Origin of the sequence: Xenorhabdus entomophaga, assembly GCF_037996725.1 — a bacterium.
Classification (GTDB): Bacteria; Pseudomonadota; Gammaproteobacteria; order Enterobacterales; family Enterobacteriaceae; genus Xenorhabdus; species Xenorhabdus khoisanae.
In genome coordinates, this window is the sequence record NZ_JBBMXH010000023.1 from 1 (window position 1) to 49,059 (window position 49,059).

The 49,059-nt window shown below is 40.9% G+C and carries 39 protein-coding genes and 3 tRNA genes; 28 read left to right on the forward strand and 14 right to left on the reverse strand.

Features of this window, described 5'->3' with window-relative positions:
- Positions 1-197: 197 nt before the first annotated feature.
- The 11 genes from AAC854_RS06875 to AAC854_RS06925 all read left to right on the forward strand — a co-directional run bounded on the left by AAC854_RS06875 (position 198) and on the right by AAC854_RS06925 (position 13,813).
- Positions 198-1,568 carry an isochorismate synthase gene (locus AAC854_RS06875; protein WP_422824057.1) on the forward strand — a complete coding sequence of 457 codons (1,371 nt, stop codon included), beginning with the start codon at positions 198-200 and terminating at the stop codon, positions 1,566-1,568.
- A 728-nt stretch (positions 1,569-2,296) separates the two neighbouring features.
- On the forward strand, positions 2,297-2,827 hold the full coding sequence (locus AAC854_RS06880; RefSeq protein WP_340616446.1) for a fimbrial protein: 531 nt from the start codon (positions 2,297-2,299) through the stop codon (positions 2,825-2,827).
- Between the two features lie 156 nt (positions 2,828-2,983).
- The gene (locus AAC854_RS06885) at positions 2,984-3,664 is read left to right on the forward strand and encodes a fimbrial biogenesis chaperone (protein ID WP_340616447.1); all 681 of its coding nucleotides are present in this window, start codon (positions 2,984-2,986) and stop codon (positions 3,662-3,664) included.
- Positions 3,665-3,702: 38 nt separating this feature from the next.
- Positions 3,703-6,234 (forward strand): fimbria/pilus outer membrane usher protein, encoded by a 2,532-nt coding sequence (locus AAC854_RS06890; RefSeq protein ID WP_340616448.1) that lies wholly within the window; start codon positions 3,703-3,705, stop codon positions 6,232-6,234.
- A 25-nt stretch (positions 6,235-6,259) separates the two neighbouring features.
- Complete coding sequence (locus tag AAC854_RS06895; RefSeq protein ID WP_340616449.1) at positions 6,260-7,174, forward strand: fimbrial protein; 915 nt, start codon at positions 6,260-6,262, stop codon at positions 7,172-7,174.
- A gap of 230 nt (positions 7,175-7,404) precedes the next feature.
- Positions 7,405-9,078, forward strand: a complete 1,674-nt coding sequence (gene menD / locus AAC854_RS06900; protein ID WP_340616450.1) for a 2-succinyl-5-enolpyruvyl-6-hydroxy-3-cyclohexene-1-carboxylic-acid synthase — start codon at positions 7,405-7,407, stop codon at positions 9,076-9,078.
- Positions 9,075-9,845, forward strand: a complete 771-nt coding sequence (menH, locus tag AAC854_RS06905) for a 2-succinyl-6-hydroxy-2,4-cyclohexadiene-1-carboxylate synthase (RefSeq protein ID WP_340616451.1) — start codon at positions 9,075-9,077, stop codon at positions 9,843-9,845. The genes menD and menH overlap by 4 nt, the downstream gene beginning before the upstream one ends.
- Before the next feature lie 12 nt (positions 9,846-9,857).
- The gene (gene menB, locus AAC854_RS06910) at positions 9,858-10,715 is read left to right on the forward strand and encodes a 1,4-dihydroxy-2-naphthoyl-CoA synthase (protein ID WP_340616452.1); all 858 of its coding nucleotides are present in this window, start codon (positions 9,858-9,860) and stop codon (positions 10,713-10,715) included.
- Positions 10,715-11,722: an o-succinylbenzoate synthase gene (gene menC, locus AAC854_RS06915; RefSeq protein ID WP_340616453.1), complete on the forward strand. Its 1,008-nt coding sequence runs from the start codon at positions 10,715-10,717 to the stop codon at positions 11,720-11,722. Before menB ends, menC begins: the two co-directional genes overlap by 1 nt.
- Positions 11,710-13,140, forward strand: coding sequence for an o-succinylbenzoate--CoA ligase (gene menE / locus AAC854_RS06920; RefSeq protein WP_340616454.1), 1,431 nt, complete (start codon positions 11,710-11,712; stop codon positions 13,138-13,140). The genes menC and menE overlap by 13 nt, the downstream gene beginning before the upstream one ends.
- 130 nt (positions 13,141-13,270) lie before the next feature.
- The gene (locus AAC854_RS06925; RefSeq protein ID WP_340616455.1) at positions 13,271-13,813 is read left to right on the forward strand and encodes a YfaZ family outer membrane protein; all 543 of its coding nucleotides are present in this window, start codon (positions 13,271-13,273) and stop codon (positions 13,811-13,813) included.
- A 65-nt stretch (positions 13,814-13,878) separates the two neighbouring features.
- On the opposite strand, the gene tyrP is transcribed toward AAC854_RS06925, so the two are convergent.
- From tyrP to AAC854_RS06940, 3 genes are all read right to left on the reverse strand, one after another.
- The gene (gene tyrP / locus AAC854_RS06930) at positions 13,879-15,084 is read right to left on the reverse strand and encodes a tyrosine transporter TyrP (protein ID WP_340616456.1); all 1,206 of its coding nucleotides are present in this window, start codon (positions 15,082-15,084) and stop codon (positions 13,879-13,881) included.
- Between the two features lie 400 nt (positions 15,085-15,484).
- Positions 15,485-15,560 (reverse strand) — tRNA-Thr (locus AAC854_RS06935).
- Between the two features lie 6 nt (positions 15,561-15,566).
- Positions 15,567-15,654 (reverse strand) — tRNA-Ser (locus tag AAC854_RS06940).
- Between the two features lie 211 nt (positions 15,655-15,865).
- Here AAC854_RS06940 and rcsD point away from each other — a divergent pair.
- Together rcsD and rcsB are read left to right on the forward strand one after the other, a co-directional pair.
- On the forward strand, positions 15,866-18,592 hold the full coding sequence (gene rcsD, locus AAC854_RS06945; protein WP_340616457.1) for a phosphotransferase RcsD: 2,727 nt from the start codon (positions 15,866-15,868) through the stop codon (positions 18,590-18,592).
- 1 nt (position 18,593) lies between these two features.
- Entirely contained in the window at positions 18,594-19,244 is a 651-nt protein-coding gene (gene rcsB / locus AAC854_RS06950) for a response regulator transcription factor RcsB (RefSeq protein ID WP_187653347.1), read from the forward strand.
- A gap of 87 nt (positions 19,245-19,331) precedes the next feature.
- Here the strand turns inward: rcsB and rcsC are convergent, their stop codons facing one another.
- The gene (gene rcsC / locus AAC854_RS06955; RefSeq protein ID WP_340616458.1) at positions 19,332-22,193 is read right to left on the reverse strand and encodes a two-component system sensor histidine kinase RcsC; all 2,862 of its coding nucleotides are present in this window, start codon (positions 22,191-22,193) and stop codon (positions 19,332-19,334) included.
- A gap of 186 nt (positions 22,194-22,379) precedes the next feature.
- Positions 22,380-25,025 carry a DNA topoisomerase (ATP-hydrolyzing) subunit A gene (gene gyrA, locus AAC854_RS06960; protein ID WP_340616459.1) on the reverse strand — a complete coding sequence of 882 codons (2,646 nt, stop codon included), beginning with the start codon at positions 25,023-25,025 and terminating at the stop codon, positions 22,380-22,382.
- A 208-nt stretch (positions 25,026-25,233) separates the two neighbouring features.
- Here gyrA and ubiG point away from each other — a divergent pair, with 208 nt between their 5' ends.
- The 8 genes from ubiG (at position 25,234) to AAC854_RS07000 (ending at position 34,010) form a co-directional block, all read left to right on the forward strand.
- A complete protein-coding gene (gene ubiG / locus AAC854_RS06965; protein ID WP_340616460.1) occupies positions 25,234-25,968 on the forward strand; it encodes a bifunctional 2-polyprenyl-6-hydroxyphenol methylase/3-demethylubiquinol 3-O-methyltransferase UbiG in 735 nt (244 codons plus the stop codon).
- A 401-nt stretch (positions 25,969-26,369) separates the two neighbouring features.
- Positions 26,370-28,661, forward strand: a complete 2,292-nt coding sequence (nrdA, locus tag AAC854_RS06970) for a class 1a ribonucleoside-diphosphate reductase subunit alpha (RefSeq protein ID WP_340616461.1) — start codon at positions 26,370-26,372, stop codon at positions 28,659-28,661.
- A 12-nt stretch (positions 28,662-28,673) separates the two neighbouring features.
- Positions 28,674-29,804 (forward strand): class Ia ribonucleoside-diphosphate reductase subunit beta, encoded by a 1,131-nt coding sequence (nrdB, locus tag AAC854_RS06975; RefSeq protein WP_340616462.1) that lies wholly within the window; start codon positions 28,674-28,676, stop codon positions 29,802-29,804.
- 1 nt (position 29,805) lies between these two features.
- Positions 29,806-30,072, forward strand: coding sequence for a class I ribonucleotide reductase maintenance protein YfaE (yfaE, locus tag AAC854_RS06980; protein ID WP_340616463.1), 267 nt, complete (start codon positions 29,806-29,808; stop codon positions 30,070-30,072).
- Between the two features lie 308 nt (positions 30,073-30,380).
- Positions 30,381-30,899, forward strand: a complete 519-nt coding sequence (locus AAC854_RS06985) for an Ail/Lom family outer membrane beta-barrel protein (RefSeq protein ID WP_340616464.1) — start codon at positions 30,381-30,383, stop codon at positions 30,897-30,899.
- Positions 30,900-31,322: 423 nt separating this feature from the next.
- Positions 31,323-32,087, forward strand: coding sequence for an N-acetylmuramoyl-L-alanine amidase (locus AAC854_RS06990; RefSeq protein WP_340616465.1), 765 nt, complete (start codon positions 31,323-31,325; stop codon positions 32,085-32,087).
- A 106-nt stretch (positions 32,088-32,193) separates the two neighbouring features.
- The gene (locus tag AAC854_RS06995) at positions 32,194-32,835 is read left to right on the forward strand and encodes a glutathione S-transferase family protein (protein ID WP_340616466.1); all 642 of its coding nucleotides are present in this window, start codon (positions 32,194-32,196) and stop codon (positions 32,833-32,835) included.
- Between the two features lie 611 nt (positions 32,836-33,446).
- Complete coding sequence (locus tag AAC854_RS07000; RefSeq protein WP_340616467.1) at positions 33,447-34,010, forward strand: Ail/Lom family outer membrane beta-barrel protein; 564 nt, start codon at positions 33,447-33,449, stop codon at positions 34,008-34,010.
- A gap of 151 nt (positions 34,011-34,161) precedes the next feature.
- Here AAC854_RS07000 and AAC854_RS07005 read toward each other — a convergent pair whose 3' ends face one another.
- A complete protein-coding gene (locus tag AAC854_RS07005) occupies positions 34,162-34,512 on the reverse strand; it encodes a DUF6693 family protein (RefSeq protein ID WP_340616468.1) in 351 nt (116 codons plus the stop codon).
- Positions 34,513-35,131: 619 nt separating this feature from the next.
- Here AAC854_RS07005 and AAC854_RS07010 point away from each other — a divergent pair.
- The gene (locus tag AAC854_RS07010) at positions 35,132-35,566 is read left to right on the forward strand and encodes a lysozyme (RefSeq protein WP_340616469.1); all 435 of its coding nucleotides are present in this window, start codon (positions 35,132-35,134) and stop codon (positions 35,564-35,566) included.
- A 209-nt stretch (positions 35,567-35,775) separates the two neighbouring features.
- On the opposite strand, the gene AAC854_RS07015 is transcribed toward AAC854_RS07010, so the two are convergent.
- Together AAC854_RS07015 and AAC854_RS07020 are read right to left on the reverse strand one after the other, a co-directional pair.
- Positions 35,776-36,171 carry a VOC family protein gene (locus AAC854_RS07015; RefSeq protein WP_340616470.1) on the reverse strand — a complete coding sequence of 132 codons (396 nt, stop codon included), beginning with the start codon at positions 36,169-36,171 and terminating at the stop codon, positions 35,776-35,778.
- Between the two features lie 110 nt (positions 36,172-36,281).
- Positions 36,282-36,872: a lytic polysaccharide monooxygenase gene (locus tag AAC854_RS07020; RefSeq protein WP_340616471.1), complete on the reverse strand. Its 591-nt coding sequence runs from the start codon at positions 36,870-36,872 to the stop codon at positions 36,282-36,284.
- 1,332 nt (positions 36,873-38,204) lie between these two features.
- Here AAC854_RS07020 and ghoS point away from each other — a divergent pair.
- The gene (gene ghoS / locus AAC854_RS07025; RefSeq protein ID WP_340616472.1) at positions 38,205-38,513 is read left to right on the forward strand and encodes a type V toxin-antitoxin system endoribonuclease antitoxin GhoS; all 309 of its coding nucleotides are present in this window, start codon (positions 38,205-38,207) and stop codon (positions 38,511-38,513) included.
- A gap of 67 nt (positions 38,514-38,580) precedes the next feature.
- The gene (locus AAC854_RS24720) at positions 38,581-38,802 is read left to right on the forward strand and encodes a phage tail fiber protein (RefSeq protein WP_479715124.1); all 222 of its coding nucleotides are present in this window, start codon (positions 38,581-38,583) and stop codon (positions 38,800-38,802) included.
- A 187-nt stretch (positions 38,803-38,989) separates the two neighbouring features.
- On the opposite strand, the gene AAC854_RS07030 is transcribed toward AAC854_RS24720, so the two are convergent.
- The 3 genes from AAC854_RS07030 to AAC854_RS07040 form a co-directional block, all read right to left on the reverse strand.
- A tRNA-Pro gene (locus AAC854_RS07030) sits at positions 38,990-39,066 on the reverse strand.
- A gap of 75 nt (positions 39,067-39,141) precedes the next feature.
- Positions 39,142-40,881: an LPS biosynthesis-modulating metalloenzyme YejM gene (gene yejM / locus AAC854_RS07035; RefSeq protein WP_340616473.1), complete on the reverse strand. Its 1,740-nt coding sequence runs from the start codon at positions 40,879-40,881 to the stop codon at positions 39,142-39,144.
- 30 nt (positions 40,882-40,911) lie between these two features.
- Positions 40,912-41,139 (reverse strand): YejL family protein, encoded by a 228-nt coding sequence (locus tag AAC854_RS07040; RefSeq protein ID WP_340616474.1) that lies wholly within the window; start codon positions 41,137-41,139, stop codon positions 40,912-40,914.
- Between the two features lie 279 nt (positions 41,140-41,418).
- Between AAC854_RS07040 and yejK the strand changes: the two genes are divergently transcribed.
- Positions 41,419-42,420, forward strand: coding sequence for a nucleoid-associated protein YejK (gene yejK / locus AAC854_RS07045; protein WP_340616475.1), 1,002 nt, complete (start codon positions 41,419-41,421; stop codon positions 42,418-42,420).
- A gap of 97 nt (positions 42,421-42,517) precedes the next feature.
- On the opposite strand, the gene rplY is transcribed toward yejK, so the two are convergent.
- Positions 42,518-42,799 carry a 50S ribosomal protein L25 gene (rplY, locus tag AAC854_RS07050; protein ID WP_038235979.1) on the reverse strand — a complete coding sequence of 94 codons (282 nt, stop codon included), beginning with the start codon at positions 42,797-42,799 and terminating at the stop codon, positions 42,518-42,520.
- Positions 42,800-42,977: 178 nt separating this feature from the next.
- Complete coding sequence (gene radD / locus AAC854_RS07055) at positions 42,978-44,735, reverse strand: DNA repair helicase RadD (protein WP_340616476.1); 1,758 nt, start codon at positions 44,733-44,735, stop codon at positions 42,978-42,980.
- A gap of 273 nt (positions 44,736-45,008) precedes the next feature.
- On the opposite strand from radD, the gene rsuA reads away from it, so the two are divergent.
- The 3 genes from rsuA (at position 45,009) to AAC854_RS07070 (ending at position 47,941) form a co-directional block, all read left to right on the forward strand.
- Positions 45,009-45,716: a 16S rRNA pseudouridine(516) synthase RsuA gene (gene rsuA / locus AAC854_RS07060; protein ID WP_340616477.1), complete on the forward strand. Its 708-nt coding sequence runs from the start codon at positions 45,009-45,011 to the stop codon at positions 45,714-45,716.
- A gap of 34 nt (positions 45,717-45,750) precedes the next feature.
- The gene (locus AAC854_RS07065) at positions 45,751-46,938 is read left to right on the forward strand and encodes a Bcr/CflA family multidrug efflux MFS transporter (RefSeq protein WP_340616478.1); all 1,188 of its coding nucleotides are present in this window, start codon (positions 45,751-45,753) and stop codon (positions 46,936-46,938) included.
- A gap of 658 nt (positions 46,939-47,596) precedes the next feature.
- Positions 47,597-47,941 (forward strand): YejG family protein, encoded by a 345-nt coding sequence (locus AAC854_RS07070; RefSeq protein WP_340616479.1) that lies wholly within the window; start codon positions 47,597-47,599, stop codon positions 47,939-47,941.
- Between the two features lie 102 nt (positions 47,942-48,043).
- On the opposite strand, the gene mepS is transcribed toward AAC854_RS07070, so the two are convergent.
- Positions 48,044-48,631 (reverse strand): bifunctional murein DD-endopeptidase/murein LD-carboxypeptidase, encoded by a 588-nt coding sequence (gene mepS, locus AAC854_RS07075; RefSeq protein ID WP_340616480.1) that lies wholly within the window; start codon positions 48,629-48,631, stop codon positions 48,044-48,046.
- Positions 48,632-49,059: the final 428 nt, after the last annotated feature.

Genomic DNA, 49,059 nt, shown 5'->3' on the forward strand with positions numbered 1-49,059 from the left:
GATAAGCATAACTCAGTCCTCTTTTTTGCCTTTTTGTTTCTGGAAAATCAAAACTCGCAAAATTTGGACTGAGTTTCTTTGACACTCCTACCATTTTGAAAAGTTATATATGTGGGCATGGTTAAAAAAACCTCATAAACGATAAGTGCTTTCATAATTTCTGATGGTTCGTATAATTCTTTTTTATCATGTTGTTAATGGGGAAAGATGTGAATCAAACTGCTGATGTCATCGCGGGTGTATGCGAATACCTTAATGCCGGAAATGTTAGTGAAATTGGCATTCAATCATTCTCCTTCACATTGCCGGCTGGCAGTAGCGTTCATTGGCTGGCATGGCTTTCTGTCCAGCCCCATTATCCGCAGTTTTATTGGCAACACCGGGATGGTCATGAAGAAGTTGTCGTATGTGGGCAAATTCGCTTGTTCAGTAATATTGCGGGTGCCGAAAAATTTCTACAGCAATATCAGCAGGTTTCGCAAATGCGGCTGTGGGGGTTGAATGCGTGGGATAAGGTGGATTCTGAACATTGTCACCATAGTTATTTTTGCCATGACAATGTATGGCAGGATAAGCACGAAAATATAGCGGGTGGAGAAAGCTATCTGTTTTTGCCGAGGCTGGAATTGCGTCGCCATCGTGGTGAAAATCGGTTATACATTAACGTTGATGGAAAAGCCGATATTGAAAGTGCCTGCCGGTTTCTCCGCCAACTTCTTCCGCACCAACCTTTCCTGCCACTACAAACGACCATTTTAGAGGCAAAACATGTGCCTGAAAATGAGCAGTGGAATATTCTGTTGAAACAGGCACTGGAGGCCATCACCAGAAGTGAAATGGAAAAAGTGGTCATTGCACGAAAAACTGAACTGACGTTAAATTCTCCATTGCAGGCTGCACAATTCATGGCTGCCAGTCGTGGAGTGAACCATCGTTGCTATCATTTCATGCTTGCATTTAGTGCCAGCCATGCTTTTCTTGCTTCGACACCTGAGCGGCTTTATTACCGAAATCAATTGCAGTTTTGTACCGAAGCATTGGCGGGAACTGTTGCAAATTCTGAAGATGATCAGGAAGCCGCTAAATTGGCGCAATGGTTATTGGAAGATAAAAAAAACCAGCATGAAAATTTGATTGTTGTTGATGATATTTGTCAGCGTCTGCAAGGAGGTGTTGCTTCAGTGGATGTTGCTCCGCCTGATGTGATCCGCTTAAGGAAAGTCCAACATCTGCGCAGGCACATTCGTGGCGTACTGAGCCATGTATGTGATAGCGATTGCCTGCGTCGTTTGCAGCCAACCGCCGCCGTTGCAGGTTTACCCCGTGAAGCAGCCCGGCAATTTCTGTCAGACAATGAACCTTTCAATCGTGGCTGGTACGCTGGATCTGCGGGGTATTTATGTTTGGAACAGAGTGAATTTGCCGTTTCATTACGTTGCGCGCATATTTATGACAACCTGCTGTCGTTATATGCAGGGGCGGGTATTGTTGCTGACTCTGATCCGGAACAGGAATGGATCGAAATAGAAAACAAGGCTGCGGGATTATGTACATTGTTAGTCAATTGAAATCCATCGGGCACATCGATAAATTTTGGATCTATTTTAATTAACCGGAACCCGATTATTAGTAAAATAATTTTGTTTCCAGCGTTACTATAATCATTGATGTAATCAATTAAGAAATAAATTATTTGATATCCAATCATCCGAGAAATATTTTTCTGATTATTTTTAAATCAAATAATGGGTTTGTTTTTATGTATAGGGTTCTTTCTCCCTATTACTACTTAGTTGAATTAAAAAGAATAAAATAATTACGAAGGTGTTTTGTTATATATGTAAAATATAACTATGTAAATTATTCTGGTTTGGAAAATAAACCATAGTCAAAATCTATTGAATGATAATAATTATTAGTTTGCTAATTATATATTATTTTTTAATTTCTTAATTTTTAGCATGATATTCATTGATTTCATCTATATATAATGTCATTTAGTAAACATTTAGGAAAATTACAGAATAAAATTCCAAATCAATATGTGATTCAGTTTATAATGTTGATCTATATCAGATAACCGCTATTATGATCTCGTCTTATTCGAAATTTGCGAACAAACCTTACAAGGCCACGTAAGGGGGTAAAGCCTGTTTTATTTGGATGTAAGGCAATTGCTGTAGATGCGTGATGTGTCGCATTGAAACGGTCTATCAAGTAGGTGAACTTATTTCCATATCGTCTGTAATCAGTCGAGGGGATTTTTTTGTATATTGACTAATGGGGTTTAATTTAAATGAAATCTAAGCTGCTTATTTCTTCTCTTTTTGTATCTTCATTATTTGCTGCAACCGCAAATGCAGCTAATGGGACAATTAAATTTGAAGGAGAAGTAATACAGAATGCTTGTAAGGTTCATGGTGACTCTGCTGATCAAACTGTTGAGATGGGCGTCGTTAGTGCAGATGCGTTTAAAAAGGTAAATGACACTGCTGCACCAACAAGCTTCCAGATTAAATTGGTTGATTGTCCGGCAGATATGAAAGAGAAGAATGTTACTATTAAGTTTGATGGCCCAAGTGATAGTGATAACAGAGATCTTTTATCTTTGACTAAAGTAGACAACGCTGCAACGGGTGTCGCTATTGGCATTTATGAAGCAGATACTCAATCTCGTGTTTCTGTCGCGGGAGCTTCTGAACAAAATCTCCTTCATAAAGGCGCTGATCAAGAATTAAGATTTATTGCTAAATATGTTGCTACTAAAGAAAAAGTTGGTCCTGGCTCTGCTAATGCTGTGACTAACTTTACAGTAGCCTATAATTAATAGTCCGATATTCCATATATTATATATCCACAATATTTCAGGCTGCGGAACTGTCAATTAATCTGCAACCTGAAAAATGAAGAGTATAAAAACCCAGCAAGGATGCTCGGTTATTTAATTGAATATGACTAATCATGATTGGGCGGAGAAAAGACCGTGTCGTGTTATCGTTTGTTTTTTTATGTTTTTTTATATTTTCTTGGTTGTAATGTTGCAATGGCAGGTGTCATTATTGGTGGAACCCGAATTGTTTATTTAAGTGATAAAAAAGAAGTTTCTATTTCTATTAATAACCCTGAAAAAGAAGCTGTTTATCTCATTCAAGGCTGGATACAAGATGAGAATGATAAAACAAAAACCCCTTTTGTTGTGACACCTCCCCTATTTCAGCTTCCGGCAAATAATGAAAATATTTTACGTATTGTCAAAGTTGGCAATCAGTTGCCGATGGATAGGGAATCTGTATTTTGGCTTAATGTTAAGTCTATTCCTGAAACGAAAAGCTCCGATCCCACCTCAAACCAGTTGCAGATTATCGTTAACTCACGTTTAAAGCTGTTTTATCGCCCCGTGGAACTGAAAGAAAAGGCAGTAACTGCTTATAAAGAAATAAAATTCAAGCAAGAAAGTGGCTTATTACTGGCCGAAAACCCGACCCCTTACTTTATCTCTTTTTCATCGCTTAATGTGGATAATCATGATATCAGACGTGCAGGAATGATTAAGCCTTTCAGCCAATCAAGCTGGCCTTTGCCATTCAAAAATGCCAAAAAAGTGAGCTGGAAAGTTATCAATGATTATGGCGGTATAACGCAGGCTGAGTTTGCTGATCTTTAGTTTGTTAATGATCTCTTCATATTGTTAGAAAATAAAATATGTCAAAGAATATCAATCGTAATCCTGCGAGAATGTTATATTGTGGCAGGAAGGGTAAGTTTTTATTTTGCATGTTGGTAATAGCCGGAAATTTTCTTTGTTATTTCACTGCGTATGCGGAACATAAATTTAATATCCATGCTCTGAAAATTGGCGGGAACTTGCCTGAAGATGTTGATCTCTCAATTTTTCAGTCTGGTCTTCAGCCTTCAGGTGTTTATTGGGTGAATGTCTTTCTGAATAAAAAAGAGGTGAGTGAAGAAAATATTGATTTTATCTTACAAGATGGCAGGTTACAGCCAAAAATCACCCTTAGGGAATGGAAGGATTTGGGAATTAAGGTTAATTCTTTTCCTGAGTTAGCTGAATTACCACCGGAAACAGTGATTACAGATATCGGTAAATACATTCCGTCGGCCAGTACAGATTTTGATTTTAATCGACAGAGGTTAAATATCAGTGTTCCTCAGGCAGCATTGCATTATCACTACAGAGATTATATTTCTCCTGAACTGTGGGATCAGGGTTTAACTACATTGTTGATTAATTACAGCTATAGTGGTTCTACAAATTGGCAGTATCAACGTAATTCAACACAGAATAATTATCTGAATTTAAGATCAGGGGTTAATTGGGGAGCCTGGCGTTTACGTAATAATTCGACTTATTCTGATCCAAACCAAAGCTGGAAAAGCCTCAGCACATATTTGCAGCGTGATATTCATCCTCTTAAGGGGCAGTTGACGATTGGTGATAGTTTCACCTCTGGTGATCTGTTTGATAATGTTGAGTTTCGTGGGTTTTTACTTGCGTCTGATGAGAATATGTTGCCGGATAGCCAGAGAGGTTTTGCACCTGTCGTACGGGGTATTGCGCAAAGTAATGCGCAAGTGACGGTTAAACAAAATGGTTATGTTATTTACCAGACCTATGTTCCTTCTGGAGCATTTGAAATTAGCGATCTCTATCCAACCGTTTCCAGTGGTGATCTGGAAGTTATCATCAAAGAGGCTGATGGTCGGGAGCACAAGTTTATTCAGGCAATGACAACCGCACCTATTATGTTACGGGAGGGGAACGTCAGGCATTCACTGGCAATGGGGCGTTATCGTTCTGCCGGTAGTCACAGTCGCAAACCTTATTTTTCTCAGGGGACATTAACCTATGGCCTTCATAATAGGCTTACTGCTTACGGTGGTACTCTTTTATCCCCTGACTACCAATCGGCTTTGTTAGGTTCTGGTGTGGATTTGGGAAATATCGGGGCGGTTTCTTTTGATATTACCCATGCCAAAACTGAATTGGCATCCGGCGAACAGTCCACCGGACAATCTTATCGTTTGCGGTATGAGAAAGATTTTTCACTGACCGGAACACATTTGACATTGGCGAGTTATCGCTATTCAACGGAAGGATTTTATGATTTTGCTGATGCTAATCGCTTTGGGGATAGCCGCCGATTGGTTGCGCATTTTAATCCCAGGAGCAAGTTGCAGCTGCAATTTAACCAAACATTAGGCAATTTGGGTGAGATTTATGTTATGGCGTTGCAGCAGGATTATTGGCAACAAAATGGTCGTGAGCGTTCACTGAATGCGGCTTATCACGTCAGTCATCAAGGGATCAATTATGGGCTGAATTATTCTTATAACTTGCGGCCACATGCTGATGAGCATGATCAAATATTCGCATTCAGTATCCACGTGCCTCTTGATCGCTGGCTGAAAAACAGTTGGGCTAATTATAGTGTCAGTCTCAACAGGAATGACCGCGTTTCCCAGCAAGTCAGCCTGAATGGGACAGTGCTTGAAGATAATAACTTGTTCTACAGTCTGCAACAGAGCCATGTCAATAAAGGGGAAGGCGGGAGTGGCAATATTCATGGGGAATACAAGGGAGCTTATGGCCGGATTAATGCTGGCTATAATTATCAATATGCGAACAAACAGCAATATGATAGCAAACAGCTAAACTACGGCATTCATGGAGGCATTGCCGTTCACCCTTATGGGGTGACTTTATCGCAAGAATTCGGTGATGCTGCGGTACTGGTTCAGGCAGAAGGTGCAAAAGGCATCAAAGTTACTAACAATACTGCGGTAGCTACAGACTGGAACGGCTATGCGATTGTACCGTATGTGAGTAGTTATCGTAAAAACCGAGTCGCACTGGAACCACACTCATTTGCCGATGATGTCGATATTGATGTGAATACACAATCGGTCGTGCCAACAAAAGGCGCTCTTGTGCTCGCCCGCTTTCAGACACGAATGGGAAATAGAGCATTGATGTACCTGACTTATCATGGCAGGCCAGTACCTTTTGGCGTCAAGGCCACTCTGGGAAAATCAAATGAAAGTGGTGAAAACAATAGCGCGATTGTCAGCAATGAAGGGCAGGTTTATCTCACGGCACTGCCGGATAGTGGCAGGTTACAGGTCAAATGGGGAGCGTTGGATACCAAAATCTGTACGGTTAATTACATTTACCGAAAGAAAGACCTCAATCTGGCGTGTACACCTTGGACATGAATTGCGAGTAGGATCAGGCTTATCTATGTTTATCATCCATAAGACATTCACCCATAAGATATGCGCCCATAAAAAATATCGGTTGCTATTGGCAGTCAGCAGTGTGCTGATAATTCTGTCAACTAAGGCTTACAGCCATACAAGTTCCTGTCGTTTTGACATTAATCCTGTGGCCGAAAGTATTCCCATCAGTGAAGGCCAATTCCTGGTTAACCGGGAAACTAAGGTTGGTGAAGTCATTGGCGCTTATCCCGTCAGGCAAGTGAACAGGAATGAATTCCATTGTGATGATTCGGAGAAGATAGAATGGGAGTTCACGGGGTATCCCTTTAGCTTGACGAATATCAGCGGGGGTATTCATGATTCGGGCGTACCCGGCATAGGAATCAGGTTCAATGACCAGCCGAATGAAACCAGAATAGAGTTTGTGAAAACAAAATCTGAAACGGGTTCTGGCATAATAAAAAATGGTGTGATCACGGCACGTCTGGCAGGAACAGCTATATATTCCTATTCTCTCAGTAAAATACGCTTTATTACGCCCGCTTGTTCCCTGCAAGAAAAGAATATTCGTATTTCAATGGGCAAGATAGGAAGTGCACAGTTTTCGGGGGTTAACAGCACGGCGGGAGAACGCCATTTTGACATTGATTTGGCATGCAATGCCAATGTCCCTATTGAATTGGTCTGGAATCCGATTATTCAGGGCAAGGCGGGGGATATTCTGGGACTTGACCATGACAGAAACTCAGCGAGTGGGATTGGCCTTCAGGTTTTGTATCAGGATCAACCTATCGTATTCAACACATCAGTCAAATTAGGTAACGGTATGAATGGAATTTACTCTGTTCCTTTCAAGGCGCGTTATATCCAGATCGATAATCACATTACGGCTGGTAAGGCCAATGCAACTGCAACATTAAATCTCGTCTATCCTTAAATCTTCCCAATCAGAAAACCAGTCATAATTTGTTTTTTTATGACTGGCTTTATCTTTTTTGTTACGCAATTTCATTTTTTAATGCGGGAATCTCTTTCCCTGTTGCCAACTAAATGACAATTCCTTGAACTAAGATAAGGAAATCGTTTTTACAGGCATTAGGATTAAAGAATACTTATATAATATCTTTTTATTATTACATTTTTTGAAAAGACGTTCTTGAGCATCATATGTCAAACAGCGCACTGAACCGCCGCTGGGCGGAACTTTTATTGGAAGCATTGACCCGCCACGGATTACGTCATGTCTGTATCGCCCCTGGTTCCCGTTCAACACCATTGACATTGGCCGCTGCAGAAAATCATAAGTTGATCCACCATACGCATTTCGATGAACGTGGGTTGGGGTATTTGGCTCTGGGACTGGCAAAAGCAAGTAAAGAACCTGTAGCAGTGATTGTAACATCAGGAACAGCGGTGGCTAATTTGTATCCTTCCTTGATTGAAGCTGGGTTGACGGGAGAACGATTGGTGTTTCTCACTGCGGATCGGCCGCCAGAATTGATCGATTGTGGCGCGAATCAGGCGATCCGTCAGACAGACATTTTTGCCTCTCATCCTGATCAGGCCCTTGCATTGCCCCGCCCAACCACAGAAATTCCCGCCAATTGGCTGGTTTCTGCCATTGATAATGGGATGTCAAATCTGAAACAAGGGGTACTGCATATTAATTGCCCGTTTGCTGAGCCCTTGTATGGTCATGATATGACGGAGTATCAGGATTGGCAGCAAACATTGGGGAAATGGTGGCAGGGACATGAACCTTGGCTGATCCAGACAGAGATGCTTGCTACAGCAAAGGTAGCAGATTGGGATCACTGGCGACAAAAGAAAGGAATTGTACTGGCCGGCAGGATGAGCGCTGAAGAGGGCAAACTTGTCGCACAGTGGGCAAAAGAAATGGGTTGGCCATTGATTGGCGATGTGCTGTCTCAAACAGGGCAACCTTTACCGTGCGCTGATTTGTGGTTGAATCATCATCGGGCACAGGAGATTTTGTCTCAGGGGCAACTGGTGATTCAATTTGGTACCAGCCTGACAGGAAAACGGCTGTTGCAATGGCAGAGTCGCTGCCAACCTGAACAGTATTGGATTGTTGATCCGGTTGCAGGCCGGCTTGATCCGGCAAATCACCAAGGCCGTAAATTTAATTGCCATGTGGCTGATTGGTTGCGGGAGCATCCGGCATATCGCCGAACACCTTGGGCTGATGAATTAAATTTATGGTCAAGAAAAGCGCTTAAATGTGTTGAAACAACATTAGCAGGAAAATTCAGTGAGGCGGCAGTGGCACATCAACTGCATCAATTGTTACCGGCACAGGGACAACTATTTGTCGGCAATAGTCTGGTTGTACGTTTGATTGATGCCCTGGGGCAGCTACCAGCGGGTTATCCTGTTTACAGTAACCGTGGTGCGAGTGGAATTGATGGATTAATTGCAACCGCAGCGGGTGTACAAAGGGCAACCAATAAACCGACACTGGCAATTGTCGGTGATCTCTCTGCTCTCTATGATCTGAATAGTCTGGCTTTATTGCGCCATCTTTCCACTCCCATGCTGTTGATTATCGTGAATAATAATGGCGGGCAAATTTTTTCATTGCTACCAACACCGCAGGAAGAACATCAGCGTTTCTATTGTATGCCGCAAAACGTTAATTTTGACCATGCTGCGGCCATGTTTGGCCTGAACTATGCTGCGCCAGAAAATTGGCCGGAATTAAAGCAACACGCCAGGCTGGCATGGGAGAGTGAAGGAACAACATTGATGGAATTAAAAGTAGCGGGCAGTGATGGAGCGCTGAATTTACAAGCACTGCTGGAACAGGTGGCTATGCTGTGAAACTGAATTGTCAGACGTTTCATTCAGATAATCAGGGAACATGGCTGGTTTGGCTGCATGGTCTATTGGGCAAAGGTGACGATTGGTTGCCTACGGTGGATGCCTGTAAGCACTATCCTTCATTGGTTATTGATCTACCGGGTCACGGTCATTCTGTCGGTATTACGGTGGCAGGAGGTTTTACTGAGATAGAGGAATTGCTGAGTGCGGCCTTATCTGAGTATCAGATTGATGATTATTGCCTGATTGGTTACTCGCTGGGAGGACGCCTTGCTATGTATCATGCGACTCACGGTAAGCATAAGGGGTTGAGGGGATTGCTGGTGGAAGGGGGAAACCCCGGATTACTTTCCCAAAAGGATCGCGATGTGAGGTTACAGCATGATCAGCATTGGGCACAGCGTTTTCGTCAGGAACCGATAGAGGCTGCCTTGGCTGATTGGTATCAACAACCAATATTCGCTGACTTAACGATGGCACAACGTAAGCAGCTTATTCATCGTCGCAGTAAAAACAGAGGAAAAAACATTGCCGACATGCTGGAAAATACGTCTTTGGGTGTTCAACCTTACCTGATTCCTGATCTACAGCAAATGACAATACCTTTCTCCTATCTGTGTGGGGAAAATGATCATAAATTTCAGAGCATAGCCAGACAATACACATTGCCGTTAAAAATCATTCCACAGGCTGGACATAATTCCCACCATGGCAATCCTGCGGCTTTTTCTGCCGCAGTGAACCATTTTTTATCACTCTTTGGTTAAGGAAATTCAATAATGCGTTATCCAAGCGAAGAAAAACTATACGCTCCGGTTGAATGGCGAGATTGTTCTCAAGGGCTTGAAGATATTCTCTACCATAAATCTACAGATGGGATTGCTAAGATTACTATTAATCGCCCGAAGGTACGCAATGCGTTCCGTCCTCTGACTGTCAAAGAGATGATGCAGGCGCTGGCAGATGCCCGTTACGATGATGCAATTGGCACTATCATTCTGACGGGAATGGGAGAAAAGGCTTTTTGTGCCGGAGGGGATCAGAAAATTCGTGGTGATTACGGCGGTTATCAGGATGACAGCGGAGTACATCACCTGAACGTATTGGATTTTCAACGCCAGATCCGTACCTGTCCAAAACCGGTTGTTGCTATGGTCGCAGGTTATGCCATTGGTGGCGGGCATGTGCTGCATTTGATGTGTGACCTGACTATTGCTGCGGATAATGCCATTTTCGGCCAGACTGGCCCTAAAGTCGGCTCCTTTGATGGCGGCTGGGGCGCATCTTATATGGCGCGGATCGTAGGGCAGAAAAAAGCCCGCGAAATTTGGTTCCTTTGCCGTCAGTACAATGCCGAGGAAGCATTAAATATGGGACTGGTTAACACGGTCGTGCCTTATGCCGAGCTGGAAAAAGAGACAGTGCGCTGGTGCCGCGAAATGCTTGAAAATAGCCCAATGGCGTTGCGTTGCCTGAAAGCGGCACTGAATGCCGATTGTGATGGTCAGGCTGGTTTGCAGGAATTGGCGGGGAACGCCACCATGTTGTTCTACATGACGGAAGAAGGGCAGGAAGGGCGCAATGCCTTCAACGAAAAACGCCACCCGGATTTCGGTAAATTCAAGCGTAATCCATAATGCGTAAAGCGACTTTATATCGATTCAGCCTGCCAATGGAGGCAGGCGTTATCTTACGTTATCAACGCCTAAAGACCCGTGATGGATTTCTGGTTCATTTACAGGAAAACGGGCGGGATGGCTGGGGGGAAATATCCCCGTTACCAGAATTTAGCCATGAAACCCTCGAACAGGCTAAAACCGCTGTCGTAGAATGGTTGCAGCAATGGTGCCAGAATCGGTGCCTGAACCAAGGCCAATATTCTCAGCCAGAAGAAAGCGCGCTTCCATCCGTTGCTTTTGGTCTCAGCTGTGCATTGGCTGAGTTGCGGGGAGAATTGCCGGAGGAAGCCGATTATCGTAAGGCGCCGTTATGCACGGGCGATCCCGACGATGTGATTCTGCGACTGGGAAATATGGCAGGTCAAAAGATAGCCAAAGTCAAGGTTGGCTTATATGAAGCGGTACGCGATGGCATGGTAGTGAATGTGATGCTGGAAGCGGTTCCCGAACTTCAGCTACGGCTGGATGCTAATCGTAGTTGGACACCGGCCAAAGCAGAGGGTTTCGCTAAATATGTCAATCCTGATTATCGCCAGAGGATTGCTTTCCTCGAAGAACCCTGCAAAACCCGTGAAGAATCTTTGGCGTTTGCCCGTGAAACAGGGATCGCTATTGCATGGGATGAAAGTGTACGGGAAGACGATTTCATCGTGGAAGCACAAGAAGGGGTTTCTGCCATCATCATTAAACCGACATTGGTAGGTAGTATTGCCCGTTGTCGGCAGTTGATCTCTGAAGCGCATCAGCTCGGTTTAGACGCAGTGGTTAGCTCCAGTATTGAAACCAGTTTTGGTCTGACGCAGTTGGCTCGTCTGGCGCATTGGCTGACACCAGACACACTGCCGGGGTTGGATACACTGGATCTGATCCAATCCCAACTCATTCGTTGTTGGCCTGATAGCGCAATTCCTTTTGTGACGCTGGATAAGCTGGAAACAGTGTGGAGCCATGAATGTCAGTCATAGAATGGACTCAGTGGCCGTGGCAGTATTGGGCGGCGACTCATCCCCAAAAGCAAGCCATTCAGTTATATGATGAGCAATTAAACTGGCAGCAATTAACCAAGAACATCAATGCCATTGCTACCCATTTTCACCAACAGGGGCTTTCTGAAAGCAGTGGTGTGATCCTCAGGGGAAAAAACAGTGGCGGGCTTCTTTTGTGTTATCTGGCTGCCTTACAATGTGGGGCAAGGGTATTGCCCCTTAATCCTCAACTCCCCGATCGGTTGTTGGCAGAATTATTGCCTCATCTCAACATCTCTTATGGCGTGGATTTTACAGGCTCACCTTCTCCGGTTATTCAGGTCAAGGAACTCGATTGGCAACAAAAACGGTCATCCATACCCGAACAACCGATAATATGGGAAACCGTATCATGGAAAATTGGACGCCCCGCCAGCATGATTCTGACCTCAGGATCGTCCGGATTGCCCAAAGCCGCAGTACATTCCATCGGCGCTAATCTTGCCAGTGCACAAGGTATTCTTTCCTGCATGAATTTTCAGCCAGATGATAGCTGGTTGCTGTCTCTGCCTTTATTTCATGTTTCCGGTCAGGGAATTCTTTGGCGTTGGTTACAACAAGGGGCAAAACTGGTGTTGCGGGATTTGCATCCATTGGAGCGTGCACTATCTGATTGTACCCATGCTTCACTTGTATCGACTCAGCTTTGGCGTTTATTGGAACAGCCTCTTACGCATCCGTTAACATTAAAAGAAGTCCTGTTGGGAGGCGCTGTGATACCAACAACTCTGACCCAACGGGCTGAACAGTTGGGCATACGCTGTTGGTGTGGTTATGGGCTGACAGAAATGGCTTCAACTGTCTGTGTAAAACGAGCTGATGGCTTGTCTGGTGTCGGGAACCCGCTTCCGGGAAAATCTATTCGTCTGGTGGATGGAGAAATACAGATCCGTGCTGACAGTATCGCAAGTGGTTATTGGTTTGATGGGAAATTGAACCCACTGACAAATAAAGAAGGATGGTTTGCTACTCGTGACAGAGGTGTATTTGAGCAGGGAGAGTTACGGATCCTGGGACGTCTCGATAACCAGTTTTTCAGTGGTGGTGAAGGCATCCAGCCGGAAGATATTGAGGGGATAATTAATCAACATCCAAAGATAGAGCAAAGCTTTGTTGTTCCCATTCCTGATGTTGAATTCGGTCATCGCCCTGTGGCTGTTATTGAAACAAAATATCCTGAACTGATAGAAACTCTGAGTGGGTGGCTTTCGGATAAACTCGCTGCGTTCCAAATCCCTGTAGCTTACTATTTGTTACCATCACAGTTAAAAGATGGCGGGATAAAGGTTTCACGCCAACAGGTTAAACAATGGGTAGCAGAAAAAACCACTGCCTCTAATAATGTAGATGGTAAATAGTCGCAATGTTTACATATCTTGATAAATATAGAGGTTTCATTGCATTCGCTATCTATAGGCGTCTCTCTGATTTCAGTAAAATATCTTAAGTGGTATTGGCATTCACCAATTGAGAAGAGAGAAGAAAAATATGAAAGGTCTTATTGCTATCAGCGCAGCCAGTTTGCTCTTTTTGACTGGTGCAGCAAACGCTATTTCCATGGATGTACAAATGGGAAAGCACAACACCAGTACATCTGTAGGGATTGGTGATAAAAACGCGGGGCTATCTTTTAATGGTAATTGGACTCGCAGTGATCATAATGGTCAACTTGGTAGTTTAGGTGCCGCTTTCGGCTTACCTGTTGGGCCATTTACGGCAAGTATTGGTGGTAAGGCACTCTATCTGTCACCAAAAGAGGGGAAAAATGGGGCTGCATTGGCTGGTGGCGTTGGCCTAAGCTGGGCGGTAATACCTTCTTTGTCCCTGTATGGTGAGGCGTATGGTGCGCCATCAGGCTTAACGTCAGGAGTGGATTCTTACACTGAGGCCGCAGGGGGAGCGCGTGTCACGCTTATTAAGCCATTGACTGTTGATGTAGGTTATCGTGTTATTGATATAAAAGGAAAAAATGGTAACCGCAGTAATAAAGTCTCTGATGGTTTTTACATTGGTGCAGGTTTAAGCTTCTAAATCAGTATCTTCAAGATTATCCGCCTCGATATAACAGAGGCGGATAATCTTAAACAGGATAGAAATTATCCGACTTTTGGCAGTATTCCTGTCACAATGCCAATTTGAATTGCAATAATCGCAATCCCACACAAGAAGACAAGGACTAAAGCCGGTTTCCCTCCCCTGACACGATATCCACCCTCATTTTCCTGACGGCTGCGCCAAACCAACAGGGAAGGTAATAACAGCGCCAGAATGGAAAGGGCAACGGCAGCATATGTCAGTGCCATAACAAAGTTAGGGTAATACAGTGCGGATAACAATGGAGGAACAAACGTTATCAATCCTGTCTGTAACCGTCCTTTCGCATGATTGCTGCGTTTCAGAAGGTCAGCAAGGTAATCAAACAGACCTAAAGCAACCCCAAGGAATGAAGTCGCCAGAGCGAGATCCGCAAACAGATGGACGGCAAGGACGATTTTGGGTGACACGACAACTTCTTTGACTGCTGCCAACAGGCCATTCAGCCCAGACTGTTGTGCAAGAATATCAACAAAGGTATTTGAAGAGATGGCACCGAGAGTCACTAATTGCCACAGGATATAGGCGCTCAGAGGAATAGCACTGCCGATGATAAAAATCTTCCGTAGCTTGTTGGTATCTCCCCCCATATAGGCAACAATGCTTGGTATGCTTCCGTGAAAGCCGAATGAAGTAAAAATGACCGGAATGGCGGATAATATCAGCCCTTGTTCAACCGGCATGGACATCAGGTTGATTTTATCAACATGGGGCATCATCACACCAAGTACAACGACCAGAAAAACGATTTTAGCGGTAAACAGTAAGCGGTTAATTAAATCGACGGAGTGGGTACCGATACAGACGACCCCGCCAGCAATAACGGTGAAAATGATAATCCCGGCAGAGATAGAAATGGGCTTATCTAACCATGAAGAAAGACTGGCTGACAGTAATTCTCCTGCACCACTAATATAGGCTGTTGTCAGGGCGTACATCAGGAAAAGCATGCTGAAACCCGTTAATGCTTTCCCGCCAACACCAAGATAGCGTTTTGCGATGCTCCCCAACCCAGTATTAAACTTATTATATTGATAAACTTCTACGAGCAGGAGCGCGGTATAACTCATTAATGCCCAAAGGGCGAGCAGCATAACAAATATGGTTCCAAACCCCACACCTGCTGCTGCCAATGGCATTGCCAGCATCCCGGCTCCAATCGTCGTTCCTGCAACGATAAAAATACTGCCAACAGTGCGATTTTTCACGCTACCCTCGTTTCTGAAATATGTTGAAAAAATAGTTATAAGATTAGCAGGTTAAATGAATGACTTATGGCTGTCAAATCAATGGTACACATGATGTAAATAAATAATTACACCTAGTTTATTATCAGTTGAGGATAAAATAACTTCATGCCTCAATCTTGTTCTATCTAAAAGATACAACTATACCCAACAGCGCCTAACAGACTTTAATTTGTAGTGTGGGAATAAGGAAGTCAATTCCATAGGGTATAGAAAATATGTGATTAGCCAGACAGCAGCAGCTTAAAAGATGAAAAGGAAGCGCATTCAGATGCAGGGCGTTAATGTTAATTTGCCTGAAAATGGAAAGTAAAAACCCGCTATCTCACCGGATGGTTACGGGAAATAACGGGTTCTTGTATGGTGCCGGCTACCGGAGTCGAACTGGTGACCTACTGATTACAAGTCAGTTGCTCTACCAACTGAGCTAAGCCGGCGAAATTTGGCGGAAGGATAGAGATTCGAACTCTAGGATGGTTTCCCATCGGCGGTTTTCAAGACCGCTGCCTTCGACCGCTCGGCCATCCTTCCATGGCGCGAGATTATGCCTATATCGATTTAATGTGTCTAGCCCCTAAAGAAAAAAAAAGCCGTTTTTTTTACTGCTTGCTCAATCTTTGATCTTTAATGGCCTTTTGATTTGCTAACCTGCTAGTATAAACTAGGTATTCTGGCTTATTTATCTACGGGTTGATGTTGCATTGACCAAAATATATTCATACTAAAGGCAATTAATCCAAGAATGTATAAACAACCACCTATCAAGCCTTCAACTATTCCTCGTTTTTACACGCTATTTGTTACTTTGCTTTTTACGTCTCTATTTTTATTCGGGTATAACTATTTTGATATTTGGTTGATGGAGAAAAAATATGCTATCAGTAGTGTAACAGAGAAGATGAGATTGCAGATTAAAGATTATCGTTACTACACAAATCATATCTTTGAACAGTCTAATACTTTGCCAATCTCCTCTCAGGAGACACCATCGTTGCTAAAACTAGGCCCAGATGTCTATTGGTTAGAAAATCGCTATCAGGCCGTTGATGCAATTATTTTTGGTCAATACAGCGATTTTAGTATTCGACTGGCTCAGCAATTGTCTAACTATCTGGAAATTCTCTGGGGGCCTCGCAATGAATACTTGTCGATGTATTACCTTAATGGGAAGGAGAATAATTTATTATTGATAACGAACCACTCACTCTTAAAACCGGAAATAAGGTTCAAAGACAGTTATCTGACCCTGAATTATGATGCCAGACGCACTGAGATGTTAGACCAGTTCATCACTTTGGATGAAAAGGAGAATATATCGCCTATCAGTGTATTACGTGGTGAGAATATTTATTTTTATACTTATAAAGCTGGGTTTAATGTAACTGGTCAATTAACAACCATTATAGCCTTTGATTTGCCTATCAATAATCTTTTGCCGGTTGATATGCTGCCAGCAAATTTTCGGCTGAATGCGATTAGCTCACATGAGGCTGATAACTCAGATAAAGTTGAGGTTTCATGGAACGGTTTTTGGCTGGAATTCTCCCAGTCTCTTAATATCGTGCCATATAAATTATCTTATCAAGTTCCATTGAAAACACTGATTGTGGATTTATTGTTCAGAAATTCCTGGCTTCTGCTTTCAATATCGCTTTTCTTTTTATTTTCGTTAAATGCGTTATTTTATATCCGTAGGCGATATATTGCACCAAATGCCTCTATGAGCAATGAGTTAAAGATTAAGGATTCTCTGAATAACGATATTATTTCTAATATCCCCACAGGATTGGTGCTCTACGATTTTGCTGCGAATCAAATAATAATGAGTAATAAAATCGCAGAGCGGTTGATGCCTCATGTCGATTTGAATAAAGTCAGAATTATGGCGCAACAGCATCATGGTGTAATTCAAACATCCATTGATGAGGCGATTTATGAAGTGAAAATGTATAGCAATAGCTTATTGCCAGAGTCTTACCTGTTTTTACTACAAGACAAAGATCAGGAAGTCATGGCAAATAAGCGATTACAATTTGCTCATCAGGAATATGAGAGAAGTATTCAGGCCAGAAGGTCAATGCTTTCGAATATTAATAAAGAAATAAAACACCCAGTTAAGAATCTAAATGCTATTGCTGACCAATTGAAACAGCTATCACAAGATGAGAATGAGCAGAAATTGCTGGATAAATTATTAGCGAAATCCAAATATATTACTGAATGGGTTGAAAACATTTCATTGCTCAATAGCTTAGAATTTAATGATTGGCAGCCAGCGAATGAAGTATTTTCTCTGTCTTCGCGTTTGGAAGATATCCTGAAAATCTCTCTGCCGACTTTGAATGCTAAGGGGTTGAGAACTTATTATCATTTTAATATATCCCGTGAAATTTTATTCATTGGGGATGGAACCGCGTTAAGTAAAATTGTCACGTTGTTATTTAACTATGCAATGACAACGACCAGCTATGGCAAAATATCATTGACCGTTAATAGTTCTGGTAAATATGACAACCATATTCAAATTGAGCTCATGGATAGTGGTTCTGGTTTGAGTGAAAAGGATTTGACCAGTTTGAATTATCCTTTCCTATACAAATCAACAGAAGATAAGTACTCTACCAATTCAGGTATGGCTTTTTATTTATGTAACCAGTTATGCAAAAGAATGGGAGGAAGTCTTGATATTAAAAGTAAGTTGGGTTTAGGCACTCATTATGTTATCAATCTGCCTTTATCACAGTATGATGATGAAAATGGTGAAACGCCTCAGCTTTTGGAAGGGATTGCGATCTTAATTGATATCAATAACCCCGAAATCAGCAAAATCATCCATACTTATCTCAGTAATTACGGTGCAACTTATTTCGATAAAAGCAAAGGGAACATTACGGAAGAATACGATATTATACTTACGGATAAACAGTACAAAGAGGAAAAACCAACTATATTATTAGTGGGCAATTTACTAGAGTTCAAGCAGATCAAGCCCGGTTTGGTTCAGTGCAATTACAATCTTGTTGATGCTGTTATCAATGCAATATCGTTTCTGATTGAAGAGAATGTCAGTTTAGAAGAGTCAGAAGAAATTTTTGAGAGCTCTGAACCAGTATGCAAACTCACTGAGGATGTTGATTCATGTGAGGATATTGATAGTGATATCTGCAATATTCTCAAAAATTATCAAATTCAGTTGGAAAACAGTGATTACAGGAAATTATTTATAGAGACGGTACCTATGGATATTACTAAACTGTATACTGATATGGAACGACATGATTTGGTATCACTTTCGCAAACGGTACACCGCCTTAAGGGTGCGTTTGCTATGTTAGATTTAGAGTTTCTTAGGTCATCATGTGAGGCATTGGAAAAACACATAGCAGACAATAATGAAGTAGAAATCAAAAGTAGCATCAGCCTCATTGATTCCTTTATCACAAAGCTGTTGCAACAAGGTAACCAATAATATGAATAACCTTAATGTCATTATTGCTGATGACCATCCCATTGTTTTGTTTGGCATCCGCAAGTCTCTTGAACAGATTGAGTGGATTAATGTGGTGGGGGAATTTGAAAATTCAACGACACTCATTAATAGCTTGCCACATATAGAGGCAGATGTTCTGATAACGGATTTGTCAATGCCTGGGGATAAATACGGTGATGGCATCACCCTGATAAAATATATTAAACGCCATTACCCAACATTGGCAGTTATTGTTCTTACAATGAACAATAACCCGGCTATTTTAAGCGCTATACTTGAGCTTGATATTGAGGGAATAGTGTTAAAACAAGGAGCACCAACTGATTTGCCCAGAGCTCTTTCTGCTTTGCAGAAGGGGAAACAATTCACACCTGAGAGTGTTTCCAAGTTACTGGAAAAAGTAAATGCCAATGGTTACGGGGATAAACGTTTATCTCCTAAAGAGAGCGAGGTTCTGCGCTTATTTGCCGAAGGTTTTCTTGTTACTGATATTGCTAAAAAACTTAATCGTAGTATTAAAACTATCAGTAGCCAGAAGAAATCAGCAATGCTAAAGCTGGGAGTTGATAACGATATTGCGTTACTTAACTATTTATCTTCTGTCACGATTGACAAAGATATTGGTAAATAACCAATAGGTTATCTTTCCTGGTAGAAAATCGGTAGTTGGCGTTACCGATTTTCTACCTTTCAGCAAATCGATGTATTATTTAATGGATTAATGTATTTGTCTTTGAATATTACTATATTCTATTATTACTTCTTTTAGTATTGCCAGTGATACAGGTTTCGATAAACAGTTATCCATGCCAACATTAGTACAACGCTGTTTTTCTTCTGCCAATGCGTTGGCAGTAATACCAATAATGGGTTTGGTATAGCCTCTGTTTCGCAAGTATTGTGTCAGTTCATATCCATCCATATTGGGCATATTAACATCTGTCAAAAGAATATCTGTTGAATTGTTTTTGAGATACTCAAGCGCATCAATGCCATCATTTGCCATTGATACGCTAAACCCTATTGAGGTTAATTGATCGACCAATAAATGGCGATTAATAGGATGGTCATCAACAACTAATACTTTTACTGTATTGAGGCTGCTGTTAGTTTTCATCACTTTTGTTGAAGTAAGCGATGATGACAGCGAAATAGGCAAGGTTGATGAGAGTGTGTGTTCTGCCAGCAGAGTATCCAGCGTGCTACCCAATTCACTCAGCTCATAAGTATTATGCAGCCAATAATTTTCTCGTATTTGTTCTGGTGGACCAATATGTTTTTCTGATATTTCTATCTGATAATGTACAGAAATAGTTGGATCGTTAGGTCGATCACTGATAAGTAATTCTGTGCCATCTATTTTTTCTTCGTCGTATAGAGTAACTTGAAAATGATTCTGTGAAAGTAAATTATGTAAATATCTTTCAAGGAAGTCATTGCAAATAGCCAACACTATCTTTTGCTGTGAATGTTGGTTAGCTACTTGTTTTGCATAAAATTTAACGCCATAAAAAGGAATACGGATGGAAAAGATACTGCCAATTTGTTTTTGTGAAACGAATTCAATATCACCATCCATCAAATTAATAAGTTTTTCACAAATAGCCAGCCCCAACCCTGTGCCTTGTGTAGAACTTTCTTTATTGGCGCTGATCTGGAAAAATGGCTCGAATAATTGAAATTGTAACTTATCATCAATGCCAAGCCCTGTGTCTTTGATACTAATATACAAATAACCATGTTTCGATGTAATTTCAATAACAACACAGCCAGAAGCTGTGAATTTGATAGCGTTGTTTAATAAATTAGAGATGATTTGTTGTAATCTTACGGGATCATTGCGGATGATATCCGGAACATCCGCATCAATATAGCAGTATAACCCCAACCCTTTTTTTGTAATTAGAGGCAGGTAATTTGAAGTCACATGTGATATTACTTCCCGACAACTAAAATCCCTGGGTTCAATTTTTAGTTGTTTGGATTCTATTTTAGAGAAGTCGAGAATATCGCTGATAATTTTCAACAATAGCGATGATGAATTATTCATTGTTGCCAATAATCTTGAGGATTCTGATGGCAATGAATGAGATTGGATAAGCTCTAGGTTACCAATAATACCATAGAGTGGTGTTCTTAATTCATGGCTAACTGTTGCAAGGAACATCGATTTCGCCTGGTTGGCTTGCTCTGCGGCTGAGGCCATTTCTTGCAAGGATTTTTCCATTTTTACTCGGGTGCTGACATCTATCAACACACAGATTGCAACTTCTTCATTACGATAGCGTGAGTGTACAAAACTAATTTGCAGGTGGTTATTATCGCTGGTGACGACATCAATATAGCTGCTGGTTTTATCGCAAATGATATCGACAATACGTTTTTGATCTTCATATGTCAGCATTCGGGTGTAATTATGTGCCAGTTCATTACTCAGAATATTGACACCATCACTGACTCTTAAAATACTAATTCCCACTGGAGCCGAAGCAACAATTTTATGGTTAAACTGTTCATGTTCTTCAAGGCGAATTGCATTGTCTTCGGCCGGAGAAAACATTTTACGTTCAAAACGCCAAACAAAAAAGGTAATGGCGATTGCAGAAATAACATTCAATATGGCGCTATTAATCAGGCTGGCTTTGAGTTCAACGTAAATTTGTTTTATTGGTACTGAATAAGCAACGTACAATGAAGCGGGTGATAATCGTCGCAGTAGTAACAAGCTGGTAAAATTATCATCGTAACCGAAGTAAGACGATTGCATATTGAAATTTATAGAGGTCTGTTTATTGATATTTTTTGTCGGATAAAATAATTCGGGCTGTTTAAACTCGTTTAACAGCGTGATATGTAAAGGTCTATATGTAGCTTGTTTAAAGTATTCCAGAGTAAGATATTGGTCAATAATGATGATCCCTTTAATGTGCCCATCAATATAAACGGGTGAAAAAATATAAAAATTCCCCCCATCCGCTCTTGAGTCGGGTTGTATCGTAAAGATGGCTCGTTCTCTTCCCTGATCTTTCATATTAATTACCCTCAGGCTACTTTCATAGATCATTTTTTTAACTGCGTCAGAGTCTACGATGTTGCCACGATAGGCTAATTTCACCATGCACAAGCTTTTCGCATCAACAAAAAGAATTTGGGTGACATGATGTATAGGAGAAGTATTGTCATTCCGAAATGATAACGATTGATCCAATGACTCTAAATGATTATGTGAGCTTTTGTGTAAAAGCTCACAATCGGAATTTGAATTCAAAGGAATGTACGGCAGAATATTGTCATATTGCGGTAGGGTAATTGTTGGATCTTTATCATTCTTTGATGATAATTCTTTCTCCACAATTACTTGAATATCCCGCAAGATACCGGAAAGGATCCGCACATTAGCAAATGCAACATCAAAGTTAGAATTAAATTCTTGTCGCATATCTGCTTTGACTGTATTGAAAAGATTTATCAAATAAAAGCTGGTTAACAAGGCGCCGAGTGCCCATAACATAAATCCGAGCACCCGAAAAAGATAACGGGATATCTTTAATGACGTCCGAAAAGAAGATAGATATCTCAAGAGATCGCCTGACGAAAAACATGATTAATATTAACTGTTCACAGCATATACTAGTGTAGCAGGGAATACAAAGCAGCATTTGGCTCTTTAATGCTTGGTCAAAAGATCATGCAAAAAAAGCAGGCACCGAAATGCCTGCTCTATTATTGATGGTATGCAACAAGATAAGAATAAAATTAAAACGTATTACTCTTTATCTTCTGGTTCAGCATGCCCTTCAACAGAAGGAGAGGCTGTATTGTCATTCTCATCCTCATCATCGTCATCAGGTTCAGCTACACGTTGTAAGCCAACCACTTTTTCGTCTTCTGATGTACGGATCAGGGTGACGCCTTGTGTATTACGACCAACAGTGCTGACTTCAGAAACACGGGTTCGTACCAATGTTCCCGCATTAGTAATCATCATGATCTGGTCAGTCGGTTCAACTTGAATCGCGCCGATCACGTTACCATTACGTTCGCTGACCTTGATGGAAATAACACCTTGTGTAGCACGGGATTTTGTCGGGTATTCGCTCTCGGCAGTACGTTTACCGTAACCATTCTCGGTGACAGTCAGGATTTCCCCTTCTCCACGAGGAATGATCAGTGAAACGACTTTATCGCCTACAGCAAGTTTGATACCACGAACCCCAGTTGCGGTGCGTCCCATCGCACGAACACCTTTCACGCGAACAGTGCCATCTTCCAGAGTTTCTTCCTCTTCTTCGAGGAAACGAACGACTTTGCCCTGTGCGGAGAATAGCATGACTTCATTGCTGCCATCCGTCAGGTCAACGCCGATCAACTCATCACCTTCATTCAGGTTCACTGCGATGATGCCGGCACTGCGCGGGCGGCTGAATTCGCTGAGTTTAGTTTTCTTAACAATTCCACTTGCGGTCGCCATGAAGATATTCAGTCCATCTTCATATTCACGCACTGGTAAAATGGCTGTAATACGTTCGTTCTGATCCAATGGCAACAGGTTGACGATTGGACGACCACGGGCACCACGGCTTGCTTCCGGCAACTGGTATACTTTCATCCAGTACATCTTGCCCTTATTTGAGAAGCAGAGAATGGTATCGTGGGTATTAGCCACCAGCAAACGCTCAATGAAGTCTTCTTCTTTGGTGCGCGCGGCTGATTTTCCTTTGCCACCACGACGCTGAGCTTCGTAGTCGGACAATGGTTGGTATTTAACGTACCCCTGATGGGATAGTGTTACCACAACATCTTCTTGATTGATCAGATCTTCAATATTGATATCTGCTGAGTTTTCAGTCAATTCAGTCCGGCGGACATCATTATACTGTTCTTTAACGGCCAGCAGTTCTTCACGAATGACTTCCATCAAACGTTCAGGGCTTTCCAGGATGAACAGCAGCTCCGCGATGACTTTCAGCAGGTCACGGTATTCATCAAGCAGTTTTTCATGCTCTAGTCCGGTCAGTTTTTGCAGGCGCAGATCCAAAATGGACTGTGCTTGCTGTTCGGTCAGGTAATATTTACCATCACGAATGCCATACTCGGGTTCCAGCCATTCAGGACGAGCAGCATCGTTACCTGCCTGCGCCAGCATGGCAGCAACATTACCCAATTCCCACGGCTGAGAAATCAGACTGGCTTTTGCCTCCGAAGGCGTGGAAGCGCGGCGGATCAATTCGATGACAGGATCGATATTAGCCAGTGCAACAGCCAATGCTTCAAGAATATGCGCACGTTCGCGGGCTTTTCTCAGTTCAAAGATAGTCCGGCGCGTGACAACTTCACGGCGGTGGCAAACAAACGCAGAAAGAATGTCTTTCAGGTTAAGTAACTTGGGTTGTCCTTGGTGCAGGGCAACCATGTTGATACCGAATGAAACTTGCAACTGAGTCAGTGAATACAGGTTATTCAGGACAACTTCACCAACGGCATCCCGTTTTACTTCGATAACGATGCGCATTCCATCTTTATCGGATTCATCACGTAATGCACTGATCCCCTCAATCCGCTTCTCTTTTACCAGTTCAGCTATTTTTTCGATCAGTCGGGCTTTATTGACCTGATAAGGTATCTCATTGACGATAATGGTTTCGCGGCCATTTTTTTCATCAGTTTCAACTTCTGCACGGGCACGGAGATAAATTTTGCCGCGACCTGTACGGTAGGCTTCCTGAATGCCGCGACGCCCGTTGATAATGGCGGCTGTCGGGAAATCAGGGCCGGGAATGTATTCCATCAGGCCTTCAATACTGATGTTTTCATCATCAATATAAGCCAGACAGCCATCAATCACCTCAGATAAATTATGAGGTGGAATGTTGGTTGCCATACCTACCGCAATCCCTGATGAGCCATTCACCAACAGGTTAGGGATACGGGTTGGCATGACCTCGGGGATTTGTTCTGTGCCATCATAGTTAGGCACAAAGTCGACAGTTTCTTTTTCCAAGTCCGCCAGCAATTCATGGGCAATTTTCGCCATGCGCACTTCGGTATAACGCATCGCTGCCGCAGAATCGCCGTCTACTGATCCAAAGTTCCCCTGACCGTCAACCAGCATGTAACGCATGGAGAAGGGTTGAGCCAGACGAACAATAGTGTCATAAACAGCGCTGTCACCATGTGGATGGTATTTACCAATAACATCCCCAACAACGCGGGCAGATTTTTTATAGGGTTTATTCCAATCATTTCCCAATACATTCATCGCGAAAAGTACGCGGCGGTGTACCGGCTTCAGTCCATCCCGAACATCTGGCAGTGCACGTCCAACAATAACGGACATCGCATAATCCAGATACGAGCTTTTCAGCTCTTCTTCGATATTGACCGGTGTGATTTCTCTGGCAATGTCGCTCATGGAGCCACTGTCCCTCATACTCCGAATTCAAAGTCCTAAATTATACCACAAATTGACAGTTTTATAAAAACCAGATGCGGGTATTTCGAGATTAAGGCATGTATAATAGCTTTCTGTCACACATCCCCATAATACTGTTACATTTTCTGTGAATCAGTTTTCTGTGAACCAGTTTTCTGTGAAGCAGTTCCTAGGAGCGATATTGCTGATGAACATAAAAACCACCGATTCACATATTCCGGCCCATGCTAATGTGGATCAACAGGAAATCGAAAAATTTGAAGCCGTTGCTTCCCGTTGGTGGGATCTTGAAGGTGAATTCAAGCCCTTGCACCGTATCAATCCACTGCGTTTGAACTACATCCTGCAACATGCTGATGGGCTTTTTGGTAAAAAAGTATTGGATGTTGGGTGTGGCGGAGGCATTTTGTCAGAAAGTATGGCGCGTGAAGGTGCGGAAGTGACAGGGTTGGATATGGGGTTTGAGCCTCTTGAGGTTGCCCGCCTGCATGCACTGGAGTCCGGCATTTCCGTCTCTTATGTTCAGGAAACAGTTGAACACCACGCTGAACAGCATCAGCACGCTTATGATGTCGTGACATGTATGGAGATGCTTGAGCATGTTCCTGATCCTGAATCTGTGGTTCGGGCCTGTGCCAAACTGGTAAAACCTGGCGGCCATGTTTTCTTCTCAACCATTAACCGTAACCGGAAAGCTTGGTTAGTGGCGGTTGTTGGCGCTGAGTATATTCTGAACATGGTGCCAAAAGGCACACATGACGCGAAAAAATTCATTCGTCCTTCTGAATTGATTAATTGGACTGATAAGACTCCTCTGAAAGATCAACATATTATTGGTTTACATTACAATCCGTTAACAGATAAATTTCGACTTGGACATAATGTAGACGTGAACTATATGCTGCACACTCAATCAGTCTGACTGAAGTAACGAAGGGATTAATAAAGCGGCAACTAAATATTATTTTTAAGATTTTATTTTCCCTGTTTCGCCGATAGCCTTATGAAAGTAACATCAAGTAACTACGCAGGTTATCGGCTTTTTGGCAAAATTAATCCTCAAGTTATCCACAAAACTTCCCGATTTTGTGCACTTGATAAAACGCGAAATTAACATTATCTTGTTATTACCGTTTTAATCACCCCCTATATATTGTGTTTCTTACCATCTGACACTAACAATACAGTTGCGATAGAGCAAAGGAAAAGTAACAACGCACCCAAGCTGACCCTTGGTCATTCTGGGCGTATCGTGCTGTCAATAGGTCAGACCAAGAAAAGCGATATAGGCGAGATACGAAAAAAGAGAAGGTGTATTTCCCCATGAACCAGAGTCTGCTAGTTACCAAACGTGATGGACATAAAGAACGAATTGATCTTGATAAAATTCACCGGGTTGTTACCTGGGCTGCCGAAGGTCTGAAAAATGTCTCAGTGTCACAAGTAGAGCTGCGTTCCCAGATTCAATTTTACGATGGTATCAAAACATCCGACATCCACGAAACCATGATCAAAGCTGCGGCTGACTTGATCTCTGGCGATGCACCTGATTACCAGTATCTGGCTGCGCGTCTGGCGATCTTCAATCTGCGTAAAAAGGCTTATGGTCAGTTTGAACCCCCTACACTGCATGACCATGTTGTACGCATGGTAGATTTGGGTAAATACGACAAACATTTGCTGGAAGACTATTCCAAAGAAGAATTCGAGCAAATGGACAGTTTTATTAACCACTTGCGTGATATGAATTTCTCCTATGCAGCGGTCAAACAGCTGGAAGGGAAGTATTTGGTACAAAACCGTGTCACCGGTGAAATTTACGAAAGTGCCCAGTTTCTTTATATGCTGGTTGCTGCGTGCCTGTTTTCCTCTTATCCAAAAGAAACGCGCTTGGATTATATCCGTCGTTTCTATGATGCGGTTTCCACCTTTAAAATTTCACTGCCAACGCCAATTATGGCGGGGGTACGCACACCAACTCGCCAGTTCAGCTCTTGTGTGCTGATTGAGTGTGGTGACAGTCTGGATTCCATCAATGCGACATCCAGTGCGATTGTTAAATATGTTTCCCAACGTGCCGGCATTGGCGTAAACGCGGGCCGTATCCGTGCATTGGGTAGCCCAATCCGTGGTGGTGAAGCTTTCCACACGGGCTGTATCCCCTTCTATAAACACTTCCAGACTGCGGTGAAATCCTGTTCTCAGGGTGGCGTTCGTGGTGGTGCAGCAACATTGTTCTATCCGTTGTGGCATTTGGAAGTAGAAAGCCTGCTGGTACTGAAAAATAACCGTGGTGTTGAAGGCAACCGCGTTCGTCACATGGATTACGGTGTACAAGTTAACAAACTGATGTATGAGCGCCTGATCAAAGGGGAAGAAATTTCTCTGTTCAGCCCGTCTGATGTTCCTGGATTATATGATGCCTTCTTTGCCGATCAGGATGAATTTGAACGTCTGTATACGCAGTATGAAAATGACAGCAACATCCGCAAAGAGCGCATTAAAGCCGTTGAATTGTTCTCACTGATGATGCAGGAGCGAGCTTCAACTGGCCGTATTTACATCCAGAACGTTGACCACTGCAATACACATAGCCCGTTTGATCCGGCTGTTGCACCTGTGCGTCAGTCAAACCTGTGTTTGGAAATTGCACTGCCAACCAAGCCATTGAACAACATTAACGATGAAAATGGCGAAATTGCACTGTGTACACTGTCTGCTTTCAATCTTGGCGTTATCGAAAATCTGACTGAATTGGAAGAACTGGCGGAATTAGCCGTCCGTGCCCTGGATTCTCTGTTGGATTATCAAGACTACCCGATCATTGCCGCGAAACAAGGCTCAATGGGGCGTCGTACTCTGGGTATCGGTGTGATTAACTTCGCTTATTATCTGGCGAAAAACGGTGTGCATTATTCCGATGGCAGTGCAAATAATTTAACTCATAAAACATTTGAAGCCATTCAGTATTACCTGCTGAAAGCCTCAAATATATTGGCGAAAGAGAAGGGTGCCTGTCCGTGGTTTAGTGAAACCACTTATTCACAAGGTATCCTGCCGATTGATACTTATAAGAAGACACTGGATACATTGACCAACGAGCCTCTGCACATGGATTGGGAAGCTCTGCGCCGTGATATCCAACAGCATGGCCTGCGTAACTCGACATTATCTGCATTGATGCCATCAGAGACTTCTTCGCAAATCTCTAATGCGACCAATGGTATTGAGCCACCACGTGGTTATATCAGTGTCAAGGCATCGAAAGACGGTATTTTACGTCAAGTTGTACCGGATTATGATCTTCTGAAAGGTGCTTATGAGCTGCTGTGGCAGATGCCGAGCAACGATGGTTACTTACAGTTAGTCGGGATCATGCAGAAATTCATCGATCAGTCGATTTCTGCCAATACCAACTATGACCCGGCACGTTTCCCTAATGGCAAAGTTCCGATGAACCAATTGCTGAAAGATTTACTGCTCGCTTACAAATATGGTGTGAAAACACTGTATTACCACAACACCCGTGACGGTGCGGAAGATGTTCAGGGTGATTTGGAAGAAGTCGTTGAATCTGCTGATTCCGACTGTGAAGGCGGCGCGTGTAAGATTTAATTTGAGGAAGCTATGTCCTATACCACTTTTTCGCAAGTAAAAAATGATCAATTACAGGAGCCGATGTTTTTCGGCCAGTCTGTTAACGTGGCGCGTTTTGATCAGCAGAAATATCCTATTTTTGAAAAGCTGATTGAAAAACAACTCTCCTTCTTCTGGCGTCCGGAAGAAGTGGACGTTTCCCGTGATCGCATCGACTATAATGCGCTGCCGGATCATGAGAAACACATTTTCATCAGCAATTTGAAATATCAGACGCTGCTGGATTCCATTCAGGGCCGTAGCCCGAATGTGGCTTTACTGCCGCTGATTTCCATTCCAGAATTGGAAACATGGATTGAAACGTGGTCGTTTTCGGAGACGATTCACTCGCGTTCTTACACGCATATTATCCGTAACATTGTGAATGATCCTTCTATCGTGTTTGACGATATTGTGGAAAACGAACAGATTTTAAAACGCGCCAAAGATATTTCTGCGTATTACGACGATCTGATCGAAATGACAAACTATTATCATCTGTTGGGTGAAGGGGTACACGATGTTGCTGGTAAAACAGTGGACGTTAACCTGCGTGCATTGAAAAAGCAGCTTTACTTGTGCCTGATGAGCGTTAACGCCCTGGAAGCTATTCGCTTCTATGTCAGCTTTGCGTGTTCATTTGCCTTTGCTGAACGTGAGTTGATGGAAGGTAACGCTAAGATAATCAAACTGATTGCCCGTGATGAAGCTCTGCATCTGACGGGAACCCAGCACATGTTGAACTTGCTGCGTTCTGGTCAGGATGATCCTGAAATGGCAGAAATTGCCAAAGAGTGTGAACAGCAATGTTACGATCTGTTCGTAGAGGCAGCAGAACAGGAAAAAGAGTGGGCCGACTACCTGTTTAAAGACGGCTCCATGATTGGCTTAAATAAAGATATTCTGTGCCAGTATGTTGAATACATTACCAATATTCGCATGCAGGCAGTTGGCTTGAAATTACCGTTTGAAACTCGCTCCAATCCGATTCCATGGATCAATGCGTGGCTGGTTTCTGATAACGTTCAAGTGGCTCCACAGGAAGTCGAAGTCAGTTCTTATTTGGTTGGTCAGATTGATTCGGAAGTCAATACTGAGGATCTCAGCGGTTTCGAACTCTGATATGGCTGATTATAAAATTACCCTGCCGTCAAGGCAGGGTTTATCCGTCCATTATTCTTCAGGTTTCCACGGTAATTTGCTGGAAGCACTAGAACACGGCAAAGTGCAACTTGAATACCAATGCCGCCAAGGGTACTGCGGTTCTTGCCGTGTTCGTCTGGTGAAAGGGAAGGTGGGATACCCTTGTAAACCATTGGCATTTGTTAATGAAGGGGAAATTTTGCCGTGTAGCTGTCATCCACTGACAGATATTGAAATTGAACCGTAATTTCCCGCTTCGCAATTCGAACATTTGTGGAAATAGGCAAATTTATCAATTTTACTACGATAAAAACGCTTCAGATTGTTCTTGATTGTGAACATATCGATTATCACGATGGTGTGTTCACGTTATCGATTTTTTCTTGCCTTTCTGATGATATTTCAAAAAATAATTGTACTTTTCCCTCCTTTTAACGTTTTTATGTCACCATAAATCAACCCAGGTTTTACCATTGTTTCTGATCTGATTTTTATCAGATGAAAATATGTGGGCTATATTTAAATGGCTTATCTCCACCATAGAGGTAGTAACGAATGAACAGAATCCTTATTGCTATGTTTGTTCTTCTTACTTTTCCGGCAACACAAACTTATGCTGTTGAAGGACAAACAACATCGGTGGGATATGCTTCTGGTCATTTCGATAAAGCGGGTGAAGTAATACCCCGTAGAATGAATTTCAATCACTATTATCAAATGAGTCCTGATTGGGGAGTTGTAGGATCATTTTCTTGGCTAAAAGGTGACAAAAACTGGGAGCCTGCCCAGCCTTTACTGGCAGGCCCGGCTTATCGAATTAACCATTATTTCAGTCTGTATGGGATCGTGGGTATTGCTCGTTTGAAATGGGGTAATGAGGGGAAAAGAGGCACTTACTTTGATACATATACTTATTCTGATAAAAATATGACTTTAGCTTGGGGAACAGGAGTGTTAATTAACCCATTAGAAAATATCAATTTCTATATCAGCTATAAAGAGACACAAATTCAACCTGAAAATGAAAGTTATCATGTCAATGGACTTAATATTGAGGTTGGGTATCATTTTTGAACATGCCATATTTGATTAAGTAATCATGATAATTTAGTGAACTTATATCTATTTAACATGATATGAAATAATAATCACTTTATGAAATTTGTTTGTAGTTAAATTCCTCTGTATATCTATCTCTAATCAAACCATTCCTAAACTAGACAGGCATATTTCATTACAGTACGCTTGGCAGGCATTTTTTTCGAAAAACATTCTTATTGGCATTGGTTCATATTTAGAATAATAAAAATAAATGGCAGCCGTATTTGAAACAGATACTTGTCTGGCAGGTGTCATTTTTGTTGAATTATAGAAGGCTTTTAAAGTAAGAGGCCAAGTGCGTTTACATTGTGCTCAAACATGCCTGTTATGGAATGCGTTTTTTACAGCGATTTGATATTCACTGCGTTACATCGCAAAACCAACGGAGTAACAATAATGTATAAAATTGATTATGTTTCATATCGTTCAACCAAAAGCTTTAACCGACGTTCCCGCTTTTTAGTTATGCACTACACCGCTCTGAATTTCGAAAGATCCATTCAGGCATTGACAGGGGATCTCGCCAGTGCTCATTACTTAGTGCCGAATCCAGATGATTCGACTTATCAGGTTGCTGGATTTAGAGAAATTCATATTTTCAATCTTGTGGATGAACTTGAAAGAGCTTGGCATGCTGGAGTGAGTTCTTGGGCAGGAAGAGAAAGCCTAAATGATACTTCCATTGGTATTGAGATTGTGAATGAGGCTAGTGATGAAAATGGTATTCTAACTTTTCCCCCTTATCATCCCAATCAAATTGATGCGGTTAAGGTACTGGCCATTAATATAGTCCAACGTTATCCAGATATTCATCCAACCCATGTAGTAGGGCACTCAGATATTGCCTGGCAGAGAAAAACAGACCCGGGTCCGGCTTTTCCATGGAAAGAGTTATATGATGTAGGTGTTGGGGCATGGTATGACGAAGAGACTAAACAAAAATATATCGGGCAATTTTCTTATTGCCTGCCTGATGCTGCCGCGATTTTAGAACACCTTAAGTGTTATGGTTATGATATTTCAGGTGCAGAAGAAGATGATAACTTTCGGTCTTTAATCATGGCATTCCAAATGCACTTTCGTCCATCATCTTATGATGGTGTTCCTGATATAGAAACTATTGCCATTTTATATGCTTTAGTCGAAAAGTATTTCGGATAATAAATAACGATTTTCCATGAAGTATATCAAATAAGTTTTGAGTTGCGGCATTGTTAAAAAAGTCGCAGCTTGAAAGATAAAGTGCCTATTAAAGGGGGATGACTCCATGATAACGGTTTGGGGACGAAAAACTTCATCTAATGTTCAGGCGTTGATGTGGTGCATTGGTGAATTAGAACTTTCTTTTACTCGCTATGATATTGGACATAAATACGGTGGCAACGATACACCTGAATTTTTGTCCATGAACCCGAATGGAACTGTACCTGTTATCAGGGATGGAGAAGGTTCACCAATTTGGGAAACAGGCGCTATTTTACGCTACCTTAGTCATCGATATGCGGAAGCGCCTTTTTGGCCAGAAGACCTTGAAGCTCGCACTGATATAGATAAATGGGCTGAATGGTCGAAAATAAATATTGCGCTGAATTTTACTGCTCCCATATTCTGGAGAGTAGTCCGTACTGCACCTCAACAGCAAAGTCAGGATGAAATAACTAAGGCCATTCATAAGTTGGGTAATATGTTGAACATTGCCGAAAAACAACTACAGCAAAATTATTTTATTGCTGGTAATCATTTTACTCTCGCTGATATACAGTTTGGCCATATACTTTATCGTTATTTCGATATAGAAATTAATCGTCCATATCATCCGGCACTGATTGATTATTATGCTAAGTTAACAGAAAGACCTGCATTCAGAGAGCATGTGATGATTTCTTATAAGGAACTGAGGGTTAGCTGAATACACTCTTTTTCTTTCAAGTAGCGGCCTTATAGGTTGCAACTTGAAGATTATTGTATAGAAATAATAAATTATCATATGAGAATAAAATCTTGTGATGTAGTTGCCAGATTATTCGTTCAGATACCTTGAGAACCTATTCAATGATGACTCACCAATAAAATTTTCCTGATTGAAAACTGAAAAAATGGATAGTCAATTGATTTATTTATTTTGATGATACATTTCTTCTATTTATAGTAAATAATTATTAAAAGACAAAATGTCAACTAATTACACATTGGGTTATTTTAATGTTAGGAAATATCCTAATGTTATAAATGAATTGTTTTGTCTTAATTGTTTGATAAATAAATGTTTTTATAAATTGTGTGCTTTTATTTATATGAATACATAGGTGATTTTTTGACTATAAAAATAGGTGTTTTTCTATGTAATGATTTGAATTTAAATAAAATTTATCATTGTTGTGATTTCGTTGGTGTAATTTTTGGAAATAAACTGATGTTCTTCCGCTTATAGTTGAATTCCTGATATAAGAGCTGTATATTCCGAAAGCTTTTCTTAGTAAAGCGAATACTTCAAACGTAAATGACAGAGAATTTTTATTTATGAAAACAACACTATTAACAGCTTCTATCGCTGTGGGATTATCTATACTTACTTTTAATGCCTATGCAAGCAATAATGGTAAAAGTACTATTTCTTTAGGGTATGCTCAGAGTAACGCATCATTGGATAAAGTTAAGGGAATCTACCATAATGATAAGAAATTAAGTACAAACCAATATGGTTTAAATCTAAAATATCGTTATGAGTTTAATGAAAAACTTGGCGTTATCGGTTCATTAACTTATACCCAATATGTACATGAGTATGATTATTTTGGTTCATCATCAAAATTCAGGTGGAAAAATACATCTCTGATGGCTGGACCAACCTATCGTTTTAACGATTATATAAGTGCATATGGTATGATCGGCGGGATTCGCAGTGAAGCTGGTTTTTCTGCATCAGGAGGTAAAGGTATTCAGAAAAAAACAGCATTATCTTACGGCGTTGGCTTACAATTTAACCCTACTCCAGCTTGGGCTATTGACGCTTCATATTCATATGCAAATTTAAAAGAAGCCAAACTGGGAACTTGGGTATTGGGTGTCGGTTATCGTTTCTAAACTTTTATCTACTCATATTCGTTATGTCTCTTTATATATCGATTATTTTTTAAACTAATTTATTTATTGGCGATCATTTTATGAATGATCATTTCGCCTGAACCTTATAAAATAAAGTGTTCAGGCTTTTTGTTATGTATCCAATCACGATTTATTCAGAAACTACTCGTGTATGATTAATGCAATGCATGATGATTTTGTAAAGGTATACAAAATATAAAAGCCCAAATGTAATAAAAGAGAGAATAGCCCAAATGATGACGTAGCCCAGTATTTGAGCTAAGTTGATATCACAATCTAACTTACCGATAATTTTCCCGCTATCTCGGTCAATAACATGCGTTTTGCTAATGATAAAACGAGTCATATAGTAAGGAAATACAAAAGCACCTAATCCTACGGTAAGTAATATAATCAGAAACCAGATTATAAGGTGTAAGAAAATCTCAAGTATTCCCAACTCTGATTTTAACTTCAAACTACGAAAATCCATTAAATTCATAAAATTATCTCAGTATTAAAGTGAATTCTGAAAGCTGATCGCTATCGAAATAATAATTATGGTCTTTGTAAGACAAACTTTTCGGAATAATAGTTCAATTAAAAGAGAATGGATAGCGATATGGAGTAGAAAATATTTACATTAGATCCGAACAGGCGATAAAAAAGCCAGTTTTATGAATAACTGGCTTATCTCTGTCTGTACAGCACGTTATATAAGGTAAATGCTTACATAAAGCGAGTTGCTGATAAGCGAATAACAACGCAGTGTACGTTCGAGAGGAAAGATTTTACAGATTTCATGATGATGTCCTTTGAGGGTTATAAATTGTGATTTACTTCACGAAAATCTAAATTCTGGGGAGGATTTTATGCTCAAAACAAAAAGAGTCAAGATATTTATTAAATTATTTTTTTAAAATTTAAAAAAAATTTGAAGACCAAGCTATATTTTTGAAATTTATGTATATTTTTGTTGTCGGCGCTTTGTGGGAATTCTATAATTTGGTTACTATAGCGCCTTCACTGATTTTTTCTTCGTCTATACTTTATATTTAGATTGTTTTTTATACTGATATTAACTTGGTGTTCAGTGCTTGACTTGGTAGCGGAGAAAATGAATGGAAATTAGTGAAAATGGTATTAATAAACTTAAAAGTTATGAGGGATTGAAATTGAAAGCATATCCTGATCCCGCCACTGGAGCTGAACCGTGGACAATTGGATATGGTCATACAAAGGGAGTCAAACCTGGGCAAGTGATTACCGCGCAACAAGCAGAAGCATTTTTGCATCAAGATCTTCTCCCGATTTATGATGCTATCCATCGATTAGTTAAAGTATCTCTAACACAGGGGCAATTTGATGCTTTATGCTCGTTTATTTTCAATCTGGGGATTGGTAATTTCACCTATTCAACGTTGTTGAAAAAATTGAATGCAGGTGATTACCAAGGTGCCGCCAGAGAGTTTTTGAAATGGGATAGGGCTAATGGGAGAGAAATACCGGATTTACTCCGTAGAAGGGAATCAGAACAGCAAACATTCCTCTCATAAGCAGATTTAAACTTAAAATGCTATATACCCGTCATCTTCCAAGTTGCATCTTTGTTGGATTCCTCACTCATCCCGGTCGCATAGTTAGTTATGCTTCTTGGGATTCGTTTCCTTCCCATCGCGATGCGACTTGAAATCCATTGGGTATAGATATACCGCTTAATACTAAAATAAATAATTTTTTAGCATTAAATTAACTATGAAAATGCTTAAACTTCTGAAGCACTATTTTGTAATACGACGCGATAGCCATCAATGTCTTCAAATGTCTTTCCATTCTTATCCCAATAAGGATTATAAGAAGGCACGAGAATAAAACCGGCTTCTTGCATTGATCTTATTTGTGTTTGCCATTCAAGTTCATCTTCAATATAAAATGCTAATAAATTATCTTTCGTTGGTGCTTTTCCGACATATGTGTTTTGATGATGCGTGAACTCCAGATGCCAAGAATGATTGGGATGCCCTAACATAATACCGTCAAAACCATCATGATCTTTGAATTCACCCAATATGGTGAAATTTAAACCTTGACAATACATATCCGCAATTTCAACAAGGTTATCTGTTGGTCTGGCAACTCTAAGAATAGTTGATTTTTTCATATTTTTTTAAAAGAGTAGGGTTGAGTTGGAAAATAAATATTACATGAAAATATTTTATTTTTTTAGATAAAAGTGCTGGTGATTTCCCAGCACTATTTAATTTAAAAATATTATTTAATATTAGCATCAATAACTTGATAGAAAGCATTATTGGTGTCGTCAATTGTCCATATACCGAGAATAACATGATATCCTGAGCGTGGGACATTACAGGTTACCTTGACTTTTTCGGCAGGTCTTTTCCCACCATCAAAGCGTTCACAGAAGGGTTTTAAATCAAACTGTGCGCGAGTTAGTGGCTTATTTGGGTCCCAATCAGGTTTAGTAATGAAATATTGCCATGAAGTGGAGCTATGCCGGGCTGTTAATACCCATATGAACTCATTAGAACCTTTATTGAGGTTGACATGATGCCAGCGATCAGCACCTTGTTCATTGAGTTGATTGAACTGACCAACACCGCCACTGGCAATTTGTCCATCTGGTGGGCCGCCTTGTGGAAAGCCTTTGACGCCTTCAACAGATTGTGGCTCATACATGATGGGACCACAGTCTTTGTTAACGCGTTTAGAGCATAGAAGCGCTCTGCTTGGTGGTGTATCGATATATCCATGACGAGAGGAAGGTTCGGCAATACTAAAGAATGGGGTAGCACTAACAACGGCCAATCCCACTAAAAGTAATGACTTTTTAATGTTCATGATGGAGTTCCTATTTTTTCCGTACTTGACTGTAAAATAAGTAACTTTAATTATTGTTATAATATTAATTGGTATGTATGAAATTTACTTTACTTCTTATGGAAAGGCATAAAGATATTTATAACAAAATTAGTCAATTATAAATTCTTAATTTATGATAAGGGTGTGATAGAAATATATTCTTGAGAAAATGATGGTTGTTGAGCTGATGGGTTATGCCGATAGGCTAAAGTTTAATTTGGATGAAGCACCGATCAAGAAAAGTCCCTCCCTGTATTAAGGGAGGGAAAGAGCGAAATAAGAAGCAAATGAGGGTGTACTAAACAAGTAGGGTATTCAGTACACGTAAGTAAAGTAGACCTAAATAGAAAAGTATGCAATAAACCAACCTTAAACAAGAGGTAGTAATGATATCTTAGGGGTACAGTCATCCGGAAATGGATATAAATTCTAAAGAATAGATTAGACGATAAGCTTAAGGAAGTTTTAACTTTTAGAGAAGTGCTTTTGTTGTTCAGAGCCGGATAAAGTTAAATGTCTTGGATTCACATATTAATTGAAATGCCGTAATGAACTAAGTAAATAAATTGGTATTACTTTAAATAACTTCTTTTAGTGTTGTGTTTAACAAATATATTTTACTGGGCTAATTGTGTGTTCAATACTTACTCGCAGAGCGTAGAAAATTAATCATGATCACCAATAATATCGTTAAAAACAAGGTAAAGTCACGCTGACAACATTGAATGCGTATACATTGGGAAAAGGCTATGTGATTTTTTAGAGATAATTTGCTATTTTTAAAGAAAAGACATTGTTGAGCAGTTTTGTCATTCCCATTCAGAGTCGATTGAAGGTGTTATTGGATCTGCTAATACACTACTTGTTCCTGCTAAAGAAATACTGGATTATGCAATCCGTTGGATGGAAAACTATCATGAAAAGTCATTATTAGCGTTATCGTCATTCCTGATATATCGTTAGATTGGATATAGTATTAGGGGAATGATTAATAGAAGAGTATTATTCTTTTATCATAGAAAACCTTCATGGGTTGATTATTCTTTTCTCAGTTGGTGAGGTAAATATTCCAAGGGTGGGAAGTATATTATCAAAGTGACCACTAAACTTCGACTTCATTAGCACCATTTTAGTTAGTGTGGCTATTTTCTCAAATCACTGTGATTTATTGATATGGCGTGATCGCATTAGTGCCTGCTAAATTCACCATTAACCACAACACCCTCGGAAAGGGCGGAATGTGGCTATAACTTTCTGTAATCAAAAAATTAGATGTTTTGGTTATTTCTTAAATAAAAGAGAGGACTGTATATGGCTACTTATCTGGTTCGTGTAGAACTTTTTGGTGCGGGTTCAAGGGAACACAATTCACTTCATGAACTAATGGGGTTAATTGATTTTAGGAGAACAATTACTTATGCCAATGGTGAAGTAATGGCTCTACCTACAGGGACTTATGTTGGAAATTCGTTAAACTCCGCTTCAGAGATCAGAGAAAAAGTTAGGAAATTAGCAAATCCATTATCATCAAAAGCTGTTTCTGTGTTTGTTTGCCAATATAGCGAATGGTCTGCTTACCTTTATTCAGCTTCTGTATCTGCATTATCATCTGAATCATAATCTTATTTTTTTAGTAAGCTGGTTCTCCAACAAATAGTTTGGAGGCCAGCTTTACTACAATATCACGATTGAAACTTTCTACAGTCAGCATATCCATTTGTCTAAGCTCTTTCAGAATAAGCGAATCAAAGCCATCGTAAACGGTGAGAAGGTTTATTATGTTGATGGGAGGCCTTGTGATATTCCAGAAGGATGCTGGTTGGACGTCCGTATTCAAATGCCGGAGGATTCTGTGTGGAATTTGGGGAAAAATGTAAAGAAAGATTTAACTAATGAACTTTCATCTTAGTCATGAAATTCAGAGGATGAAAAGGTGAGTGGATGAAATTCTTCTGAATAAGAAAATAATCAAAATATGATTATTTACAGCTCAGAAACGTAGTTGTTTTTGAGGAGGGTTTTACCCCCATTTAACCCCGATCAAATTCCACCCATAAAAAAACCAACCTTAACAGGTTGGTTTTCTTGGGGAAATTTGGTCGGCATGATAGGATTTGAACCTACGACCCCCGACACCCCATGACGGTGCGCTACCAGACTGCGCTACATGCCGATGACTGTTCCTATAGTACCGTTTTTTATTTTCAAAGCAAGCCCTTAATTTAGTGAGTGATTGATTTTTAAACGATTAGTTTGCTAAAAAACGTTTCACTTCAGTTAGTATCTGTAATAGTTGGGCAAGATTTGGTTTGGAACCCTCAATCTCATTACCGTCTAAGTCATACAGGTAATATTCCCCATCTCTGGAAAGATAGACCGTATTTTTAGCTGTCGTAATTATCAATGAACCATTATCACCAGTAATAAGCCATGGGTTTTCTCTCTGGGCGTTAAAAAGATCTTCACCTTGTGAATAATCTTCTGGAGAGTTGCTAACGTGCAGTAGACGTTGCATTAATGTTGTCATGACATCCTGATGACTGGTCAGCTTGTTGATAACTTGTGCAGGTGTACCCGGCCAGTGAATTATCAGAGGAACGTGAATCTGTTTGCGGTTGAATTTGTTATCAGTAATCCATTGTGGAGAGCGATTTATTGTCTCTTCACTCTGCTTGGCTGTAATCACAACGATGGTTTTATCTAGAACGCCTTTATTTTTTAAAGAGTCTAAAATGTTGTTAATTTCAGTATCCAGCGCTTTCTTGTCGAATTTACCCGATGTATGAGTAACCCCGTTAATATCCAGAAATGAGAACCATGGTGCAGAACCGTTGCGTAGATTCAGCCATTGACGCCATTGTGTCACGGTTAAGTTATCGTCTTGCTTACCTGTGTTTGGTAGTGAGTAATCAGTCAAAATCGCCTGACGATAAAGCGGGGTTTGGAATCCATCGGAAGAGAACAGGCCAAATTGATACCCTTGATGCGTCAGTGCATCAACAAGTGCAGATGGTTTTCTTGCATTAAGGACACCGTCTAGATAACCCGATGATATACCATAGAATAAACCAAACAATGCAGTGTCGTCCTGAATACCCGTGCTGAAATGTTGAGTAAACTGGATGTTGTTTTTTGCAAATTGTTCCAGAGCCGGCATGTCATTGATGATATCTGGATTATCCAGCCCATCCACCACGAGTAGCAGTAGGTTATAGCCTCGCCCAGTATCCTGATAGGATAAGTTATTCAGTGGGTAGTTGATGCTCAAGGCAGCAGGGTTTCCCTGCAGATTAATACGCCGTTGATATTCTTGGTGATCCAGTAGACCATGTTTTTCAAGGAATTTACGCGCTGTCATTGGATAAGAAAGCGGCAGGTTTGAGCGCTGCATGGTAATGGGACGGTAAAAATTGGCATCTGCCCAGATATACATGAGGTGGGAAGCGACAAAAGCGGTGATAAATACTGCTGCCAGTGGTTTACCGAATCGTTGGCGATTGAGGCTGCGTAACTTTTGCCAACTCCATGTACCGAAGAGCATCTGTATCAAGAAAATGATGGGGATACAGATGAACATCAGCTGCCATTCCCTTGTTAATTCCCCTTGTTCCGGGTTAGTGACTAAGTCCCAGACTAACGGAGTTAAGTGCAGGTGAAAGCGAACATAGACAGAAGAATCGAATATCAGTAGCGTCAGGCCCGCCGTTGCCAGTGCGGCTGAAAGAAACCTGAGTAACCTCTGGGATATAACGATGAATGTCAGCGGAAATAAAATGAGTAAGTAGATAGCAAAAATAATAAAGCTGAAATGACCGAGCCAACTGACTAGCGCATAAATGCGCCCAAACAGTGAACCCGGCCAGTCAGATGCAAATAAATAGCGACTGCCCAGCACGAGACTGAACATGATGTTGAACAGGGCGAACCAGTGTCCCCAACTGATCATCTGAGAAACTTTTTCGCGGTAATGCTGACGGCTAGTCACCATATTTTCTTTACATTAAGGTATTAATTGAAATTAATGCGCTTTATCTTCGTTAATTGAAGATTGTAATGCGCGTGCAAACGAGTCTGCGATATGTCTGCGTTGTGCAGGAGCAATGCTCGTATTGATCAAATTCGTTACCATATTGCCCAATACCATCAGAGTAAGGTCAGTTGGCGCATGATTTTTCTCGAAAACATTTACTAATTCAGTTAATAAATGTTCAACTTTTTCATCGCTATAGCGAGACGACTGTGGCATAACTCAAATATCCTGAATGTACAAAGCCCTATATCTTACCGTATAGAGGAGTAATTTTCTGCTTTTTTATGACAAATTAATTCCCTACCGTGGGTATTGTTGTGATTTTCTAATCTGCTGCATCGTTTTAGCCTTCGATATATTGAACATTAGTAATTACATTTTGAACGCTTTTTAATCATTGGGGTTTTTGGTTGCAGCAAAGAGGCAACGGTGTTTGAATACGCCGCTAATCGCAAGGTTCCATAGGTGGCCAAAGCTGCAAAAGGAGTATAAATAATGAGTCTGGACATTACCCAGATCGCGTTACATCGGTTGATTAAACGTGATGAACAAACGTTGGAAGTCATTTTGCGTGATTCTCTGCTAGATACTAATCAAGTGGTTGAAGAGATGATGGCTGAATTGCATCGTGTATATAGTGCAAAAAGTAAAGCCTATGGTTTATTCAATGAAGAGAGTGAATTGGCGGAATCTCTCCGTCATCTGCGTAAAGGTGATGACGATTTTCTCGGTTTTAGTCGGGCGGCAACGGTTCGCCTGAAAGATGAGCTGGCAAAGTATCCTTTTGCGGAGGGGGGAACGGTTCTGTTTTGCCAATATCGATATCTTGCCGTGGAATATTTGCTGATTGCAGTTCTGAATAGTTGTAACAGCATGTCCGTCAATGAGGAACTGGATGTGAACACAACGCAGTACCTTGATATTCCTCATGCCGATATCGTAGCAAGAATTGATCTGACTGAATGGGAAACGAATCCTGAATCCAGCCGTTATCTGACTTTCCTGAAAGGGCGGGTCGGGCGCAAAGTTTCTGACTTCTTTATGGATTTCCTCGCTGCCAGTGAAGGTATGAATGCGAAAGTACAGAATAAAGGATTATTACAGGCAGTGGACGATTATTGCGAATCGGCGCAATTGGATAAAAATGAACGCCAGGCTTATCGTCAGCAAGTCTATGGTTACTGTAATGAACAGTTACAGGCCGGTGAGGAAATTAAGCTTGAAGAATTATCCCAGGAATTACCACCATTGGGTGAGCAAAATTTTCAGCAGTTTTCTCAGGAACAAGGGTATGAACTGGAAGATAGTTTCCCTGCCGATCGCGGGACGTTGCGTCAGTTGACAAAATTCGCGGGCAGTGGCGGAGGGTTAACCATCAATTTTGATGCCATGTTAATCGGAGAGCGGATTTTTTGGGACCCAGCGACGGATACCCTGACGATTAAAGGTACACCGCCAAATTTACGTGACCAATTGCAACGTCGTGGTAATCGCTAATTTTCGTAGTAGTCAAAGATTAAGCCGTAGAAATAAATAACGCCGCAATTGCGGCGTTATCTACTCGGCGTCCCGATAAAAGCTCGACTGTGGCTAATTAAGCACGCAGGAAATCGATGTGCGTCAGTTTAGGTTTAAACGGATGACGCTGTACTGCCTGCACTTTAACTTTAGTTTCTTTACCATCAACAACCAGAGTCATAACTTCGTAGAATTCTGGTTTGCTTTCGTGGTTGATAACTGCATCGTGATCCAGTTCGATAGAAACTGGCTCTTGGTTACCACCGTAGATGATTGCTGGAAACTTGTTAGCTCTACGCAGGCGGCGGCTCGCACCCTTGCCCTGCTCTTTACGTACTTCTGCATTAATAGTTAACATTATTTTTTCTCTGTAAAAGAAGAAAATAAATCCTGCTACAGGCGACCCAGCAGCAGGTTCGATACTTGGCTTAACATTATGTATTACGCTAAGCGGGCGGCATTCTAACGAAAAACCGTTATGACAGCAAATAGAAATGCACTATCTGGCTGGTTAGCATGCAGGTTATTTGGCAAGCCTAATACAGATCATCTGCCCGTCTAAACCGTCCCTGATAGTCAAAAATTTTTTCCCGGATTTGCCAGAATTGCCCCTTTTTGCGTGCAACAACAAAATCAGGATGGCGTAATAAAGGGTGTTGGTGAGCAATGTCTGCTGCTGTTTTCCATCGGAAAGTGGTTCCCGGCGCACGTTGATGTTGACGAATGAACTGGAATTCAAACACTTTCTTCTGCGCAGGAGTGGATAAGCGGAACAGTTCTGAAACATCCGCACCATCTTCATCATAATAGGTGATCTTTAACCACTCTCCTTTGTTGTCATGACCCGGAATTAATTGCATCCCACCACAACGCAGTACCAGCGCATCTTTAAGTTTTAAGGCTGCTTTCAGCATATCATCAGGATCGACTAATACTTCTTCACAGCGGTTACAGCGTCGGGCCGCGATATCATTTTCTGCCCCACAGTGGGGGCAGGATTTGAAACGAAAACGGAAATCACATTGTTGCCGTTTTCCATTTTCATCCTCTTCCCAACCCTGGCAACGCCTTCCAAAATGCTCAATGAGTTCTCCATCTGCTGTACATGTTCCCCAAAACGTATTAGCAAATTGGCAGATGGGACAAAATACCTGCACCGGCTGGCTTTGTGAATTAGGTTTGCTGTGACCGACTTCGGGTGTGTAGAGATCGTGAGGGTTCCCCGCATAATCCAGGATCAGGCAATCTTTTTTATCAGGAAATAAACGCAGTCCACGCCCAACAATTTGCTGATAAAGACTAACGGATTCCGTGGGGCGTAATATGGCAATTAAATCTACATGCGGCGCATCGAATCCTGTTGTCAGTACGGCGACGTTGACCATATAGCGAAGTCGTTGTTCCTTGAATGCGTTGATCAAGAGATCCCGTTCAGATGTGGGGGTATCTGCGCTGACTAATGCAGCTTGCCCAGTAGGCAATAGCTGGAAAATTTCTTTGGCGTGTTCGACCGTAGCGGCGAAAATCATCACACCTTTTCGGCCTTGGGCATAGTCGATAATCTGTTTAATGATATGGGGTGTAATGCGCTTTTGGCGTTTTATCTCCCGGTTTAGCTCAGATTCGTTGAATATTCCTTGCTGGCTGGTACGAACCTGACTGAAATCATATTGAACTATTGGCATGTCCAGTCTTTCCGGAGAAACCAGAAAGTGGTGTTTAATCATATAACGCAACGGAAGTTCATAAATACAATCGCGAAAAAAACAGCGTTCATCACCGCGTATCATACCATGATAATGGTATTGGTATATCCAGCCATAACCCAGACGATAGGGCGTTGCGGTTAGTCCCAGAATACGTATTTGAGAATTGTTTTTCTGGAGTTGTTGGATAATTTGCTGGTATTGGCTATTTTCATCATCACTGATGCGATGGCATTCATCAATAATTAGCAGTGAAAAATGGTGATCAAAACGCGACAGATTACGGGCAATGGACTGGATGCTGCCAAAAACGACTTTTCCTTCACTTTGTTTTTGATTTAATCCGGCAGAAAAAATATCCGCATTTAACCCATAAGCACAATATTTGCTATGGTTCTGTGCAACGAGTTCCTTAACATGTGCCAATACTAAAACACGGCCATGAGCTAACTTTGCCAATTCAGCGATAACGAGGCTTTTACCTGCACCTGTTGGTAAGACAATTACTGCCGGCTCTTTGTGTTGGCGAAAATAGTGAATGGTAGTATCTACCGCTTCTTGCTGATAAGGGCGTAAAGTAAAAGCCATTTTATGTTACTGTCACAGATATCAGGTAAAGGAGAATTGGTGTAGAGGATAACATTTTTTATTTAGCCTTGCTGCTGAGAAAATGTTTGTCATTCTTTCTTTTTCTAGAATTAGACGGGCTATAACGAGTGATTTATTATTGTTATAGTTATTTTAGTGATGATCATTTTGGCAATTATCTGTTTAACCTAGTATCACAGTAGTAGCCTTGAAATTGTTTGCAATATCAAAGGCATATTTATATGTATTTATTTTTATCAGGGACATCTATTCATGCGATTGGATAAGTTTTTATCTCAACAGTTAGGCATTAGCCGTAATAATGTGGGGCGTGAGTTACGAGCAGGGCTGGTTACTGTCGATGGTGAAATCATCAAAACAGGCACCTATAAATTGAAACCCGACCAACAAGTTGCTTATGACGGAACGATATTGCAACAATTAAATGGCCCTCGCTATTTTATGCTGAACAAGCCACAGGGATATGTGTGTTCGACAGATGATCCGTCAAATCCGACGATTTTATATTTTATTGATGAACCTGTTGCCCATAAATTACATTCGGCCGGGCGTTTGGATATTGATACTACCGGGTTGGTTTTGCTGACGGATGATGGGCAGTGGTCACATCGTATCACGTCACCTAAACATCATTGCGAAAAAACTTATCTTGTTACATTAGAACATCCGATATCGGAGGGTACTGAGCAAAAATTTTTGGCAGGAGTCCAGTTGAATGGCGAGAAGACACTGACAAAACCGGCAAAGTTAGAAATTATCGAACCCCAGATTGTACGCCTGACCATCAGTGAAGGGCGTTACCACCAAGTAAAACGAATGTTTGCAGCAGTAGGGAACCATGTTGTTGGTCTTCATCGGGAAAGAATCGGTGAAATTTATCTCGATCCTGAATTAGCGCCGGGAGAATACCGGGCGCTAACTGATAGCGAGATTAGTAGCATACAAATGCCAACACTTTAATTTCTTATCCTTCAACTGATTCAGGAGTAACTGCGTGCAACAACAGCGAGTATCCTATTTGGGATTAGTCATGATCCTTGGTTTGCTTTCTATGCTAATGCCATTGGCAATTGATATGTATTTGCCAAGTATGCCAACGATTGCTGAAAATTTTGGTGTCAGTGATGGTTTGGTTCAGATGACGCAGAATAGCTATATTCTGGGTTTTGCCATCGGTCAGATGTTTTATGGGCCAATGGCGGATAGTTTGGGACGTAAGCCTGTCATTTTAGGGGGAGTTATTGTTTTTGCCATATCTTCTGCCGCGTGTGCTTTAGCTCAAGATATTCACACTTTTATTTCCATGCGTTTCCTGCATGGTTTTTCTGCGGCCGCTGCCGGTGTTGTAATCAATGCCCTGATGCGTGATATGTTCACAAAAGATGAATTTTCCCGCAGCATGTCTTTTGTCACATTAGTGATGGTTATTGCACCCTTATTAGCTCCCATGTTAGGTGGGATGATGCTGATATGGTTCAACTGGCATGCCATTTTCTGGTCAATCGCTATTGCAGCGATAGTCGCTGCGGTTTTGGTCACTTTCTTCATTAAGGAAACATTGCCGCAGGAAAAAAGGCAGCCCTTTAATTTAAAAAATACGCTGATGCAGTTTATTATGCTGTTCCGGCAACGTCAGGTATTGTGTTATATCTTAGCCAGTGGTTTTTCCTTTGCCGGTATGTTCTCTTTCCTGAGTGTCGGGCCATTTGTTTACATTAAATTAAATGGCGTGTCTGAACAGAATTTTGGTTACTATTTTGGGTTAAACATTATTTTTCTGTTCATTATGACAATCATTAATAGCCAGTGTGTTCGTAGATATGGCGCATTGAAAATGTTGCACATTGGGTTGTTCGTCCAATTTGTCATGGGGCTGTGGTTGTTGTTTAGTACCCTATTTGATCTGGGATTTATTTCTTTAGTCATGGGCGTTGCTATTTATATCAGTGGAATTTCTATGATCACATCTAACACAATGGCTGTTGTGTTGGACGATTATCCGCATATGGCCGGAACCGTTTCTTCACTGGCAGGAACGATCCGTTTTAGTATTGCCGCATTGGTGGGGGCCACTCTGTCTTTTATGCCGGGAGAAAGCGCTTGGCCGATGGTAGGAGCAATGGTGCTATGTGCGACATTAGGAATGCTGCTTATTATCCAGGTTCGTAAGGCACAAAAATAAAAAACTGAAAGGCTGTCTCTTTGTATGGGATGGCCTTGTGTTAACACTTCTGTTTATTATCCCTTCTTCTTACTCCTAGGTATAAGAACATATAGATTTTCTTAAGGTTTTTTTCTATGTATTTAGAGCTAAGTTTGCATTTTCCTTCCTAAAATTCCTTGAATGTGCAAAGACGTGATTGGTTGCACTGATAGACAGGAAATACCGAGTGATTATCAAATAAATGTAGAAAATTATTAATTTCGTTATGTTCAGATAGTATTAATGTGTTGGCTTTTTGTTAACTTTTTATGATTGGTTTCATAACTACAAATGATGAAGTTGTTGTGATTAATTAACCAATTGTAAATAAAAGAAAATAATCTTTTTCTGGCGTTAGGTGAAGTCTAAAAAAAGCAAATATGTAAATGAATCTTGAATAAAAAGTTGCCATATTGCATGAAAATAAGTTGAATTATTTACTTAAACAGTATAAATATATACAAAATGCGAGTTTGATCGCACTTTTTCAGGATGAAAAGGGAAGTAAGTGCGATAATGTGGTTTTCATTTTAACCTTTTTTTTACTTTTCTGTTGGGTGGTTATTCGGTTTTGACGAGTCGATAACCGACAGCTGGTGGTTAGCTGTATTAATGTTGTTTCTGATAGGAATAATACGTGAATAATATCCAACTTTCGGTAGTACATAGACTGCCGCAAAGTTATCGGTGGTCATCTGGGTTTGTTGGTACAAAAGTTGAAATTTTACCAGCAGAAGAAACAGATATAGGAAACAGCCTGACGGGGCTGAAGTTGTTAAGCCATGAAGGCGAAAAAGCACAGGAGATTTTGCGTACTATAAATCAGTCTATTGCTGATATGCAGATACTAAGTGCAGTGATTGAGTGGGAAGGGGAGCCATGTCTGTTTTTTGCTAAGGAAGACGAAAGTGCAGTGATGTGTCGTCTTAAGACGTTAGGAGCTGCAATTGCGGAAAACATAACGGCGTTATACCCGCTATAATTTTACCCATTAATAAAAAACGCTTCCTGAGTGGAAGCGTTTTTTATTGCTTGCAAGGGAATTTTTTGAATAATACGGCCTTATGCCCGATTTAATGATGGGTTATATTGTGGCCTTCGTATCATCTGATAGTACTCGCCTTGCACCGTAGTATCGTTTATTCCAATAGTTATCAGTCAACTTAGAGACGATAACCCCACTACTGGTTGAAGCATGCACAAATTGGTTATTGCCGATATAAATACCAACGTGACGCATATAACGGCCAGTTTTGAACAGCACTAAATCACCTGCCCGTAATTTAGAACGGCTAACGGTTTGACCTATACGCTGTTGTTCTGATGTTGAACGTGGTAAATCCATGCCGAATTGATCGTGAAAAGTACGCTGTACAAAGGCAGAACAGTCAATGCCGCGTTTTGTATTTCCGCCTAACCGATAAGTAACCCCTTTCCAGTCTGCATATTGATTAAGTAACTTGGATTTAATATCTAAATTATTAACTAAAGTTTCAAATTCATCCTGAGATGGTTGCAGTAAGAAATGCTTTTGAGAGTTTACTGCATGCGTCTCAGTATGTTTATTACGTAGTTTGGAATCTGGTGAACTACATGCGGTCAGTGTCACTGCCGCCAGAATTGCGGGTATCAGCCGCAATATGTATCTCAGTATTGGTTGAGATTTGACCATTGTATTAATTTTCCCTTGCAGCCCTTAAATCTGATTTATTACCAACATAAAAACACTAAACGTTTTAAAGCCTAGTAAGAATATGATGAATTAACAAATTTTCTGTCCCTAAAGTGTGTGAAGCAACACATTTTATTAGTTTCTTTACAAAACACATTATTTTAACAAACAGGACGCAGGGAAGATTACTTAATTCATTAGTAAAAAGCGAGAGACAAAAAGGGTTATTTACAAAAAATTAGATTACTAACTAAGAGGTTAGAATAGCTTGTTGTTATTTTATACTGGTAGGGTGAAAATTTTGTGGTATTGAGGAGAGCTGGATTAACGCAATAAGTGCAACATGCGACCGGTATAGGCTTCCATTGGCGTCAGCCCATTTAAAATCTTTCTTGGTGTCATATTCAGCCTCAATTCCATATCGCTGA

Excerpts from the sequence above, each read along its gene's own strand:
- nrdA (WP_340616461.1), top strand. The coding sequence starts at position 26,370 with ATGAACCAGAGTCTGCTAGTTACCAAACGTGATGGACATAAAGAACGA.
- AAC854_RS06985 (WP_340616464.1), top strand. The coding sequence starts at position 30,381 with ATGAACAGAATCCTTATTGCTATGTTTGTTCTTCTTACTTTTCCGGCA.
- yejK (WP_340616475.1), top strand. The coding sequence starts at position 41,419 with ATGAGTCTGGACATTACCCAGATCGCGTTACATCGGTTGATTAAACGT.
- AAC854_RS07020 (WP_340616471.1), bottom strand. The coding sequence starts at position 36,872 with ATGAACATTAAAAAGTCATTACTTTTAGTGGGATTGGCCGTTGTTAGT.
- AAC854_RS07005 (WP_340616468.1), bottom strand. The coding sequence starts at position 34,512 with ATGAATTTAATGGATTTTCGTAGTTTGAAGTTAAAATCAGAGTTGGGA.
- AAC854_RS06990 (WP_340616465.1), top strand. The coding sequence starts at position 31,323 with ATGTATAAAATTGATTATGTTTCATATCGTTCAACCAAAAGCTTTAAC.
- AAC854_RS07015 (WP_340616470.1), bottom strand. The coding sequence starts at position 36,171 with ATGAAAAAATCAACTATTCTTAGAGTTGCCAGACCAACAGATAACCTT.
- menB (WP_340616452.1), top strand. The coding sequence starts at position 9,858 with ATGCGTTATCCAAGCGAAGAAAAACTATACGCTCCGGTTGAATGGCGA.
- AAC854_RS07040 (WP_340616474.1), bottom strand. The coding sequence starts at position 41,139 with ATGCCACAGTCGTCTCGCTATAGCGATGAAAAAGTTGAACATTTATTA.
- rsuA (WP_340616477.1), top strand. The coding sequence starts at position 45,009 with ATGCGATTGGATAAGTTTTTATCTCAACAGTTAGGCATTAGCCGTAAT.
- AAC854_RS06895 (WP_340616449.1), top strand. The coding sequence starts at position 6,260 with ATGTTTATCATCCATAAGACATTCACCCATAAGATATGCGCCCATAAA.
- AAC854_RS06880 (WP_340616446.1), top strand. The coding sequence starts at position 2,297 with ATGAAATCTAAGCTGCTTATTTCTTCTCTTTTTGTATCTTCATTATTT.
- menC (WP_340616453.1), top strand. The coding sequence starts at position 10,715 with ATGCGTAAAGCGACTTTATATCGATTCAGCCTGCCAATGGAGGCAGGC.
- AAC854_RS06925 (WP_340616455.1), top strand. The coding sequence starts at position 13,271 with ATGAAAGGTCTTATTGCTATCAGCGCAGCCAGTTTGCTCTTTTTGACT.
- AAC854_RS06890 (WP_340616448.1), top strand. The coding sequence starts at position 3,703 with ATGTCAAAGAATATCAATCGTAATCCTGCGAGAATGTTATATTGTGGC.
- rcsD (WP_340616457.1), top strand. The coding sequence starts at position 15,866 with ATGTATAAACAACCACCTATCAAGCCTTCAACTATTCCTCGTTTTTAC.
- AAC854_RS06995 (WP_340616466.1), top strand. The coding sequence starts at position 32,194 with ATGATAACGGTTTGGGGACGAAAAACTTCATCTAATGTTCAGGCGTTG.
- AAC854_RS06875 (WP_422824057.1), top strand. The coding sequence starts at position 198 with ATGGGGAAAGATGTGAATCAAACTGCTGATGTCATCGCGGGTGTATGC.
- menD (WP_340616450.1), top strand. The coding sequence starts at position 7,405 with ATGTCAAACAGCGCACTGAACCGCCGCTGGGCGGAACTTTTATTGGAA.
- rplY (WP_038235979.1), bottom strand. The coding sequence starts at position 42,799 with ATGTTAACTATTAATGCAGAAGTACGTAAAGAGCAGGGCAAGGGTGCG.
- AAC854_RS07010 (WP_340616469.1), top strand. The coding sequence starts at position 35,132 with ATGGAAATTAGTGAAAATGGTATTAATAAACTTAAAAGTTATGAGGGA.
- radD (WP_340616476.1), bottom strand. The coding sequence starts at position 44,735 with ATGGCTTTTACTTTACGCCCTTATCAGCAAGAAGCGGTAGATACTACC.
- ubiG (WP_340616460.1), top strand. The coding sequence starts at position 25,234 with ATGAACATAAAAACCACCGATTCACATATTCCGGCCCATGCTAATGTG.
- gyrA (WP_340616459.1), bottom strand. The coding sequence starts at position 25,025 with ATGAGCGACATTGCCAGAGAAATCACACCGGTCAATATCGAAGAAGAG.
- yfaE (WP_340616463.1), top strand. The coding sequence starts at position 29,806 with ATGGCTGATTATAAAATTACCCTGCCGTCAAGGCAGGGTTTATCCGTC.
- nrdB (WP_340616462.1), top strand. The coding sequence starts at position 28,674 with ATGTCCTATACCACTTTTTCGCAAGTAAAAAATGATCAATTACAGGAG.
- yejM (WP_340616473.1), bottom strand. The coding sequence starts at position 40,881 with ATGGTGACTAGCCGTCAGCATTACCGCGAAAAAGTTTCTCAGATGATC.
- rcsB (WP_187653347.1), top strand. The coding sequence starts at position 18,594 with ATGAATAACCTTAATGTCATTATTGCTGATGACCATCCCATTGTTTTG.
- AAC854_RS07000 (WP_340616467.1), top strand. The coding sequence starts at position 33,447 with ATGAAAACAACACTATTAACAGCTTCTATCGCTGTGGGATTATCTATA.
- ghoS (WP_340616472.1), top strand. The coding sequence starts at position 38,205 with ATGGCTACTTATCTGGTTCGTGTAGAACTTTTTGGTGCGGGTTCAAGG.
- mepS (WP_340616480.1), bottom strand. The coding sequence starts at position 48,631 with ATGGTCAAATCTCAACCAATACTGAGATACATATTGCGGCTGATACCC.
- menE (WP_340616454.1), top strand. The coding sequence starts at position 11,710 with ATGTCAGTCATAGAATGGACTCAGTGGCCGTGGCAGTATTGGGCGGCG.